The organism is Brevibacterium sediminis (genome assembly GCF_024895295.1).
Lineage (GTDB): Bacteria > Actinomycetota > Actinomycetes > Actinomycetales > Brevibacteriaceae > Brevibacterium > Brevibacterium sediminis.
Genome location: NZ_JAHQRN010000012.1, coordinates 57672 through 115342, shown reverse-complemented (window position 1 = coordinate 115342; position 57671 = coordinate 57672). Strand labels below are relative to the sequence as shown.

Genomic DNA, 57671 nt, shown 5'->3' with positions numbered 1-57671 from the left:
AGGACGCGAACGGTCGGGCCAACGATCCCGTCGACGTCTACCGCACCGTCGGACCGGGCAGCATTCCGGAAGAGGGACTGCCCGCTCTGCGATTCCCGTGGATCGAGAACCGCCTCGACACTGAGACGTATGACGCCCGCGGCCACCGCATCGCCGATGACGGTCGTGCCGCCGTCCGCCGAGGTGCCCCGTCGCAGCAGTGGAAGGGACGCAAACCGGTTCCGCGAAGGGCCAAGTCCGGCCGCACGGTGACCCAGATGCACTACGCAAGGCAGGGCATCATCACACCGGAGATGCGGTTCGTGGCGCTTCGCGAGCAGTGCGATGTCGAACTCGTGCGCGCCGAGCTCGCCGCCGGTCGCGCGATCATTCCGAACAACATCAATCACCCCGAATCCGAGCCGATGATCATCGGCAGGGCGTTCCTCGTCAAGATCAATGCGAACATCGGCAATTCCGCGGTCACCAGCTCCATCGCCGAGGAGGTGCAGAAGCTGCGGTGGGCCGCGAAGTGGGGTGCCGACACCCTCATGGATCTGTCGACCGGCAATGACATCCACACCACCAGGGAGTGGATCATCCGCAATTCGCCGATCCCCATCGGCACCGTCCCGATCTATCAGGCGCTGGAGAAGGTCGACGGCGATGCGAACGCTCTGACCTGGGAGATCTATCGCGACACGGTCATCGAGCAGTGCGAGCAGGGTGTCGACTACATGACCGTGCACGCGGGTGTGCTGCTGCGCTACGTTCCTCTCACGGCTGACCGGGTCACCGGGATGGTCTCACGCGGCGGGTCCATCATGGCCGGCTGGTGCCTTGCCCACCACGAGGAGAACTTCCTCTACACCCACTTCGATGAACTCTGCGAGATCTTCGCTCGCTACGATGTTGCTTTCTCGCTCGGCGACGGACTGCGGCCGGGTTCTATCGCCGATGCCAATGATGCCGCCCAGTTCGCCGAGCTCGACACTCTCGCCGAACTCACCGAACGCGCGTGGGCCCACGACGTCCAGGTGATGGTCGAAGGGCCCGGGCACATTCCGCTCCACCTCGTGCGGGAGAACGTCGAACGTCAGCAGGAGTTCTGTCACGGTGCGCCGTTCTACACCTTGGGTCCGCTGGTTACGGATATCGCGCCCGGATACGACCACATCACCTCGGCGATCGGGGCGACGGAGATCGCCCGCTACGGCACGGCGATGCTCTGCTACGTCACCCCGAAGGAGCATCTCGGGCTGCCCGACCGTGACGACGTCAAGACCGGGGTGATCACGTACAAGATCGCCGCGCATGCCGCCGATATCGCAAAGGGCCACCCGGGGGCGACGGCCCGCGATGATGCGCTGTCGAAGGCTCGATTCGAATTCCGGTGGCGGGACCAGTTCGCCCTCGGCCTCGATCCGGAGACCGCCGAGGCGTTCCACGACGAGACGCTGCCGGCGGAACCGGCGAAGACCGCGCACTTCTGTTCGATGTGCGGTCCGAAGTTCTGCTCGATGCGCATCTCCCAGGACATCCGCGATACCTACGGCAGCGCCGAGGCGCAGGAGGCCCTGGCGGGAATGCAGCAGAAGAGCCGCGAGTTCCTCGCATCGGGCGGAGAGGTCTACCTGCCCGATCCGACCGTCGGCCTGCGGGAAGGTTGAGTCCGGCTCCGGGCCGGATCCCGCCGGTCGGCCCTCAGAACAACTGAGGAACGAGGGCCCCGGAGAATCCTGGCCGCGGGCCGCGCTGCCCGCCGTGCGAAGCGTGGAGCTCCGCTCCTCGTCAGCGTCGATCAAGGCGGAGCGCGCCCACCGGACTGTACACAGATCGACAGACGCGCCACGCCTTGAGCGAGCAGTTGGGCGCCCCGGCTTCTCACTTATTCAGCTCGTCCAGTGCCTTCTGCGAGCCCGGGTGCAGCTTGATCGGCTCCGGCGGTTCGGCGGTGTCGAGGTTGATCTCCTTCGCCGCGGCATGCACCTTGACCAGATCGTCCTTCTTGTCGAAGAGGAGCTTCGTCAGAGCACAGGCCGTGCCTTCGTCCATGTCGTTGCGGACCATGAGCACGTTCGGGGTGACGATCGTCTTCACCGTGTCGACGCCCTTGTACGTGTCACCGGGGATCTCAGCCACCTCGTAGACGGGGTTGATCTCCTTCATCTTCCCCTCGAGGTCGGAGATGTCGAGGATCTCGACGTCCTTGCCGTTCGAGGTGAAGAGGTCGGTGACGCCGGCTGTGGGCAGTCCGCCGGACCACACCATGCCGTCGATGGTTCCGTCCTTCATCCCGTCGACGGTCTTGGACAGGTCGAGGCGCTGTTTGGTCACGTCCCCGTCCTTGAGCCCGGCGGATTCGATGAGACGGTTGGCGATGACCTCGGTGCCGGACTTCGGCGAACCGGTCGAGATCGTCTTGCCCTTGAAGTCCTCGACCGAGTCGATTTCGGCATCCTTGCGCACGACGACGTGAGTGAAGTTGTCGTAGATACGTGAGAGCGCGGAGAGGTCCTCGGCCTCCTTGAAGTCCGCATCCCCCGTCACTGCGTCGGCGGCGGTATCGGCCAGGGAGAACGCGATGTCGAAGTCGCCGCTGGACAGCTGTTGGAGGTTCTGCACGGAAGCGCCGGTCTCCGACGCTGTGGCCTTGAGGTCGGAATTGTCAGAGATCACCTGCGCCAGTCCGCCGCCGAGCACGTAGTACACACCGGTCGAGTTGCCGGTGGCGATGGTGATCTGCCCCGAGGCGGCCGTGCAGCCGTCTCCGCCTTCGGCAGCGGGTTCGGCTTCGCGCTTGCCACCGCATGAACTCATCGTCAGCACTGCGGCCAGGGCCGCAGCGGCGATCGTGAACGTCCTTGTTCGCTTCATGGACTTCGTCCCTTTCTCAGTTGGTCCCGGCCGGTGTTCCGGACGAGGGTGGTGCATCGGTGGGTCCGTCACCGGATCCTTCCGCGCCAGTTGTACCCGTGCCGGCTGCGTTCGACGGTGCCTCATCATTCGCCGAGGCGGCCGGTCCAGCCGCAGTCCCCCTCGCCGAGGCGGTCGCCGGCTTCCGTCGGAGGACCATGTGGATGACGACGGCGAGAGCAAGGGCAGCGAAGCCGACCATCATCGACAGCGGCTGCAGGTAGAGGAGCGCGCCGGCGGCGAGGAAGCACAGGATCCGCTCGGGCCAGCCGGCGCGGCGGATGATCCATCCGCCTGCGCCCGCGGCCAAGGCAGCGACTGCGCAGGCCGAGACAAGGAAGGTCCAGACCGCGCCGAGGAACCCTCCCTGAGCGACCAATGCGGCACCTTCGGGTGTGAAGGTGAAGGCCAAAGGCACGAGGAATGCGGGGATCGCGTACTTGCAGGCCTGCCACATGGTGGCGATGACGCGGCCGCCGGTGATCGCCGAGGAAGCAACCGCCGCCAGCGCGGTCGGCGGGGAGACCTCGGAGAGGACTGCGTAGTAGAAGATGAACATCGCCGCGGCCGCCTCGGGGACTCCGAGGGTGATGAGGGCTGGGCCGACGATGACCCAGCTGATGATGAACGAGGCGGTCACCGGCACTGCCAGACCGAGCACCGTCACGGCAACTGCGGCGAAGATGCAGGTGAGGATCAGGATGACCGTCGGATCATCCGAGAATGCCTGCGCTCCCTTGATGAGGATGTCGGAGATGACCTGGCCGAGCCCGGTCTTCGTGATCGTCGAGACGATGATGCCGGCGGCGGCACACACGCTCGTCACCGGCAGAACCGAGCGGATGCCCGTCGACAGGGCCCCGTAGAACACGTCCCAGACGGCGCGGAGGATCGTGGCGGGTTCGCCTCGGCGGGCGAGGATGATCTCGATGATGCCGAATCCGATGCCGACGAGCGTCGCGTAGACGACGGCTTTGAACGGTGCCATGCCGAGGGCGAGGAAGACGACGATGATGCCCAGGGAGATGAAGTGGTAGAAGCCCTTCTTGAAGATCGGCCATGACCGCAGCCCCGGCGGCGGCGTGTAGTCGACTTCGATCTTCCGGGAGTCGATTTCGATGGCGAGGAAGATGCCGAGGTAGTACAGGAGAGTGGGCACGACTGCCCACAGAAGGACGAGTCCGTAGGAGACGTTGAGCAGCTCGGCGATGATGAAGGCCGCGGCACCGAGCGTCGGCGGGGACAGGATGGCGCCGATGCCGGAGGCGGCAAGCATACCGCCGGCGTTCTCCTTCGGATAGCCGGCTCTTTTGAGCACCGGCCAGGTGACCGCGCCGAGCGAGACGGCCGTTGCCGTGCCCGAGCCGGAGACCGTGCCGAGGAGGAATCCGGATAGTGCCACGGTGCGTCCGGGGGCTGCCTTGGATTTCTTGAACAGAGAGAAGCTGAGATCGATGAAGAAGCTGGCGGCGCCGGTCTTGTCGAGCACCGCTCCGTAGATGGTGAACAGCACGATGTAGGTCGCGGCCACGTCGAGTGGGATTCCGTAGAAACCGGAGGCGTCGTTGTACAGGGCGTTGACGATCTGGTCGAAGTTCTGCCCGGCATGCGAGCCCGGCCAGTTCACGGGGATATAGGAGCCGTAGTAGCTGTAGAGGAAGAAGACGATGCAGAAGATCGGCAGGATGAGTCCGGTGGTTCGGCGGGTCGCTTCGAGGATGAGCAGAAGCAGGACTCCGCCCATGATGACGTCCAGGCCGGTCAGCGAACCCTGCCGGTTGAGGAATTCGTTGAATCCGCCGGAGAAGAACGGCAGCACCGGATAAGCACAGGTGAGGAAGGTGATGACGACGAGTGCCCAATCGATGATCGACGGGTTGTCGTTCTTCGCCCGTCTCCGCTTCGGCGATGTCGAGGATTTCGCCGAGGCGACCCCCGCCTCGGTGCCGGCCCTACCCTTGCCCCCTGCGCCGTCCGTCGATACCGCCCCTGCCGCCTCCGCGGCCTTGTCCGCCGCTTCGGCTTTGCGACCGAATCCGGGCCGATAGCAGACGAAGACCAGCGGCAGCACGAAGGCGAGGAACCACATGAGGTAGAACTGGTTGCCCTGCCGCAGAGGGAAGAACACCTGGTTGAGCACGAAGAGCGAGACGACGAAGCAGACGATGCCGACACCGAGGTCGAGCCTGCGCGTCAGCGTCCGCTGCGGCAGCTCTTCGTCGTATTGAGCGATGAGCTCGTCGACGTCGGTCTGCTGCACCGAGTCTGTCGAAGCGGCCTCGGCAGTGCGTCCGGACATCCTCATCCTTCCAAATGTTCGAAAGAGAGCAGCCGCGATCACCGTCGACCAGCGCCGCTCGATCACCTCGATGTGAACTCCCTCACAATATACCGAGGCGCTGACATGACCAGGTCTGCCGACCGTGCGCTCGAGACCCTTGATGGGATCGTTATGCGCAGTACCGAAGAATGAGAATCCGCGAGCCGCTCCCCCGCTCTCCTCTTCAGCGTCGTTCAAGGTGGGACGCGCCCATCGAACGGTACACAGACCGACAGACGCGCCACGCCTTGAATGAGCAGTTCGGAGACGTTGTAGGTTGACGGTATGAGCGAACTCCAGCGTGCCTTCGACGCGCACCTGCACATCATCGATCCGAACTATCCGCTGATCGAGAACAACGGTTATCTGCCCGATCCGTTCACGGTCGCCGACTATCGCGCGCGACTGCAGAGCCTCCCCGATGTGGGAGTCGAAGTCGCAGGAGGAGCAGTCGTGTCCGGTTCGTTCCAAGGCTTCGACCAGGGGTACCTCATCGAGGCCCTGCGCCAACTCGGCGACAACTATGTCGGCGTTACCCAGCTGCCGGATGAGACCACCGATGATCAGATCCGACGCCTCGACGAGGCCGGCATCAAGGCTCTGCGATTCAATATCGCCCGCGGCGGTTCGGCCACCCTCGATGCCCTCGACAGCTTTGCCCGACGAGTCTATGACCTCGTCGGATGGCACGCCGAGCTCTATATCGACGCCCGCTCCATCGATGAGGATCTCGCCGCACGCATCGTCTCACTGCCGGCGGTGAGCATCGATCATCTGGGCATGCACGAGGACGGACTGTCTACCCTGCTGCGCCTCGTCGAGGCCGGAGTCAAGGTCAAGGCCACCGGCTTCGGCCGTGTGGAGCTCGATCCCGCAGAGGCGGTCCGTCGCATCGTCGACACCGACCCGACCGCGCTGATGGTGGGGACGGACCTGCCGTCGACGCGGGCACGTCGCCCCTTCGCCGACGCTGATTTCACGCTCCTTCGTCAGGTGCTCGCCCCCGCCGAGGCGGACGCGGTGTTCTGGTCGAACGCGGCCCGGTTCTACGGCGTCGAATCCAAGACCGCTGAGTAGACGTTCATCTCCCGCCAGTAGCATGTGTGAAATGAGTTCACGCCAGTCGAATCTCGCCTCCACTCTGCACAACCTCGACGGTCGCAGCTACGGCAATCTCAAGCAGATCCGCGGCCGCTACACTTTCGGACCGGTCACCATCTTCATCGACCGAGTTCAGGCCGACCCGTTCGCCTCACCGTCAAAGGTCCGGGTCCGCGTCGACCGTGCCGATGCGAAGTTCCCGCTCGACCTCACCACCGATCGGGCCGATCGCATCGCCGCCGCCGACTATCTGCTCCGGGCCGGCAACGAGGTGCTTGCGAAGCTCGATCAGCGCGCACTCATCCTCGGCCGTCCCGGGCAGGAGGTCCTCGAGCGGACGAACATCCTCATCGATGACGCCGGATTCGAGGCACGACTGCTCGTCAATCTGCCTGCGCGCGGACGTCGCATCCTCGGTCATCAGGCAGCGGACATCCTCACCCGTGATCTGCCGGATTTCGCCGAACGGCTCTTCCTCTTCGACCGTTGGTCGGACGCCCCATCAGGCAGAGGAGGGAACACTCACGGCCCATCGGCCGAGGGGCTCGCCGACCACGTCCGACTGCACCGGGATCAGCTGGAACTGCGCAGCCACCTCGGCGAAGCAGGACTCATCGGTTTCGTCGGAAATGGTGCGATTCTCCCGCGGACGTCCGGGGATTCGGACCTGCCGATGAAGTCGTCCGATGCGGTTGCCTTCACCTCCCCTCCCGAACTCGAGCACACTGTCGAACTCTCCAGCGGCCGCACCGTCACCGGCATGGGCATCCCTCGCGGGGTCACCGTCATCGTCGGCGGCGGCTATCACGGGAAGTCGACGATTCTGCGCGCGCTCGAACGCGGCGTCTACCCGCATATCGCCGGCGACGGGCGCGAATGGGTCATCAGCGACCCGACTGCCACCTCCATTCGAGCCGAGGACGGTCGCGCCGTCACCGGCGACGACATCTCGGCGTTCATCAACAACCTACCCTCGGGCTCTGACACGAGATTCTTCTCCACGACGAACGCCAGCGGGTCGACCTCGCAGGCGGCCAATCTCGTCGAAGCGATCGAGGCGGGCGCGAACACCCTGCTCATCGACGAGGACACGTCGGCGACGAACTTCATGATCCGCGACGAGCGCATGCGTGCGCTCATCCCCGCCGAGCGGGAACCGATCACCCCATTCGTCGACCGCGTGCGTCCGCTGCTGACCGAGCAGGGCGTGTCCACGGTGCTCGTCGCCGGCGGATCGAGTGCGTTCTTCGAAGTCGCCGATCACGTCATCGCGCTCGACGCCTATGTGCCCAAGGAAGTCACGGACCAGGCGCATGACCTCGTCGGCGTCACCGCCGCCGACCTCGAAACGGCTCCAGCCGACCTCGACCCGGACACCGGTTCAGACTCCCCCGCTTTCACCGCCGCACCGCGTGTGCCGACGGCGAAGGCGCTGCGTCCGGCGTCGAAGACGAAGACAGCTCGGGCGAAGGGCGCCGACCGGATCCAATTCGGCCGCGACTTCATCGACCTCCTCGCCATCGCTCAGCTCGTCGACACGCAGCAGGCGGCGGGAGTGGCCGAAGCCCTCGAATACCTGGCCGAGATCTTCGACGGACGCACCTCCCTGACCCAGGCGCTGGGCGAGGTCGAGGACATGCTCGACGCTGAGGGCCTCGACGGAATCACGGGGCACCGCGACCATCCGGGCCACCTGACCCGGCCGCGACGGCAGGAGATCGCCGCCGCGCTCAACCGCTACCGGGGCTTGAGCCTCGAACGCTGAATTTCCGTGAAGTGACTTGCCACCATCACTATCCGGGACAACTCAATATTCCGTCGCCGATGGAATGTGGTGATTTCCCGAACAGTTCCCGATCTGCCGCCGAGGCGGCCCAACACCACCGCTGACGTGCGCGCCCGAACGGTCCAACAGTCCTACCCGTCCAGCACCCCAACAAGCTCCGTGGCCGTGCCCACCGGCAGGGAGCATTGCGTGCCCCGGCACACGATCGCCGTCCCCGCGGGGACGTCGACCTCCCGACCGTCCGGTCCCGGAACCCCGGTCGAGGCCGTGAGCAGAGTGAGCGACGGATGCCTGGCAGCAATGTTCCGCAGCGCAACGTCGACGGTGGCCACCCGCACGGGCGACAGGGCCCGCTCGGCCTGCCACAGCGCGTGTCCGCACCCGCGCGGAGCCTGCCCGGCCAGCCCCCGATAGACCCCGAGCAGCCGATCCCGAACCTCCAACAGCCGTCCCGCATCCAGCTCGGCGACCCCACCCGGGGACGCCGCTTCACCGGATGGCTCCCAGCCACCGAATTCCGACCCGCCAGACGTCGCAGCCTCGACGCCGAGCTCGGCGAGCAGCAGCGCTGCCTCAGCGGCTGCGGATCGTCCCGACGGCACGGTGTTGTCGACGGGATCCGCCGACTTCACGTCGATGATCCCGTCACCGAGCGAATCGACTGCTTCGAGGACCCCGTCTCCCCGTTCGGAGGTGAAGAGGTCAAGCATCGTCGCACCGAGATCGACCAGATCGTCCACCCTCACCGAGGCGGCACCACCCGGCAGCTGTCGGACCGTGATCCCAGCGGTGATGAGTTGCGCCCAATCGGCGAGCCCGCCCCGCCCTGGGCCGGCGACATCGCCGGTGAAGCTGCGCCGCACGTCGAATCCAGTCGGTCCCGCCGCGTCCACCGGCTCGGATGCCCCTACCTGCTCGAACCGGTCGTGCATCGCCGTCCAGAATCGCACGGCGGTTTCTGCCCACCGCGCCGAATCTGCAGATTCGGCGTTCCCTGTGATCGCACCACCAGTCGGGTCCGCACTTCCCGTCGAATCGGCACCACCGACTGGCTCAGCTCCCGCACCGGAGTACAGGGCCGCCTCGGCGAGGGCGGTGACGGCCAAGGAATTCCATTCGGTGATGATCTTCGTATCGCGGGCCGGCTGGGACCGGCGAGCGCGCAGCTGTTCGAGCACCTCGCGCTGATGCCTCGTCGCGTCGATGTCCCACGGCGCGGGGTGGTCCGCATCGAAAGGCACATCCTCCATGCCGAGCCAGTCGATGATCCGCACGGCCGCGACCACCTGGCCGGACAGCTCTCCCCCTGCCGGCGAATCGACGAGTCCGAGAAGACCAGCCTGCCCCGCCTCCGCGAATTCTTCGGGAGTGAACACGTAGGCCGCGCCCTCTACGGAGACGCCCGCCGAATTGAGCGAATCCGCATCGAGGGCGGCGATGAATCCGTCATCGGTCGACAGGTCCCTGATCAGGAAGGTCGCGGTATCGGCGAGTTCACGTTCGGCCAGGGCGAGCCACTTCGACCCCGAATCCAGGGCGCGTTCGACCTTCGCCCAGGCGACGACAGCGCGCAGATAGAGGGAGTTGTCGTAGAGCATCTTCTCGAAGTGCGGTACGAACCACTGGCGGTCGACGCTGTAGCGGGCGATCCCGCCGCGAACCTGGTCGCGCATGCCACCGGAGGCGATCCGGGCCAAGGTCGAACGCACGGCGATGAGGCAGTCGAGGACGAGTTCGCCGGTCAGGTGCCCGTCGGCACCGAGCCAGCCGAGCCGCCCCTCGGCCCGGACCCGATCCATCGGGTGCTCCCCGGCCCCTCCCCCGTTCGCCGAGGCGGTTCCACCGGTTCCCGGGCGCGCCGAATCACCGTCGTTCGCTCCCTCACCCGCCGAGGCGGTCCCGCCCAAGCGCACGAACGCCGCGAGGAGCTGGAGGACGTTCATCATCGGCGGGAACTTCGGGGCACCGCCGAACCCACCCCAGGCCGGATCGTACGAATCGAGCAGCGCTGCGGCGGCGGAATCGAGCTCGTCGGGGGTCAGGGACTCCGCGGCCGCCTCGGCGGGGAGCGCACTGGTCACGGCATCGGCCATCTCGGCCAGCCCGCGGTCCATCCGGGCCGTCATCTGGTTGACCTCGTCGCGGCGTTCAGTCCACGTCGCCGATACGGCCGAGAGCACCTGCGTGAACGCAGGCAGATTGCCCCGCGGCGCGGGCGGGAAGTAAGTGCCGGCATAGAAGGGACTGCCGGCAGGTGTGGCAAAGATCGTCATCGGCCAACCGCCTTGGCCGGTCATCGCCTGCAGGGCATTCATGTAATAGGCATCGATGTCCGGCAGTTCTTCCCGGTCGATCTTCACGGGCACGAACCGGTCGTTCATCATCGCCGCGACCGCTTCGTCCTCGAAGGATTCGTGGGCCATGACGTGGCACCAATGACAGGTGGAGTAGCCGATCGAGATGAGGAGGGGGACGTCACGGCGGGCCGCCTCGGCGAGGGTTTCCTTCGTCCACATCCGCCAGTCCACGGGATTGTCGGCATGCGCGCGCAGGTAAGGGCTGGTCGAGTCGGCGAGTTCGTTCGGCATGCCCCCAGCGTCTCACTTCGGGCGATCACGTGCGAGGTCATCTCCCGCCGGCCGACCGAGATCTTCTCACACGAACCGACAAGGAGGCTGGTTTTTATGGGAGCATAGGGCCATGACCACCGCACCGAACACCGACGCCCATGACCCGAGAATCGGCCTCGACAGCCGCAGAATGGCCATCACCATCGTTGCTGCCGTCGTCTTCCTCGTCGCCTGGATCGGTGCAGGGCTCCTCGAGGTCAAGGCTCAAGACTCCTACGTGACGTCACCGGGCCCGAGCCTCCTGCGCATCGCGCTCATTGCGGTCTCCGGCGCCGCCGCGATCACGATCGCCCGCGGTCTTCGCCCGATCGCCCGCAACGTGTTCATCGTCGTCACCGTGTTCCTCTGCGCCATCGAAGCGCTCAAGTGGATCTTCACCATCGACATGCTCGGCACCGATACCGGGGGTCTGGCCGGCAACCCCACCCTCACCACGTCCCTGGGCGTCGTGAGCCTCATCGTCGCGGTGGCCTATCCGATCGTCGTGGCCCTCGCCCTGGCCGCGGTCACGGCCCCGCTCGTCCCCGTCGCCGAGGCGGCCGCTCCCGCAGTCCTCTGCCGCCGTTCACGTGCCGCCGCCTTCGGATTGTTCGCTGCGACCGGGATCGTGCTCCTCGTCTGGCTGCTGCGAACCATGTTCGTCGACGCCATGTTCCTGTTCGAGTACGGTGATGCGTTCAATGCTCTGGGCGCAGCGGTCGGGTTCGTCTCCGCCATCGCCGCCCTGCGGGTCGTCGCCGAGTCTCGGTCGCTGCCGGCCGATGAGCCGGCCCTCGGCTCATCTTCTTCCGGCACCACACCGCGATCTGCTCGCACTCTGGCCTTCGTAATCGTCGCCTGCGGACTGCTTCTGTGCCTGGAATCGACCTTGCTCGCCGTCGGTTATCCACCGGTCTCCAGCCTGGGATACACGGGCTGGGTCATCAGCATGTTCGGCCTCGTCCTCGGCAGTCTCGTGCTCGCGGTCCGCACACTCAACTGCGCTCCGACCCACGACGCCACCCAACCCGGTGACCGTGCCCAGCCCGACGACACCACCCAGTCGGACGACAGCAATGTGGCCAACGACGGTACTGAGGTCGGCAGCAGCGGCAGGGAACGCAGCGTGGAGTCATGACCACCGCCGAACAGCGCGTCGCCGCGACAGGTGCCGGCCGAGACTCTGTCGAGCGGCCTGCCTCGCTGAGCCCTGGAGACTTCTCACTGACGGTCGTGGCGTTTCTCGTTCATTGCCTGTCGTGGGCGAGCGCCGCGCTTCTCATCAGCGCCGATGATGTGTACTTCGCTACGAGTCCGGTCCGCGCGTGGACCCAACTCGGCACCCTGCTCGTCGCCGGCGCATCGGGGATCGTCCTTCTCCGGACCCTGCCCCTTCATCCGCGCATTGTGCTCAGCGTGATCACCGTGCTGCTGTTCGTCCCATCTGGCCTGGCTTCGCTCGTCTCCACTGCCGCTGGAGACTCGGATGTCGGGCAAATGATCACCGCGTACCTGTGGCTCCTGCGCCCGCTGACGATCGTGGCCTATCCGCTCATCGTTGCCGGTGTGCTGGCGACGATCCTCGGTCGAGTCCCAGAATCCGCCGGCCTTGCAAATCCCCACACGGAGGCGGCCGAACCGACTCCACATCTCCCACGCCATCGCCACGCCTCCTTGGTCACAGCCATCGTCCTCATCGTCTCTGCTCTCATCATTGCGGTGACCTTCGCCTTCGAACCGTCCGGGGGCAGTTTCGCCGACGTCCCTGCCTCGAGCGCCTTCCTCACCGCCTGCGCGAGTCTCACAGCATCGACCGCCGGCCTTTACAGCTTGTACTCCCTGACGCGAAACTGCATCGCCGACTCAGCACCGGGATCCCCTCCCCCGCCGAGGATCGCCCAGGTTCTGACTGCAGTCACCGTGGTCTGCGGTATGGCCGCGTTCATGGTCTCTGCGGCGAGGATGTTCGGCGACGTAGCCTCCCTCTATTTCGGCCCGATCGCCGGACCGGTCGGGATGGGCGGAACGATCATGTCCAGCGTGCTGCTCTCTGTCCTCATCATCCGCTCTGTGAAACGATGACAGCATGACTGCGTCAGTGCTCAAGTGCGGAAAACTCTTCGACGGCGAATCCGGCGAGCTCCTCGATAACCAGGAGATCCTCGTCGAAGACGGACTCATCACGGACATCGGCCCCGCTGTCGATCACCCCACCGACGCCGAGGTCGTCGACCTGAGCGACCGGACCGTCTCGCCAGGCTTCATCGACACTCACGTCCACCTGACCATGGACGCATCTCACCTGCCGATGCAGACGCTCGGATCGACCGCGACGAAAGCCCTGACCGGGCTGTCCATCGCCCAGGGCTACCTCGAATCGGGGTTCACCACGGTGCGCGACCTGGGCGCGATGGACCCCGAGACCCCGACGCTCGACCTGCGCAACGCCATCGACTCCGACCTCGTCACCGGACCCCGGATCCTCGCGGCCGCCCACATCATCTCCCCGACCGGCGGACACGGCGACATCTGCGGCTTCTACCCCACCCGCTGGGACATCCCCGTCTCCGCCAAGGCCGATGATCGTGCCGAGATCCGTGCCGCCGTCCGCCGCGAACACGCCATCGGCTCGGACTGGATCAAGACGGTCAACGCCGGCGGCTACTTCAGCCCCGGCGACGACCCCGCCGTGTGCACCTGGTTCGACGACGAAATGGAAGCCCTGTGCGCCACCGCCGCCCAACTGGGCATGCCCGTGGCCGTGCACACCGGAGCCGCCGATGCCTGCAAGCAGGCCATCCGCGCCGGAGTCCGAAGCCTCGAGCACGCGTACCTCATCGACGAAGAGGGCGTGGCCATGGCCGCCGAGGCGGGGGTGTTCATCGTGCCCACGATGCAGATGACCCAAGAAGACCTCCAGCAGCTGAATGACGGCACCCTGCCCGATCAGGCGGTCTGGAAGTTCTCCCGCGATTCCGAACAGATCCTGGCCTCCCAGCGGCTCGTCGCCTCAGGCGACGCCGAGGTGGTGTTCGGCACCGACTGCGGAATGTTCCCCTTCGACCACGGGGTCAAGGAATTCGTCGCCCTCGTCGACGCCGGACTATCCCCGCTGCGTGCGCTCAAGGCCGCAACCTCGACCGCCGCGCGGATGCTCCAGCGTGAGGACCTCGGACGGCTGCGCACCGGCGCCTGTGCCGATATCGTCGCTATGCCCGGCGATCCGCTCACCGATATCTCGGCCACCGGTGACGTCGACTTCGTCATGTCCCGCGGCCGCATCATCCGTCGGCCCGTCCACGCCTGAGCCGACGCGGGGCCTATTGAGCCTCCGCTAGAGAGCTTCGACGACCTCGACGAGGCGGTCGGGAGCGTTGGTGATGATGCCGTCGGCGCCGACGTCGATGGCTCGTTCCATCTCGCCGAGATCGTCGACGGTCCACACCAAGCTGGTCATTCCGAGCTCGTGGATGGCGGTGAGGAAGTCTTCGTCGGCCGCGCAGAATTCGGGGTTGACCTGGTCGACCCAGTCGGCGAAGTCCTGGAGCTCGTCCGGGCAGGGTCGGCCGAGCACGCCGACCGGGATCTCCGGGGCGAGCGCGTGGAACTCTTCGACGAATGCCCAGTTCGCGGACTGGACGACGAGCATACCGGCGGCCAAAGCCCGGTCGAGATAGTTCGGCAAGGTGCGCAGGGCGGACAGGACCGCCTCGGCGATTCCGGGATAGAGCTCGGGGTGCTTGACCTCGAGCAGCAGGCCGGTGCGGGTGTCGTGTGCGAGGGTGAGCACCTCGGCGAGGCGGGGCACGCGGACACCGGCGAATTCCTCGCCCTTCCAGCTTCCGGCGTCGAGTGTGGCGATCTGGGCGGCGTTCATGCCGGCGATGCTGCGGTCTTGACGATTCGGGTACAGGGTGCGGGCGTCGGTGGTGCGATCGACGGTGGTGTCGTGCATGATCACGAGCTCACCGTCGGCGCTCATGTGGACGTCGGTTTCGATCATGTCTGCGCCCTGGTCGATGCCGGCGATGAACGCGGGGATCGTGTTCTCCGGCCAATCGGCGGACGCACCTCGGTGTGCGATGACCAGGGGCGGGACCCGAACGCGGGCGGGGTCGATCACGGTGCCGGCCGCGCCGGCGCTGAGGTCGCGGGGCGAGTGATCGGAGGTGGGGGTGGCGAGGGTGATGGGCATTTCAGAACTCCTCCACGGAGACTGCGGGTGGCGTTCGGGCGCCGGATCCAACTGCTGCGCGGTAGCCGAACGATGAGTACTAGGCCGCCCAGACTAGGGGGCCCGAGCAAGTTCCGGGTGATGCGCGAGTGGACGGGACATGAATCCTGACGGTGTCGACACTGGCCGTCGCCTGGGCCGATGCTGACTCGGCCGCAGGCCGACCGTGACCTTCAAGCAGGGGCCACTGCCACAGCTGCAGAGACGGAGGTGGCAGACTGGGAGTAACCACGGACGGAGTCCTCGCGTTCAGCACCTCCGATCCTCTCCAGCACAATTGCCGAAGGAGGCGCAGTTCGATGGAGATGCTCCAGAGTGCTTTCGACAGTGTCAGCACCGTATCGTCGTACATCCTCGTGGCTGTTCTCATCCCCACTGGTCTGTATTTCACCATCCGCACGGGAGCGGTGCAGGTCCGCCTGCTGCCCGAGATGTTCCGCACCCTGGTGGAGCCGGGCGGACGGGATTCCGAGGGCAACCGGAACATCTCGCCGTTCCGCGCCTTCTCGATCTCCGCGGCCTCGCGGGTGGGAACGGCGAACATCGCCGGTGTCGCTTTGGCGATCTCGCTCGGTGGACCGGGTGCGATGTTCTGGATGTGGCTGACGGCCATCGTCGGCGGCGCCACGGCCTTCGCCGAATCGGCTCTCGGACAGCTGTACAAGCTCAAGGACGGCCCGAACTTCCGCGGCGGTCCCGCTTATTACATCAAGCACGGGCTGAACATGAAGTGGCTCGGACTGGTCTTCGCCGTCATCGTCGCCATCACCTACGGCATCGTGTTCAACTCGGTGCAGTCGAACTCCATCGTCGACGCCGTCGGGGCATCCTTCGGAGTCGAGAGTTCGGACGGCGTCTTCGCTGCCGTGGCCGGCGCGATCATCGCCGTCGCCGCCTTCGCGATCTTCGCCGGCGGCGCCAAGCGCATCTCGAACATCTCGGCCTATCTGGTGCCGATCATGGCCGGCCTCTACCTCATCGTCGGCATCATCGTCGTGGTGATGAACATCGGTGCCGTGCCGTCGATGATCGCCACGATCGTCACCGATGCGTTCAGCATGGATTCGATCGCCGGCGGAACGCTGGGATCGATCATGCTCATCGGTGTTCAGCGCGGCCTGTTCTCCAATGAGGCCGGTATCGGTTCGGTGCCGAACGCGGCAGCGACCGCCTCGGCGTCGCACCCGGCCAAGCAGGGCTTCGTGCAGGCGCTGGGCGTGTACTTCGATACGATCTTCGTCTGCTCGATCACCGCGTTCATCATCCTGCTGTCGAATCCGGAGTACGGCAGCTCTGCCGAGGGCATCCAGCTCACGCAGACGGCGCTGAGCGGTCAGCTCGGACAGTGGGCGATCCACTTCCTCACGCTGGCGATCTTCCTCTTCGCGTTCTCGTCGATCCTCGGCAACTACTACTACGGCGAAGCGAATATCGAGCACCTGACGACGAACCGCGTCGCGCTGCGCGTGTATCAGGTCATCGTCATGGTCTCGGTGTTCGTCGGAGCGATCGCGGCCCTCGACCTGGTGTGGACCGCGGCCGATATCTTCATGGCGATCATGGCTCTCATCAACCTCTTCGCCCTGCTGATGCTCTCGCCGCTGGTGTTCTCGCTGCTGAAGAATTACCAGCAACAGCGCAAGGCTGGATTCGAACCGGTGTTCCGACGCGGCGATCTGCCGACTTATCGGCGCATCAACACCGAAGTCGATGCCTGGGACGGCACCGACGAGGTGACCACAACGAAGTTCTGGCACGACCGCGGCAAGAAGGTTCGCTCCGACAACGAGTGAGGCTGCCGAACAGCAGTCGACAACGCACATCGGGCGCTCCCTTTCGGGACGCCCGATGTGTTTTCATTTCCCAAGGTCCGCAGGCAGTCCCCTGACCATAAGGAGGTCCCGATGAGTATCGACCGCGCTGAGTTGGCGAACGCCCTCGCCGAGGCGACCGGATGGTCGGTCTCGGCCGATCCCCACCGAGTGACGTTCGTCAATGATGATCCACCGCAGGTGGTCATCTGGACCGTTACCGACGCTGAGATCGGGGAACTCCGCTATAACGAGAATCGACGCGCCAAGGGTTACGGTGACAAGCAGAGCGCCGAGCTCGGAGTCTTGTGGCTTCCGCTCACGGAAGCATTGGGCCCGTTCGAAGGACCCCGCGGGTATATGGATGGGACAGACCTGACGATTCGCGAGTGACGAAGCAATGAAAGACAGAACGGCTCGAGCAGAGTGCACTGCTCGAGCCGTTCCGAATGGCGGGGTCGTGACTTCTGGTCAGCGCTTGACCGACTTCGATGTCGCCCCGGTGGCCCAGCTGACCTGGCCGAAGGTGACGCGGTAGGTCTTCTTGCTCTTCGACTTCACCTTGTAGACGGCCTTGCCCTTCTTCGCGGTGACCGTCTTCAGGGTCTTCCATTTGCTGCCGGACTTGACCTGGAACTTCACCTTCGGGTTGTAGTTCCGCTTCTCGTCCCACTCAGGGTTGTAATACTTCGTCGACGACGTCAGCGTGACCGTGCTGCCTTTGCGCTTCGAAGACACCGAAGCGTAGGTCTTCCCGCGAATGTAGAAGGAACCCTTGGTGTAGTCGGTGCGATAAACGGACTCGTCATAGTCCCAGCTGTCCGCCGAAACACTGGAAGGCCCCAACACGTACTTGCCCAGGCCCTCGTACCACGGGCAGATATAGGTATGTATCCGGCTTGTGTTTCCGCTATCGCTGAACCAAAGGCTATCGACCCAGCTGCCATTGCGAGTGATATCTACATCAACATCCCAATACTTTGCATTGGTCTTCTTGTGCTTCATGTACACGTCAACGTATTTGCAGCCATCGTTCGAAACGACAATGCTGCTGGCTGAAAGCTTGGTGACGTCGAACGAGGTGCTCGCCGCCTCGGCGGAGACGGCAGGACCGATGGCGAGAGCAAGAGCGGCAACGGACGCGACGAGGGCGCGCTTGAGGAACTTCATGGAGACTCCAACTGAAGATGGGATGAAAGAGGATGCCTGAGTCGGAGTCAACGAATGTGCAGTCGGCAACGAGAAGTCACGAAGCTTGAAAGTTGTATGACCGAAGATTATCACACCTGCAGTGCGACCGGCTTCGGCTCAACTTTGCCGTCCAAGCGCACAACTCAACCACACGAAAAAGGCGGCCCGAGCGCAATGCTCGGGCCGCCTCGGCGAGGGGAACTGATTCAGTTCGCGGGTGCCGCTTCATCCTCGAGGATGAGCGGGTACACGCCGTTCTCGTCGTGGACCTCACGGCCGGTGACCGGCGGATTGAACACGCAGGCCATGCGCAGCTCTTCCTCGGCCACGACGGTGTGCTTCTCATTTCCGTCGAGCAGGTACATGACGCCATCGTGGAGCGGGTAGACCTTGCCGGTCTCCTCGTCGGTCAGCGTTCCCTTGCCCTGCACGCAGTACACGGCTTCGACGTGATTCTGGTAGTGGAACGTCGAGGTGGTACCGGCGTAGATCACGGTGTCGTGGAACGAGAATCCGACGCGCTCCTTGCCGAGCACCATGCGGCGTGAGCGCCAGGTCTCGGACTTCACATCGCGGTCGGTGTCGTTGAGGTCATCGCGGTTGACTACGTACATCTGTGGTCCTTTCGCAAAAGGTCGGTGAAAGTGTTCAGGGTGGGCCGCGGGCTTCCGTCTCACTTCGACGGCTCCCGTCGGCCCGGCTGGGCGATCGAGCAGGTGAGCTCGAATCCGCCCAAAGCTCGGGCCGGCGCCACAGTTGCGACGCCGGCCCGGCAGAGGTGGGTCAGGCCAGTGCGGCCTTCGCAGCGGCGGGAGCGAACTTGAGCACTCCGGCCTCGATGATGTCCAGGCCCGCCTGCAGATCGCGCGAATCGATCGTCAGCGGCGGCATGATCTTGATGACTTCGTCATCGGCGCCCGATGTCTCGAGCAGGAGACCGTTCTCGAAGGCATAGGCGGCAACCTTCTCGGCCACCTCGAGGTCTTCGAAGCAGACACCGGCCAGCAGGCCGCGGCCACGGATCGAAGCACCTTCAGCCTTCTCGACGATCGTGTCGAGGCGCTGGTGCAGCTCGGCAATGGTGTCGGCGAGCTGGTTCTGGAACTCGTTGTCGGCCCAGAAGGTCTTGATGGCGGCGGTCGCGGTCACGAACGCGGGGTTGTTTCCGCGAAAGGTGCCGTTGTGCTCGCCGGGCTCCCAGACGTCGAGCTCGGGACGGAACAGGGTCAGCGCCAGCGGCAGACCCGAACCGGAGATCGACTTCGACAGGCAGACGATGTCGGGCTCGATACCGGCCTCTTCGAAGCTGAAGAACGAACCGGTACGGCCGCAGCCTGCCTGCACGTCATCGACGATGAGGAGGATGTCGTGCTTCTTGCACAGGTCGGACAGTGCGCGCAGCCATTCGGCGCGAGCGGCACGCAGTCCGCCCTCGCCCTGCACGGTCTCGACGATGACAGCGGCGGGCTTATCAACGCCCGAGCCGGAGTCCTCGAGGACCTTCTCCAGCCACAGGAAATCCGGGACCTCTCCGTCGAAGTAGTCGTCGTACGGGATCTTCGAGCTGTTGGTCAGCGGGATGCCTGCGCCTTCGCGCTTCATCGAGTTGCCGGTCACCGACAGCGATCCCAGCGTCATGCCGTGGAACGCGTTGGTGAACGAGAGCATGTGCTGACGGCCGGTCACCTTGCGAGCAAGCTTGAGAGCCGCCTCGACGGTGTTGGTTCCCGTCGGTCCGGGGAACATGACGGAGTAGTCGAGTCCGCGCGGCTTGAGGATGAGGTCCTGGAAGGTCTGCAGGAACTCACGCTTGGCCGGGGTCTTCATATCCATCGAGTGCAGAACGGCGCCCGACTGCAGGTACTCGATGAGCGGGCCCATCACGACCGGGTTGTTGTGGCCGTAGTTGAGGGCACCGGCTCCGGAGAAGAAGTCGAGGTACTCGTTGCCGTCCTCGTCCCACTGCTTTGCGCCCTGCGAACGGGCGAAGGTCGCGGGCCAGGAACGGCAGTAGCTGCGCACGGCAGACTCGCGAGTTTCGAAGATGTCGGGCTTGTCAGTGGGTGTGGGCTTAGCGCTTTCAGTCATGACTTGAGTCCTTTCGACTTCTTTAAGTTCTGCGTCTGCATCGGATGCAGTCGCCGAGGCGGTGGCCGCTGCCGCTCACTGCGGGCGATCTCTTCCGCCTCCTGGCACCTGGCGCGTCCACGCCCTTGGAACAGGGGGCCGCGCGGCGCCGGGGTGAGGCTCGTTATAGGGGTGCGATCTCGTAGAGGTACTCGGTGTCGTGGCCGTCCGGGTAGAGGTCCGGGGTGAACAGCGGCCGACGGTCGAATCCGGCGCCGCGCTTTTCGGCGAATGCCTGAAACAGGCGGTTGGACGCCGCATTGTCGTCGGTGATCGTCGTCTCCATGCGGAGAGCGCCGGTCCGGTCGGCCAGTTCATGGAGCATGGTCGATGCGAGTCCGTGTCCACGGAAGTTCTCATTGACGGCGACCTGCCAGATCATCAGGGTGTCCGGATTCTCCGGACGGGTGTACCCGGTGATGAAGCCGGCGGGCTCTCCGTCGATTCGTGCGATCACCGAGGTGTCCGCGAAGTCGCGGCACCACAGCAGGTACGAGTACGAGGAGTTCAGGTCGAGCACGGCTGTGTCTTTCGCGAGCCGCCATAGATGTTGTCCGTCCTCCAGTTCTGGAGTCCGGACGTCGATTTGCGTCTTCGGTTCAGCGAGTGCGTTAATCACGCCAACAAACCTAACGGGCTGAGATCGAGCGTCAACCTCGAAAGTGCCGATTCCGGGGTACTTCCGCAACGATCCTCCCGAGCTACCGACATGTAACGGACCCGGCTTTCCCCATGGCATCTCTGGGATGTGACGGGGCGCTCCTTCGCGCTCATACCGCGCCAGAGGTTCGTTATCGTTTCGTTACATTTGGGAGCAGTTGGAACAAGGGTTCCACGTGTTCCATGTCACTTCACTTGAATTTGGATAGCAAGGTGTCCTGTTGCCCGAGGTTGCCGTCTGAGGCTCTGCGGGCGGGTTCGAGGCGGCTGCGAGGTAGTTCGCGCAGGCGCGAAGGTGTTCGCGCCTGCGCCGCCATCAGCCGGATGCTGCGCGCCTGCCGCCGCCGACACGAGTTAAGTGTGCGAAGAATGTCGCTTTGAGGCCGATTTTCGGCATTCTTCGCACACTTAACTCTTTCTCCCCGCTGCTTCAGGCCGCTGCAGAGGTACGGAAGTAGATGAGTGCGCAAAGCCGGCTCGAGAGGCCGCGACTCAGGTGAGCGCCGCTTGACTGGCTCCGAACCTCAGACGCACTGACCTCAGCACTCGACGACCCGTCCTGCCTCAGCACTCGACGACGTTGACGGCGAGGCCGCCCATCGCTGTCTCCTTGTACTTCGAGGACATGTCCGCGCCGGTCTGGCGCATCGTCTCGATCACCTCGTCGAGGCTGACCCGGTGCTGGCCATCGCCCCACAGAGCCATGCGGGAGGCGTTGATGGCCTTGCCGGCGGCGATCGCATTGCGTTCGATGCAGGGGACCTGCACGAGCCCGGAGATCGGGTCGCAGGTCAGTCCGAGGTTGTGCTCCATCGCGATCTCGGCGGCGTTCTCCACCTGCTCGGGTGTTCCGCCCATAACGGCAGCCAGTCCCCCGGCGGCCATCGACGAGGCGGATCCGACCTCTCCCTGACAGCCCACCTCGGCGCCGGAGATCGACGCCCGCTCCTTGTAGAGGACTCCGATGGCTGCCGCGGTGAGCAGGAAGTCGACGATTGCTCGATGCTTCGCGGACTCGCCGCCTTCCTTGACTGCGGGGACGTAGTTGAGCGCATAGTGCAGCACGGCGGGGATGATGCCGGCCGCCCCATTCGTCGGCGCGGTGACGACGCGGCCTCCCGAGGCGTTCTCCTCGTTCACGGCCATCGCGATGAGGTTGACCCATTCGAGGTAGTAGCCGGGATCCCGGTCGGGGTCCTCGGCCTTGAGTTTGAGGTACCAGTCGTGTGCGCGGCGGCGGACCTTGAGCCCTCCGGGCAGATAACCGGAGCGGTCCAGGGACGCCGAAGCGCATTCCTCCATTACCGAATAGATGTGGAGCAGTCCGTGCCGGATCTCATCCTCGTCGCGCATCGACAGTTCGTTGGCCTGCATGATCTCGGCGATGGACAGATCGTTCTCGCGGCAGCGCTGAAGCAGCTCGACGCCGGAGTGGAAGGGGTAGGGCAGCTCTTCGTCGTAGGACTCGAGTTCGGCGTCGACGACAGAATCCGCGACCGCGAACTCGACACCCGCGCCTGCACCGCCGCCGTCGGCGTCGCCGGACGCAACGTCGCGACCGTCGCCAGCCGCAACGTCGCCGCCGTCATCGGCAGCTGCACCATCCTCGGCGGTCTTCTCTTTCTCGAGGAATTCGGTCTCCGAAGTCACGAATCCGCCGCCGACGGAGTAATAGGTCTCCTCGGCGAGAGTCTCCCCGGCAGCGTCGTAGGCGGTCACGGTCATGGCGTTCGTATGGCGCGGGAGGACGGTCAGCGGTCGTTTGACCATGTCATCCTCGGTGAACTTGAGTTCGACGCCGTTGCCGGTCGAGTCGCCGAGGATGATCGTCCCGGTCTCGGACATCCGTGTCCGCCGGGCGGTCAGTTCGTTGGCTTCGATGAGATCGGGGCGGCAGCCTTCGAGGCCGATGAGGATGGCGTCGAAGGTCCCATGGCCGGCACCGGTGGCGGCCAGGGAACCGAACACGTCGACGCGCAGATCCGCCACGGAGCTCAGCGAATCGCTAAGGAGGTCGATGAAGCTCGCGCCGGCACGCATCGGTCCGACGGTGTGGGAGCTCGACGGTCCGATGCCGACCGTGAAGAGGTCGAAGACACTCAATGGCATGGCAATCACTTCGTTTCTGATGAGATGACGACGGGGCCGACCGAACAGCCGTGCACTCACGTGCATGGCAAGCCGATGCCGACGATGTGTCGGCACCGACCTCGACCGACCCCGCTTCAGGGTTTATATCCTCCGCCCGGAGGATGAGGCTCAGAGGGAGTTCGCCTCGGCGTAGCCGGCGGCGTCCATGACTTCGCCGACCTCGGTCACGGCGACCTCGAACAGCCAGCCCTCACCGTAGGGGTCGGAGTTGAGCAGTCCGGGTGAGTCCACGGCCGCCTCGTTGATCGTGACGACCTCGCCGGTGACCGGGGTGTATAGGTCGGACACGGACTTCGTGGATTCGACCTCGCCGCAGGTCTCACCTGCGGTGACGGTGTCGCCGACCGCTGGCAGGTCGACGTAGACGACCTCGCCGAGGGCATCGGCGGCGACGGCGGTGATGCCGACCTTGACGGTCTTGCCGACGAGCTCATCGGCAACGCCGTCGACCCATTCGTGTTCGGCGGAGTAGGTGAAGTTCTGCGGGAGCGGGGGCAGCTGTGCCATATGTCTTCCTTACTGTGACTGCCGCCGGAAGGGGCGGTCACGACGTTGTTGTGCCAGGTGGGACCAGTCTACGAGTCGCCGGTCCCACCAGGATGAATTGTGGGTGAGAGCTTCAGTCGGCCTGGCGCTTGTAGAACGGCAGCTGAGTGACGGTGAAGTCGTGCGCCTTGCCGCGGATGTCCACGGTCACGGCGGTGCCCACCTCGGCGCGGTCCCGGTCGATATAGGCCAGGGCGATCGGGTGGCCGAGCGTCGGCGAGGGCTGACCGGAGGTGACGGTGCCGACCTCGGCGCCGTCGATCGACACGGCGGCTCCGGAACGACCGGCGCGGCGTCCCTCCGAACTCAGGCCGACGAGCACGCGCGGCGGTTCGGTCTCTCCGAGCTTCGCCAGCGCCTCGCGGGCGAAGAAGTCGTCCTTCGTGTTGAACCCGATCATCCGGCCCAGTCCCGCATCGTACGGGGTGGTGTTCTGATCGAGTTCGTTGCCGTAGAGCGGCATTCCGGCTTCGAGGCGCAGCGAATCGCGTGCAGCCAGACCACAGGGAACGAGTCCGTAGTCCGCACCCGAAGTCACGAGCGTGTTCCACAGGCGGGTGGCGCCGATGTTGGGGACGTAGAGCTCGAACCCGTCCTCACCGGTGTATCCGGTGCGGGCGAGCATGAGGTCGATCCCGGCGATCGTCAGCGGCATCCACGCGTAGTACTTGAGTTCGCGCACCGCCTGACCGATGGTGATCTTCGCATCCCCCGCCGAGGTGGCTCCCCCGTTGGCATCGTCGGTGACCTGGGCCTTCGCCTGGTCACCGGCGCCGGTGCGAGGTCCGAATTCGCCGTGGCCGGATTCGTCGAGGGCGCGCAGGATGATCGCCTCCGAGTTCGGTCCCTGCACTGCGATGAGCGCGGTGGCGTCGGATTCGTCGGTCAGGTGCACATCGGAGCCGGGTGCGACGGTCTGCACGAACTGGTGCACGCGTTCCTTGAGCGCGGCGACCACGGGGGGCGTGTTCGAGGCGTTGGGGACGATGAGGAACTCTTCGTCGCCGATGCGGTAGGTGATGAGGTCGTCGAGCAGGCCGCCTGACTCGTTGACGATGACTCCGTACTTGGCCTTGCCGATCTTCATCTTCGAGTACTTCGCGACGAGGGCATAGTCGAGGAATGCGGCGGCGTCGGTTCCGGCGATGCGCACCTCACCCATGTGGGAGAGGTCGAAGAGGCCTGCGGCCTCACGCACGGCACGGTGTTCGGCGAGTTCCGAACCGTACTTCAGCGGCATGTCCCAGCCGCCGAAGTCGGTGAACGAGGCACCGAGCTCGGCGTGGATGCTGTGCAGCGGCGTCTCTTTGGGTGTGTTCGCGGTCGTATCGGTCATCACTTGTCCTCTTCCTCGAACTCTTCGAAGGCCTCTGGCGGCGGGCAGGAGCACACCAGGTTGCGGTCGCCGTAGGCTCCGTCGATGCGGCTGACCGGCGGGAAGTACTTCGTGAGGCGCAGCCCGGGAACGGGGAACACCGCGGTCTCGCGGCTGTACTTGCCGTCCCAGTCGTCCATCACTGCGGTCGCCGGGTGCGGCGCGAGGGCCAGCGGCGACTCTTCGTAGGTATACGACTTGCCGATCTCATCGATCTCAGCGCGGATGGTGCGCATGGCCTCGATGAAGCGGTCAAGCTCGTCCTTGTCCTCGGACTCGGTGGGTTCGACCATGAGGGTGCCGGGCACCGGGAAGGCCAGGGTCGGGGCGTGGAAACCGAAGTCGACGAGGCGCTTGCAGACATCTTCGGCGGTGACTCCCGTCGCCGAGGTGATCGCGCGGAGATCGAGGATCGTTTCGTGGCCGACGAGTCCGTTCTCTCCCGAGTAGAGGATCGGGTAGACGTCGCCGAGCTTCTTCGCCAGGTAGTTCGCACCGAGCAGAGCCGAGCGCGAGGCCTCGCGCAGCCCTTCGGCACCCATGAGTTCGAGGTAGGCGAAGCTGATGGGCAGGACTCCTGCGGAGCCGAACATCGATGCGGAGATCGGCAGCTCCTTGGCATCCGGGTCACCGGCGACGAGCTCCGGCAGCGTGGCATCGCCGGGCAGGTACGGAGCAAGGTGTTCGCGAACCGCCACAGGGCCGACTCCGGGGCCGCCTCCTCCGTGGGGGATGCAGAAGGTCTTGTGCAGGTTGAGGTGGGAGACGTCGCCGCCGAATTCGCCGGGCTTGGCGAGTCCGACCATGGCGTTGAGATTCGCACCGTCGACGTAGACCTGGCCGCCGGCGGCGTGGACCTTGTCGCAGACCTCGCGGATCTGCGGTTCGAAGACTCCATGGGTCGACGGGTAGGTGATCATGATGCCGGCGATCTTGCCTTCGTGCTTGGCGATCTTCGCATCGAGGTCGTCCATGTCCACGGAGCCGTCATCGGCCGTCGCGACGACCTGCACCTGGAGTCCGGCGAGCACCGCGGAGGCGGCGTTCGTGCCGTGCGCGGACTGCGGGATGAGTACGACGGTGCGGGCGTCGTCCCCATTGGCCACATGGTAGGCGCGGATGGCGAGCAGTCCGGCCAGCTCACCCTGCGAGCCGGCGTTGGGCTGCAGGGACACGCGGTCGTAGCCGGTGACCTCGACGAGCGAGTCCTCGAGGCGGCCGATGAGTGCGCGCCAACCCTTGGTCTGCTCGGCCGGGGCGAAGGGGTGGATGGAGGCGAATTCCGGCCAGGTGATGGGTTCCATCTCGGCGGCGGCGTTGAGCTTCATCGTGCACGAGCCCAGCGGAATCATCGTCCGGTCCAGTGCGAGGTCACGGTCGGCCAGAGTGCGCAGGTAGCGCATCATCGAGGTCTCGGAGCCGTGGGCGCTGAAGACGGGGTGGGTGAGGAATTCGGTGTCCCGGTGGAACGACGCCGCGAATGCGGGCTCGGGCACGGCGTTGGCTCCGAAGGTTCCCGCCGAGGCGGCTTCGAAGTCGTCCGCGTCGACCCGGGCAAGGATGCCGAGGGCCTCGAGCAGGCCGTTGGCATCGGCGACGGTGTGGGGTTCGCCGAAGGAGACGCCGACGGTGGTGTTGTCGATGACGCGGATGTTGTATCCGGCCTGGTCGGCGACGTAGCGGGCGGCTTCGGCATCGGCCACGCGCAGGGCCACGGTGTCGAAGAATTCCCAGGTGAGCACCTCGGCGCCGGGGGCGGTGTCCGCGGCACCTGCGAACGCGTGGGCGAGGCGGTGGACGCGGGAGGCGATGCGGGTCAGACCGACCGGGCCGTGGTAGACGGCGTACATCGAGGCGACGTTGGCGAGCAGGGCCTGCGCGGTGCAGATGTTCGACGTCGCCTTCTGGCGGCGGATGTGCTGTTCGCGGGTCTGCAGGGCCAGACGGTAGCCGGGCTTGCCCTGGGCGTCCTTGGACACTCCGACGAGGCGGCCGGGCAGCTGGCGCTGGAGTCCGGACTTCACGGCCATGAAGCCGGCGTGGGGGCCGCCGAAGAACAGGGGCACACCGAAGCGCTGGGCCGAGCCGACGGCGATGTCCGCACCCTGGGAGGCGCAGTCCTTGAGCAGAGTCAGGGCCAGCAGGTCGGCATCGAAGGTCACGAGCGCACCGCGGTCGTGTGCTCCGTCGACGGCTTCGGTGAAGTCGCGGATGGCTCCGGTGGTGCCGGGCTGGGCGCAGACGATGCCGAAGATGTCTTCGCCGACGAGGCCCTCGGCGAGGTCGGCGACGGTGACGCGGAAGTCCATAGCCTTCGCCCGGGCGCGGACGACGGCAATGGTCTGCGGGTGGAGTTCGGAGTCGAGGACGACGGTTGTCCCCTTCTTCACGGCTCGACGCATGAGCAGGACCGCCTCGGCGACGGCGGTGGCCTCATCGAGGAGGGAGGCATTGGCGATGTCGAGGCCGGTGAGGTCCTGGACGACCTGCTGGAAGTTCAGCAGCGCTTCGAGCCGGCCCTGGGAGATCTCGGGCTGGTACGGGGTGTAGGCGGTGTACCAGGCGGGGTTCTCGACGAGGTTGCGGCGGATGACGGCCGGGGTGATCGTGTCGTAGTAGCCCTGGCCGATGAGCTGGGTGCGCATGACGTTCTGTTCGGCGAGGTCGCGCAGGTCGCCCAGCACATCGAATTCGGAGCGGCCGGCGGGCAGGTTGAGCTCGGTGTTCTGGATGGATTCCGGGACGGCAGCGGAAGAGAGCGCTTCCAGGGAGTCATAGCCGAGTTCGGCGAGCATGGCCTGCACGTCGTCGGCGCGGGGGCCGATGTGGCGGTCGGAGAAGGGGCGCGCGGTGTCCCCTGTTGCCTGCGTCGTATGGGCGAGTGAACTGGTCAATTGCCGTCCTTGGGTCGGTGTCGCGCCCACCGAATTGGAGGACGCAGCGATCGCTGAGTGTCCTCCCCGATCTGTCGGATGCGTGGTCGCACCGCACGTGTGCGGCGAACTCGCGTCCTTCAGATATGCCTGCAATCGGTGGTACTGGGCCTGAGAGTTTCCCGGGGAGGGAATTGCACCTACGGCGCTGCTCGGAAGTCCGGCTCGATTCGGCCCGACTGCGGCAGCTCTCCCACGTCTTGTCTTAGCGGCGTATGAAGTTATGTGCAGAACCAGTTGGGCCTCTGAAGCCCCCGGCTGAGACTGCGCCTCCGATTCTAGTGAATGAAATCACCCCCGACAAACCCCCTGCTGGCCCCCTCGCTGTGGCCACTCTTCCAACCGCCGCGAGGACCAGCTCCCCGCGGCAGATCCCCTGTATCTCCCATGCAGAAATAGGTCGCTATCGGATACTTTCCTTGCTCAGAAGTATCCGATAGCGACCTAGATTCGGGCGCCGAAGCCCGTTAGCGACCTAGATTCGACGAGGCGGCGCTGCGGTCCCGCCGCGATGTTCAGATCGCGTTGAGGTCCTTGCCCTTGGTCTCGGGCAGCTTGACCACGGCGACGATCGTTGCCAAGCAGAGCAGGACCACCCAGCCGCTGGAGAGCCAGCTGAGGTCGAGCGAGTTGAACAGTCCATTGAGATATGGTGCCGTTCCGCCGAACACAGCCACAGAGACCGAGTAGGCGAAGCCGATTCCCTGGGTGCGGACCTTCGTCGGGAAGGCCTCGGACAGGACTGCCGACAACAAGGCTCCTGCCATCGAGACCACGAGCAGTGCCAGCGTCGACGCAACGAACAACGTCCAGCCGGTGTCCGTGATCATGCCCATGAGCGGATACTGCAGGATCGCCATGAGCACTCCGAAGCCGACGAGCACCGGCCGACGACCGATCCGGTCGGAGAGGAATCCCCAGAAGGGCAGCGACGCGAGTGCGATGATCTGCGCACCGACGGTCGCCCAGTAAGCGGTCTGCGCATCCATACCGCGCTCGGTGATCGCCAAGGTCGACGCGTACGACGTCCAGGTGTAGTGAGCCGCGGTGATACCGGAGGTCATGAGCACGACGAGGACGATCGCACGGGCCACGCGGCCGCGATCCAGCGGGGTCGGGTCGACAACTTCTTCCGCTTCATCGGCTTCGAAGACATCGCTTTCGACCATTCCGCGCCGCATCCACAGCGCGACGAGCGCGAGCAGACCGCCGAGCGCGAACGGAATCCTCCATGCCCAGTCGGAAACTGCCGCCTCGGAGAAGACGTTCGTGATCACGCCCCCAATCGTGTAAGCGACGACCGAACCGCCGAAGATGGCGACGAAGACGATTGAGCCCCAGAAACCGCGCTTGTGGGCCGGAGCGATCTCAGCGATATAGGAGTTCGCCGTTGCCGACTCCCCTCCGTGGGCGAAGCCCTGTGCCACTCGGATGAGAAGGAGGATGAGTGAGGCGAAGACGCCGATCTGACCATAGGTCGGCAGGACGGCGATGAGGAACGAACCGCCTGCCATGATGAGCATCGTGACGATGAGAACGAACTTGCGCCCCTTCACATCGGCGATCTTCCCGAACACGATGCCGCCCAGGGGTCTCATGAGGAACCCGACGGCGAAGACGCCGAGGGTCGCGAGGACGGAGGAGACTGTGTCCTCGCTGTTGAACATCGCGGCGGCGATGAAGGGCGTGAACACCGCGTAGGCGCTCCACTCGTACCATTCGAGGATATTGCCGATGGTGCTCGCGACGACGGATCGCCGTTTCAGCTGCAGAGGCACCTTTGTCTCTGCGATCGTATCGGTCATGGCTTCCTTTCCACTGCTTCATTGGAGGTGGTGATGCTGTATATCTCTGTGGTGGTGTTCGGTGGTGCGGATACTCCTATCTCGCTCGCCGTCACACGACGGTGGAGGCGACGGCTTCGGCGGCTGCGATGAGTTCGGGGACCCCGGTCTCGAGGCTGCCGGTGAAGTTACCGGCCGACGGCGCCTCTCCGTTGAGCCATCTGGTGTAGATGGCTTCGCTGAAGATCGCGGCCTTCCACAGCGCGAAGGCCTCGTACCAAGGCAATACGGACAGGTCGAGGCCCGTCTTCTGCTGGTAGCGCTCGGCGAGGTCGGAACGGGTGAGGAACCCCTCCCCCGCAGTGACCGGGGTGAGGTCCATGACCGTGCGCGGATTCTCGCGGTCGGTGTAGGTGACGAGGAAGTAGCCGAGGTCGGCGAGCGGATCGCCGAGGGTCGACATCTCCCAGTCGAGGATCGCTGCGACCTCGACCGGCGTCGAGGACGCGATCATCGCGTTGCCGGCACGGTAGTCGCCATGGACGACCGCGTGCCGCTGAGTGGCCGGAATGCTCGCAGCCAACCACTCACCGAGGCGGCTGACCTGGGGCAGCGACCGCTGAGTGTTCTTCCCCCAGAGGGAGGCGAACAACTTCACCTGGCGCTCCAGGTACCCGTCCGGACGACCGAGCGCGGCCACCTCGGGAACTGCGACGTCGACCGAGTGGAGGTCGACGAGGCGGTCGACGAGGGCTTCGCTGAGAGCTCGACGGTCGGCCGCCTCGGCGAGGAAATCGGGCAGTGTGTCGGTGACGACGGTGCCCGGCACGAAATCCATGATGTAGAACGGCACGCCGAGGACCGATTCGTCCTCGCAGACGTGGAGGATCGTGGGCACGGCCACTCCCTGAGCGCCGAGGACCTTCTGGATCTTCGCCTCCCGGACCATGTCGTGAGTCGATTTCGGGATCGGCGGGCGCGGTCCGCGGCGCAGCACCACATCGAGGTCATCACGCCGGATCCGGAAGGTGACGTTCGACTGGCCCTCGCCGATGCGATCCCAGCGGACGGGACCGGACCCGAGGCCATGCGTGTCGAGGTAGTCGGTGAGGACGTCGACGATGAGCAACGGCGGTACGGACAGTGCCTGCGCCTCGGCCGCGGTGTCGACGACGTCGATGAGCTTCTCGGTCAACGCGCCTCCCTCACGATGTCGAGGCGGGGAGCTCCCGCGGCGACTTCCTTGCGCCGCTTCGATGAGGCACGACGGGAGATCGCAAACTTGTGCGTCTCGGTGGCGCCGTCGTAGATGCGGAACGGACGGACGTCGTTGAGGTACTGGACGAGTGGCAGCTGGTCGGAGACGCCGTCTCCGCCGGTGAGCTGGATGGCCCGATCGATGACACGGTAGACGGCTTCGGAGCAGTAGACCTTCGCGATCGAAGATCTGGAGTTCGCTTCCTTCGCATCGGTGGCGAGCACTTCGGAGGTCTTCGTGATCATCGCGTCAGAGGTTTCGATGTCGATGACCGACTGCGCGATGAGCTCCTGCGCGAGGCCCTGACGTGCGAGGACGTCGCCGAATGCCTCGCGATGTTCGGCACGGTCGAGAGCCGTGTCCAGCGCCCGGCGGGCCAGTCCCAGCCACCGCATGCAGTGCGTAAGGCGGGCGGGTGCCAGGCGAACCTGGGCGTAGGCGAATCCCTTGCCGGGTTCGCCGAGGATCGCCGAGGTGGGGAAACGAACATCGTCGAAGTGGACGTAGGGATGGCCGCCGGCGATCGTACGATCGACGGTGTGGATCGGCCGCCCGACGCTGACACCCGGGGTGTCCTTTGGCACGAGGAACATCGTGGCCGCCTGGCCCATCTTCGCCTGCGCGGAACCCGAGCCCTCGGTCGCAGCGGCCGACTCCTCGGCGTCGGTGGCGGCCATGACGACGAAGAAGCTGCACAGCTCAGCTCCGGAGATGAAGCGCTTGTCACCGGTGATGACCCACTCGTCACCGTCCTTGACCGCGCGGGTCGCCAGCGCCGACGGGTCGGAGCCGGTGCCTGGATGTGGTTCGGTCATGGCGAAGGAGGAGCGGACGTCGCCGGCGGCCAGCGGGGCGAGGAACCGCTCCTTCTGCTCCTGCGTGGCGATCTGGGCGAGCATGTGCATATTGCCCTCATCGGGTGCCATGCAATTGAGCACGGCGGGCCCGATCGGCGAGTAGCCTGCCTCCTGGAACACCGGGGACCAGAACTCGATCGGCACGCCCTGGCCGCCCCACTCAGCAGGCACGTGTGGAGCGAAGACTCCGGCCTCCTTGGCTTTGGCCTTGAGGTCGGTCAGAACCCCTTCGTCGAGGTAGTCCCCGGGATGAGGTTCGGCGGGTATGACGACGTCGCGGATGAAGGTGCGGGTGCGCTGGCGCAGCTCTTCGACGTCTGCTGGAATGTGGCTCATGCTGTGCCTCCTGCTGTGATGAGTCCGCCGTCGGCGGTGAGGATCTGGGCGGTGATCCAGTCGGAGTCGGACGACGTGAGGTAGGCCGCAGCTGCGCCGATGTCCTCGGGAGTGCCGAGCCGGCCGGCCGGATAGGCGGCGGTGACTTCGGCTTCTCTGCCTTCGTATAGCGCGGTGGCGAAGCGGGTCTTGACGACGGCAGGGGCAATTCCGTTGACGCGGATATCGGGTCCGAGTTCGACGGCAAGGGTCTTCACGAGGTGGGCCACGGCGGCCTTCGAGACGCCGTAGAGGCCGATGCCCTTGCTCGGATTCTGGCCGGCGACCGAGGAGATGGACAGGATCCGACCCTTGTTCTCCCGGAACTTCAGTCCCTCGTGATGGACGGCCCCCTGGGTCCAGGCCAGAGTGCCGAGAACGTTGACCTCGAGGATCTTGCGGGCGGCATCGAGCTCGATGTCGATAGTGTCACCGTAGACCGGGTTGATGCCGACGTTCGTGACGAGGACGTCGAGGCGGCCGAACTTCTCGGCGATCGTGTCGAACACCTCGGCCCGGTGAGCCGAGTCATCGGCCTTTCCCGCGATGCCGATCACGGTGCCGTCGGGGAATTCTGCGACAGTCTCGGCAAGCGGTTCGGGCTTGCGGGCGGTGAGGACGACGGTCGCCCCTTCGACTTGCAGCCGCTTGGCGATGCCGAGTCCGATGCCGCGACTCGATCCCGTCACGAGGGCGACCTGCCCTTCGAAACGGCGTCCCATCGGTGATTCGCTCAATGTCTCTCCTGTCTTGAATGGTTGCCGGTCAGTGGTGCCTATCTATCTGACGCTGCTTCTCTTCCGGAGTCTCGCAGCAGCCTGCGTTGGATCTTTCCGGTATGCGTCTTCGGCAGGTCTGACATGACGTGGACGGTGCGCGGGTACTTGTACGCTGCGAGGCGTTCTTTCGCGAAGGCGATGAGCTCCTCGGCGCTGACGTCTTGGCCGGTGCGCAGGGAGACGTAGGCGACGACGGTCTCGCCGCGGTAGTCGTCGGGCTGGCCGACGACGGCGGCTTCGAGCACGGCCGGGTGTTCATAGAGGACGTCTTCGACCTCGCGCGGCCACACCTTGTAGCCGGAGGCGTTGATCTGGTCCTTGATCCGATCGACGAGATAGATCCAGCCGGCTGCGTCCATGACTCCGACATCGCCGGTGCGCAACCAGCCCTCGTCGAAGGCCGCCTCGTTGGCTTCGGGCTTGCCGAGGTAGCCGGGCGTGATCTGAGGCCCGCGCAACTCGAGTTCGCCGGCGCTAGAATCGGTGATGACGGTCCCGTCGGCGATGTCGACGATGCGGGCTTCGAGTCCGGGGAACGGCACGCCGATGGCCAGGGTGTCCGTGGCCGGGTCGACGGGCGCCTCCGTGTTCGGCGGGACTCCGATGACCGCGGAGGCGGTTTCGGTCATCCCGTAGATGTTGTGGATGTAGTGGCCGAACCGGTTCCGGAAACGCTCGACCGTGGCCGGCGGCACGGGGGCTCCACCGGAATAGAGGTAGCGAATGCTCTGCAGGTCCTCGGCTGTGGCGGACTCGTGTTCGAGCAGTGCGTTGTAGACGGTGATCGAGCCGATGGTCACGGTGACCTTGTCATCACGGATGGCGGCGACGATCTTGTCCGCGTTCACGCGGCCGATGAAGTCGAGCGTGATCGGGAAGATCAGCGAGGTCGCCGCGCAGGCGACGGCTCCGGTGATGTGGAAGAGCGGGGCGATGGCGAGCATGACGTCGCCTTCGTCGAGGTTCAGCCAATCTCCGTACGACCGGGCCACGGCGAGAACATTGCGGTGGGTGCCGACGGCGCCTTTGGCCGGCCCGGTCGTGCCCGATGTGTAGGTGAGCAGGGCGGCGTCGTCGAGGCCCGGCAGCAGTTCGGTGCGGTGATCGGGCGCGTCGGTGCGCTTGGAGGCGAGGAAGGGACCCCACGAATAAACGGCGATCCCGGACTCGGCGGGGGTCGCCTCGGCGGGAGTGGTTTCTGACTCACGGACAGCTGCGGTCTGGGCGTCGCCGGTGAGGTCAGAGGGGTCCCGATCGTATTCGTCGTCATCGGTGATGAGCACCCAGGTCAGGGAGCCGCCGGTGAGGGTCTCACGAACCTGGCCGAGGTCTGCTTCGTCGCAGATGAGCGCCGAGGCGGCCGAGTCGTCGATGAGCGCGCGCAGTTCGCGGCCGCGGTACATGGGGTTGAGGACGAGGGGGACGACGCCGATCTTCCAGGCCGCAAGCAGTGCCACGGCGAACTGCAGGACGTTCTGGAGGTAGATGCCGACGATATTCGACTTCTGCGGGCCGCGGGAGAGGAACCCGGCGGCGAGCGCCTCGGCTTCACGGTCGATGTCGGCGGCGGTGAACCTGCGGCCACGGTAGGTCACGGCAATCTGACTTGGGGCCGCCTCGACACGGGCGTTCCACGCATGGGCCGTGGATGCGTCATGGATCTCCGGCGTCTCACCGACTCCGGCAGGGTAGAGCCGCGTCCACACATGCTGCGTGGTGGTGGAAGTTCTGTCGGCTGCCATCTGACTGTCGCCCCTCATCGTGTCGGGACCGGAGCATCTCCGCTTCGGCCGACCGAGCGCTCGCTCGGTTAGTTCTGTATCATAGGTCACACGATGACCGGGCGCAAGGGCGGCCGGGCCTGACTGTCAACCGTTCGGGCAGAAAAGCGATCGAACTCAGAGATGGAGGAACGCTTCGGGGGTCGAATGAAACCGCGGGGCACGAATGGCCGTAGATTAGGGATGAGAAGACAGTGAGACGGAGCAGGCAGGGACAACTCGTGAGCAATGCACCCATGATCGATTGGCGGGACTACGATGCCCCGCTGCTCTCGCCGATCCTCCAGGCCGCTCTCGACAGCTTCGTCACGGGCGGATTCCACGGCACGAGCATCCGCCAGCTGGCCGGCGCAGCCGGGCTGTCAGTGCCAGGCCTCTATCACCACTTCGCATCGAAGCATGCGATCCTCGCCGAGATCGACCGCCTGGCGATGGAGGATCTGTGGCAGCGCAGCGTCGCGGCACTCGCCGACGGCGGGCAGGAGCCGACCGCCCGCTTCGACCGACTCATCGAATGCCTGCTGCTCTTCCACGCGCACCAGTCCGATCTCGCCTTCATCGCCTTCAGCGAGATCCGAGCGCTGAAGGATCAGCACCGGGATGCTCATATCGCCGCTCGTGACCGGCAGCAGAAACTCCTCGACGAGGTGGTCGAGGAATGCGTTGCCGACGGCAGCTTCACCACGGAATACCCGCGGGACGCCTCACGAGCGATCACGACGATCTGCACGGGCGTCTCGCAGTGGTACCGGGCCGGCGGCGAACTCGACCCGGCTGGCGTGGCCGAACGCTACGGCGAGATCTGCGCGCACGCCGCCGGCCTTCCGGTGAAGTAAGGGTGGTGCCTGGCGACCCGGTGAAGTAACGGTCGCCCGGCCACAAGTTGCCCGCGAAATAGCGGCAGGCTGCTCGCTAGACGTTCCGCGAACCCTGCCCACATTGGATTGTTGGGTCGATCCACGGTGGTTTCCGCGCCTGAAACACCGTGGATCGACCCAACAATGCGCCTCAGTTTCAGGCGCTGCCGCCGGCGGTGACGACTCCCCCATCGGCGGTGAGCACCTGCGCGGTGATCCAGTCGGCGTCCTCTGAGGCCAGATAGGCGACGGCACCGGCAATGTCCTCGGGAGTGCCGAGGCGCTTGACCGGGTACGCGGAGGCGACCTCCTCTTCCCTGCCTTCGTAGAGCGCGGTGGCGAACTTCGTCTTGACCACTGCCGGGGCAACGGCGTTGACGCGGATGTCGGGCCCGAGCTCCACGGCGAGAGTCTTCGTCAGATGCGAGACCGCCGCCTTCGAAATGCCGTAGAAGCCGATGCCTTCGCTCGGGATCTGCCCGGCGACCGACGACAGGGTGACGACGCACCCCTTGTTCTCGCGGAAGTTCAGGCGCTCGTGGTGGACGGCGTCCTGTACCCAGGCCAGCGTACCGAGGACGTTGACGTCGAAGATCTTCCGCGCGGCGTCGAGTTCCATGTCGACGAGCGGGCCGTAGACCGGGTTGATTCCGGCGTTGGCCACGAGCACATCGAGGCGACCGAATTTCTCAGCGACCGTGTCGAACACCTCTGCCCTGTGAGCCGGGTCGTCGGCCTTGCCGGCGATGGCGAGCGCCGTGCCTTCGGGGAACTCGGCGACTGCCTCATTCAGCGCTTCGGGCTTGCGCGCGGTGAGGACGACGGTGGCGCCCTCCGCGTTCAGCCGCCGAGCGATTCCGAGACCGATGCCGCGACTGGCACCGGTGATGACAGCGACTTGTCCTTCGAAGCGGCGACCGGATTTCGGAGCCGCCGAGGCAGCTGCGGGCTGAGCGGATGAGGTGCTGTCTGACATAGATGAACTCCAGTGTTCGTGCTGTGACATGGTCATTCGGCGCTGACCTGGCGAATTGCCCTGAAGCGAGCGTTCGTTCAGCGTTCGCTTCTCATCGTAGGCATAGCCGTTCGAAGATGACAAGGACTACGGCCATCGAACGAGTGAACTGGACGAGAATGGAGTCATGAATCATCTTGAGTTCCATCTCGACCTCGGCTCGGGCGACCAGTTCCCGCTCGCCCGAGAAGCGATCTTCTCCTGGATGCTGCAGGAACTCGCCGGCGTGGTGGTCCGTCCGAGCCGTCGCGTATCCGAAGGTCAGATCGTCGACCTGGGACTCAATCCCGCATGGCCCGCCCCACCGAGGCGGCTGCGCGGTCGCGGTCTGCTCGTGCCTGTGGGTTCGTGCGTCGTCACACGGGTGTTCGATGAGAAGGATCGCGCCGGTTTCACCTATCGCACCCTGCCGGGCCACCTCGAGAACGGTGAGGAGACTTTCCTCGTATCCATCAGCACTGACGGCCGCCTCGGCGTGACCATCAGCGCCGATTCCGTCCCAGCACATCCTCTCCTCCGTCTGGGCGCTCCGGTGACCGTGGCGGCCCAGGAGTTGATGGCCAAACGCTATGCCGAAGGGCTGAAGAGACAGCTCAGGACGGCCGAGCGAAGCCGCCGCGCACGCGCCCTCGCGACAGCTTCGGCGCTGATCGGCCGGGAGGTGAGATTCGTCGAGACCCTTGCCGGCGGTCAGCACGCGCTGACCATGGCCTCCCGCGACGGAGACGCGGAGCTCGTCGTCCGCGCATTCCCCGCCGGCCATGATGCGGCGGTCAAAGAGGCCGCAGTGCTCGATCGACTGAGACCGCTCGGTGACCTCGTCCCCCGCCTCATCGCCCACAGCGCCGACACCAACGACCCGGTCATCGTCACGACCCGCGTCCCGGGCTCACCACCGGATCCGGCGATACCTCTGACCACCATCGCCCGCGAGATGGCCGCGGCGTTGGTGCGCATCCACGAACTCGACAGCACCGGTCTGCCTCTGGCTCCGCAGTCCCCGCCGCCTGGAGACTCTGCCATCGCGATTCGTGCCCAAAACGAGTGGGCGAACCTCGACCGCGACGAAGAGGTCCTCACGCACACGGATTTCTGGGCAGGCAATGCCTTGTGGACGGGCGGGCGCCTCACCGGAGTCGTCGACTGGTCGGGCGCGAGCCGCGGACCTCGCGGGGTCGACCTCGCTTGGTGCCGTCAGGATCTCGTGCTGCTCGGTTCCCCCGAGGCGGCCGCCGACTTTCTCGACGAGTACGAACGACTCCTCGGCCGCCGCATCCATGACATCCGCGCATGGGACGTCCAAGCTGCGGCACGTGCCCATGATCGCGTCGAGACCTGGCTGCCGAACTACCACGGGATCGGCCTCACGGACATGACCGCCGAGGATCTCCGCCACCGCCTCGACACCTGGAACGCGCAGCTGTGAACCGGCCCGCCACCGCCATCATCCAACGGTCGGCAGGACCTCCTCGGCGAGGGTGAGCACCGCTTCCACGGAGGCCTTTCCGTGGTCGGTGCGGTGGGCGAGGTAGAGCATCGTGGGCTCCTCGGGGATATCGAGGGGCACGGCCACGGTGCCGACCTCTCGGGTGGCGGCGGACACCGAGTCGAAGGTGATCGAGATGCCGAGTCCGGCCGCGACCAGGGCTCCGATCGTCTGCGAATCCGGCGCGCTCTGGACTACGCGCGGTGCGAACCCCGCTTCGTGGCACAGACGCAGCGTCGCCTCCCGCAACGTCGAGGAAGGATGCTCGGGAAGAGCGATGAAATCCTCGTCGGCAAGTTCGTCCACCCGCACCGAGGCGCGTCCCGCCAGACGATGACCCACCGGCAGGGCTGCCGAGAGACGCTCGACCATCACCGGCCGACCTGTGACCCCGGGTGGCTGCTTCGCCCACCTCACAAGCGCGAGGTCGAGCGAGCCGTCGACGAGGCGGGTGATCCCCTCCTCGGCGTAGACATCGGAGTGGAGCCCGAAGCTGACCCCCGGCCTGTGCGCGGTGGATGCAGTCACGAGCGCCGCGGCCAGTCTGCGCGATGACGAGTGGGCGAATCCGAATTCGATGTGTCCGGTCTGCCCATCGGCGGCCCGGCGCACCGCCTCGGCGGCCAAGGTTCGGTACTCGATCATCTTCCGCGCCGGCTCCACCAGCGCCTCTCCCGCCGCGGTCAGCGCCACATTGCGGGTCGTGCGTCGGAACAGATCGACGCCGAGGTGGTCCTCGAGCGCGCGGATCGTGCGGCTGAGCGGCGGCTGCAGCATTCCGAGCCGTTCGGCCGCACGACCGAAGTGCAGCTCTTCGGCGACTGCGAGGAACGCTTTGACCTGCTGAATCTCCATCGACTGCTCCTTTTCCGAATCCGTGCTGGAGCCTCTGCCGTTGCCCCGACCGACATCCCAGCCAATACCTGTTCCGATAATAATCCATGTACATTATTGCTGATCCTGTTATATGGTGGGACGGACCACGCGCCCGCTGCTCAAGCACGGGCCCAGAATGCCGAGCTCGACAGCACACAGCAGCGCCGCCGGCCCGACGAGAGGAAGACATTCGACGATGAAGCAGTCGACCACTTCTGAGCACCACGACAGCGGCTCCGGACGCGATCACCATCGGCCGCCTGCCCACGACCGCCTCGAGGAGTTCCTCCCCCGCGCCGGCTCGGGTCCCCTGTCGGGACAGATCGTCGTCGACTTCTCCCGCGTGCTGGCCGGACCGTACTCGACGATGATGCTCGCCGACCTCGGCGCCACCGTCATCAAGGTCGAAGGCCCCAAAGGCGATGACACCCGACACTGGGCACCACCGGTGCGCAACGAGGATGCCACCTACTATCTGTCGATCAACCGCAACAAATACGACATCGTCCTCGACTTCACCGACCCCGATGACCTCGCCACCGCACAGAAGCTCGCGGCCGAAGCCGATATCGTCGTCGAGAACTTCAAACCGGGCGGGTTGGCGAAGTACGGACTCGACTACGACAGCGTCTCCGCTGCCAACCCGACGGTCATCTATGCTTCGGTGACCGGCTTCGGGCCGCAGAACCCGCTGCCCGGATACGACCTCCTCATGCAGGCGCTGTCCGGCTTCATGTCGGTCACCGGCAGCCCCGACGGCTCGCCGTACCGCGCCGGCGTCGCCGTCTTCGACGTCATGACCGGTCTGCACACCACGATCGGCGTCCTCGCCGCGATCCGACACCGCACGCTCACCGGCGAGGGCCAGCTCGTCGAAACCAACCTCATGTCCTCGGCGATGTCCGGCCTGGCCAATCAGTCCGGTGCCTACGCGGCCGCAGGGGTGAATCCGACGCGGATGGGCAACGCCCACCCGAGTCTCTACCCCTACCAGCCGATGGCCGCGAAGTCCGGTGAGATCATCATCGCCGCGGCCAATGACGGCCAATTCCGGATCCTCGCCGAGGTGGTCGGACGCCCCGATTGGTGCGACGACGAACGATTCGCCCAGGCGAAGAATCGCAACGCCAACCGCGACTCCCTTGAGCCCGAACTTCTCGAGGCCCTCCAGGCTCACACCGCACAGGAATGGTTCGACAAACTCTCGGCCGCGGGCCTGCCCTGCGCCCCGATCAACACGATCGCCGAAGGCGTCGAACACGCCAAGAGCCTCGGTTTGGAACCGGTCGTGGACACCGGCAGCGGCGACCGCATCATCCCGACCGTCCGCAACCCGATCACCCTGTCGAAGTCGCAGGTCTCCTACGACCTCGCTCCCCCAGAACTCGGAGCCGACTCCGATCAGGTCCGCGCCTGGCTCGACAGCCTCTAGGCTCAACCAGTTCGCGGCCATCCGCTCAGCCCCTTAATCCCAACACCTGCCCGCAGAAGACCTCTGCACTGCAACCATCTGAAGGAGATCTGACAATGGACAACACGGAACTCGACGACATCCTGTCTGCCGTCCGAGAATTCGTCCGCGAGAAGGTCGTCCCCCTCGAGACCCAGGTCGAGGACGAGGACGCCTTCCCAGAAGGCATCATCAAGGAATCCGCCGAAATGGGACTCTTCGGCTGGGCCCTGCCCGAGGAGTACGGCGGCCTCGGCCTCAATGCCGAACAGGACGCACTGCTGGCCATGGAACTCGGCTACACGACCCCGTCGTTCCGGTCCCTGTTCGGCACGAACAACGGCATCGCCGGACAGGTGCTCGTCAACTACGGCACCGACGAGCAGAAGTCGGAGTGGCTGCCCCGCCTGGCCTCCGGAGAGGTCGTCGCCTCCTTCGCCCTCACCGAATCCGAGGCCGGCTCCGACCCCTCGGGCCTGCGGACGAAGGCCACACGCGACGGAGATGACTACATCATCAACGGCTCCAAGCGGTTCATCACCAACGCCGAGGCATCCGATGTCCTCATGGTCTTCGCCCGCACCGACCCGAATGCCACGGGCTCCAAGGGCATCTCCGTCTTCCTCGTGCCCACGAAGTCCGAAGGCGTGACCGTCGGCCCGCACGATCACAAGATGGGTCAGGCCGGCGCCTGGACCTCGGAGATCTTCTTCGACGACGTGCGCGTGCCTGCCGCCAACCTCATCGGCGGTGAGGAGGAGAAGGGCTTCTACGCCGCCATGGCCTCACTCAACAAGGGACGCCTGCACATCGCCGCGATCTGCGTCGGCCAGTCGATCCGCATCCTTGACGAATCGGTGCGCTTCGCCGCCGAGGCGAAGCAGGGCGGGGAACCGATCGCCCGATTCCAGCTCGTACAGGCGATGCTCGCGGACATCTACACCGACGTCGCCGCCGCCAAGGCCCTCGTCCTCTCAGCCGCACAGCGCTGGGACGCCGAGACCGATCGCAAGCTCGGCCCCTCCTCGGCGAAGCTCTTCGCCTCCGAAGCACTCACCCGCATCGCCGACAAGGGCGTGCAGATCCAAGGTGGAATGGGCTACATGCGCGAGTCCGCGGTCGAACGCTTCTACCGCCACGCACGCCTGTTCCGCATCTACGAAGGCACCTCCGAGGTCCAACGCGTCGTCGTCGCCAAGCAGCTGCTCAAAGGCGCGCACAAACCGCAGTTCAACCTCTGACCGGCATTTCTGACCTCACCAACGAAAGGAATCCCATGACTGAATCCACAATCGCGAACTCCGGCATCACCGTCACCGAAACCGGCGGAGTCACCGCCATCCCCGGCCTGCTGGACGGCAAGGTCGCCGTCGTCACCGGCGGCGGACAGGGCCTCGGCCTGGCGATGGCGCGCAGCCTCGTTCACTCCGGCGCAAAGGTCGTCCTCGCCGACATGAACGAGGAGAGCCTGCAGGCGGCCGTGGCCGAACTCGGCGGAGACGGCGTCGCCGCGGGCGCAGTGTGCAACGTCTCCGACCTCGAGGCCGTCGAGAAGCTCGCCGAGGCGGCCACGACCGCATTCGGCGGCATCGACATCTGGGTCAACAACGCCGGCATCACCCGCGATGCGACGATCCGGAAGATGACCGAGCAGCAGTTCGACGACGTCATCTCCGTCCACCTGCGCGGCACGTGGAACGGGCTGAAGGTCGCGACCGCCCTCATGCGCGAACAGGACCGCGGCGGCTCGATCATCAATGTGTCCTCGATCAGCGGCAAGGTCGGCAACCCCGGACAGTCGAACTACTCTGCTGCGAAGGCGGGCATCGTCGGCATGACGAAGGCCGTGGCCAAGGAAGTCGCGTTCAAGAACATCCGCATCAACGCGATCCAGCCCGGCTTCATCAACACCGCGATGACCGCGGCCATGCCGCAGCACGCGATCGATTCGAAGCTCGCCGACATCCCGCTGGGCCGCGCCGGCGAACCCGAAGAGGTCGCCTCCGTGGTGCTGTTCCTCGCCTCCGGACTCTCGAGCTACCTCACCGGCACCGTCACCGAGATCTCTGGCGGTCGCCACATCTGATCGAATTCGCCCTCGCCGAGGCGGGTCATCCGATCCCCTCACTCCTTCGCCGAGGCGGGTCAACCGACCACCGCGGGCAACGGCCCGACGTCCCCGCGGGGACGTCGGGCCGTTGTCGTTCCGTATCTCCGCGTCCGACGCGGCAACGTTTCAGCGTGACGGTCCGGCCGCCTCGGCGAGGGTCAGCTCTTGGCAGTTCGCCGACCGGGCAGGCGGACGACGCCGAAGGCGACCATGCCGATGAGCGGCAGCAGCGGCCAGATCCAGGTCACGCCGTGGCCGTCGACCATTCCGGTGTCGGCCATGATCGCGAGGCCCGCGCAGATGGCCGCCGAGGCGACGATCGGCATCCACATGGGAGGGGCGGCACGATCGTCGGGGGCCGGTGTTTCGAACCGGCCGAAGATGGCCACGAGCACACCGGTGATCGCCAGCAGAACCAGTGCCCACAGGGGGCGGGTCAGCCACCAGATCCCGGTCAGCGGTTCGGGCAGTACGGCATCAGCATGGAGGCCGATGAGGACGTTGGCCAGGGCAGTCAGTGCGGTGAGATGCCAGAGGAACCAGGTCATGATGCGCTGGTTGACGAGCACCGTGAGGAACCACAGTCCGGGGCTGCGCAGAAGTGCGGCCAGCGGCCTTTGGAGCATGAGCACGATTCCGGCCTGGGCCATGCCGAGGAAGGCCATCGTCACGCGCGTCGGCGCGGAGTTCGAGATCGTGTCGGTGCCTGCGGTGATCATCGACACCGGATACGGGCCGAAGCCGACGAGGAGCCCGAGCCCGAGAGCGCCGATGACGAAGAGCAGCAGGCAGCGTCTGATGCTGGAGAGTCGGCCGTCGAGCCAGGCGTAGCCGAACTGATGGAAGCTCGCCCAGACGAGCAGGTAGTTCGGATAGCCGGCGAGCGTGCTCTCGGTGGCGATGCTGATGAGGTCGATGATTCCGGCCAGGCCGATGCCGGCGATGATCGACCACCAGCCCCATTTCTCCCACAGGATCAGACACGGCGGGGCGACGATGACGACGAGCAGATACGCGGCGAGGAACCAGGTCGGCACGAGTGCCATCTGGGACGCCAGTTGGACGGAGGCGGGTTCGGCGCCGGCGGTCAGAGCGATGACGCAGGTGGCCAGCCAGACGAGCAGCAGCGGGATGAGCGGGAGTCCGAGGCGGCGCAGGCGTGCCCGCAGCCATTCCGCGTAGCCGGTCTGCCGCCGCCTGGCCGAACGCCAGGACAGTGCGTTGGAGTAGCCGCCGACGAGGAAGAAGATCGGCATCACCTGGAACACCCAGGTCAGAGGGTGCGTCCACCTGGCCTCATCAAGCAGACCATGCGGTTCGATGCCGCCGGTGGCGCTGACGGCGATGATCGTCCAGTGGCCGAGGACGACGACGGTGATCGCCGCGGCGCGCAGGAAGTCGACCTCGCGGCTGCGGGAGTCCGGGGTCGCCTCATCGACCTTGCGGGCCTGGGCCAGAAACGAGCGGGGCATGCGGGGACGTCCTTGTCGGTTGATCGACGGAGCAGTTGGTCGAGGGAGCGGTTGGTCGAGGGAGCGGGCAGTCCGGGTCCTGTCCATCGCCGAGGTGGTCGTCCACCTCGGCGATTCAGGCCCGGTATTTCACCTCGCCGCCGACGACGGTGAGCGCGACTCGGGTGTCGCGGATCGCCTCGGCGTGGGCGAACAGGGCTTCTTCGGAATCGTAGCCGAGGAGGCCGTCGCGCTCTGCCGCGGCGACACTTGAGTGATCAACGTTGAGCCCTTCGGCCGCGCACGGATCGGTGTCGACGACGATGAAGTCGGCGTCCATGCCCGGCGCCAGATACCCGCGCCGGTCCTCGAGCCCGGCGGCGAAGGCCGGTCCCTGAGTGTGCAGGCGGATGGCCTCGACGGCACTCAGGCGACGGTGCGGCTGGAAGGTCGTCGACGCGTCACCGGAGATGTCCGCCCTGGTCATCGCCGCATAGATCGCGGCGAAGGGGCTCGCATGCTCGACCGGACCGTCGGAGCCGAAGACCACGTGCGCCCCGGCGTCGAGCAGGTCGGGCCAGGCATAGGCGGCTAGCCGCGCGGACTCGTCGATGAGGTGGAGCAGGTGCAGGTCGGAGATGCAGTGGCGCGGCTGCATCGACGCGAGCACCCCGAGCTCGGCGAACCGGGCGACGTCGGCCGGCTGGATGAACTGGGCGTGTTCGACGCGGTGACGCAGGGGTCGGCCGAACTTCTCCTCCGCGGCCTTCGTCGTTTCCCGCAGGCGGTCGTAGACAGCGAGCACATGGTGGTTCGCCTGATCGCCGATGGCGTGGATGGCCACGGAGATTCCCGCCTCGGTGGCGATGTGTGCCTGGTCGAAGAGTTCGTCCTCGGTCATCTGCACGACACCGAAGTTCTCGTCCTCACCGTCGATCGCGGGAAATGCCGAGGACATGTGCGAGGTATGCGAGCCGAGCGCCCCGTCCGAGAACAGCTTCAGCCCGCCGCACTGCAGCCAATCATCGCCGTCACCGGTGTGCCAAGCGGTTTCGATCGCCCACGGCACTTCGGGTGAACGCAGGAACAAGGTCACGCGCATGTCCTGGCGACCGGCCGCATGCAGGTCGTTCCAGCCCAAGGTCGAGGCGATGCCGTCGAAGTCATGGATCCCGGTCAGCCCCTGTGACAGGAAGAGCTCCTGGGTGGTGGCGAGGCGTTCGACCTGGTCCTCGCGGCTGGGTTCAGGGATGAAGCGGGCGACGAGATCGGTGGCGTCTTCGCGCACCAGACCGGTGAACTGCCCGTCATCGTCGCGGACGAAACTTCCGCCCGAGGGGTCGGGGGTCGCCTCGTCGATGCCGGCGATCTCGAGGGCGTGGGCGTTGACCCACAAGGTGTGCAGATCAAGTGACCACATCGCCACGGGGTGGTCGGGGACCTCGGCGTCGAGGAGTTCCCGGTCAGGGTAGCTCGGGTCCTCCCACTTGTTGAGGTCCCATCCGGAGCCGACCACCCAGGTGCCCACCGGGAGGGAATCGGCGCGTGCACGGATGGCGGCGACCGCCTCGGCGAGGGATTTCGTCTGGGACAGATCGAGGTCGGTCAGGGAGTCGGCGTACAGGATCGAGTGGATGTGTCCGTCGACGAATCCGGGCAGAATGACCTGCCCGCTGCAGTCGATCTCATCGATCTCGAGGCCGGGGATGACCGTGGTGGCACCGACCCCACCCGCCGAGGCGAGCGCCGCCGTCGTCGACGATTCCGCGGCGGCGATGTCGAGAAGTTCGGCCCGGGTGCCGATGGCCACGATGGTCTCCCCATCGACGAGGATCGCATCCGGGGCCGCCTGTGTGAGGTCGGAGGTTGGCGTGGAGGTCGGGTCGGGGACCTTGTCTGTGTTCGATTCGCTCGGGTCGGACGCGATCGACGCAGGGGTGTTCGAGTCGGGGGCACTCGAGGCGGCTTGGGGTGCGAAAGTGCGCACCACGGCGTTGGAGAACAGACGCATGGACACCAGTCTAGAGCGGGTGCGGCGAAGTCGCTGAGTGGGCCGATCACCACCCCTTCTTACTACCCGACGGCGGCCCAGATACCTCGCGCGAGGTTGCTGCGCCGCCGTCAGGTAGTAATTGGGGTCGGAGGTGAGTGCGCGGCAGACGGTTTTCTACGAGGAGTAGAATCGAAGGCATGACTCACTTCTTCAGCACCGATGACTCGCGGCTGGCGGCGAGCGCTCGGATCATCTTGCCCGCCGTCTGGCTCGGGCTCATCATCGGCATCTCGCTCATCGAGGCGCCGTTGAAGTTCACAGCCCCCGGCATCACGATCCCGCTGGGGCTGGGCATCGGTCGGCTGGTGTTCGGAGTGATGAACTGGGTCGAGCTCGTCATCGCCGTGATCCTGCTGTGGGCGCTGCTGAAGTCGGGTGTCGATCGCGTCTACCGCAGTGTGGCGTGCGGGCTCATCGGAGTGCTCATCATCAAGGTCGTCGTCATTCGGCCGTTGCTCAATCAGCGCACGGATGCGGTTCTCGCGGGAGTCGATGACGGCGGGTCGTCCCTGCATCTGCTCTACATCGCTGCCGACGGACTGCTCATCGTGGGGCTGGTTGCCGCACTCGTGCTGGCAGTGCGCCGTTGGGTGCTGATCCGTCCGGCCGTCAGCGCAGATTCCACGACTGAGTGACTGTTCGCCCGGCTGGTTGACGGTTCGCCCGGCTGTGGGCGCGGATTCGCCAGCTGATCAGGCGGCGGCGACACTGTCATCGGGTTTCGTCCCACGACTCATCGCCTTTTGCGCCAGTCATCGGGATTTAACTCGATGTCCCGATCAGAACTCGATGACGAACCTGCGGCTGGAGGCTGACGAACCACAATCGGAGCGCACCACCATCACATTTGGTGCGGGTGCGGCTCACCTGTCGCCCGGTACCTCTGTTCGCATCCTGATGCGCTGGACGAAACGTGGTCGCTCCCGGCGTGAACTGCGGACTCAGAGCGTGATGAAGGAGTAGCCGGTGTCGGTGGCGGCGACGAGGTCGCGGTCGTGGGTCGCCCAGACGAGCGTCTTCCCCGCCTCGGCGAGGTCGTTGATGAGCCAGGCGATGCGTGCGGCATTCGACGAGTCGAGGGCGGCCGTCGGCTCGTCGCAGACGATGGTGTCGATGCCGCTGGCCAGCGCACGGGCGATGCAGACGCGTGCCGCCTGCCCGCCGGAGAGCTCACCGCAGCGGTGGTGAGCCAGCTCGGGGCCGAGCAGCGCGCGGTCGAGCAGGGCTCCCAGGCGACGATCGTCCCCGGCAGTTGCGGCAGCCTCACGCCCCCGCTCGGCATCAGTCGCATCGTTGCCGGCATCGCCCGCACGTCCACCCGCAGCAACACCCCCGGCACCGCGCACGGTCCAGGTGTGTTCGATGACCTCGGCGACCGTGTGCCGCGGGTTGAGCCATTCGCGCGGGTTCTGCGGCACGAGCACTCCGAGGTCGCCTTCAACCTGCCCGCTGCTCGGGGTCAGGAAACCCGTCATGGCCAGACACAGACTGGTCTTCCCGCTGCCCGACGCGCCTTGCAGCACCGTCACCGTCCCCGCAGGCACGTCCGCGTCAACCGGGCCGATACGGGACGAGCCGTAGTCGATCACCACATCAGTCAGCTTCATTCCAGCGCTCCCCCGTCGACGATTCGGTTCCGTCCCGCCCCGGCCCCCAGTAGGGTCCGGCCCCCGGCAAGGTCCCGGCGCCCGGCGAGGTCCGGCCATCCGGCTGGATCCGTCCGCCTGCCCCGACCACACCTTCGCCGAGGCGGCGCAGCTCGTCCCCGTCCCGGTACGTCCACGACTTCGGTCGCGGCTGATCGGCCACAGGCAGCGGGTGCGCTCCGGCGGCCGGTGCGGCCGCGGCCAACGCCTGCACATAGGCATTCGTGGCGCGTCCGGCGAAGAAGTCCTCAGCCGAACAGTCTTCGACGATATGCCCGTTGAAGATCACCGCCACCCGGTCGTCGGGCCGGGCATTGCGCTGCAGACCTGACAGGTCATGCGTCACTGCGAGCACCGCGCGGCTGCCGGTCGATACCTGCTCATTGAGCACGCCCACCACGGCGTCGGCCTGTTCGGGGTCGAGCCCCGCGGTCGGCTCATCGCAGACGAGCAAGCGTGGGGATTTCGCCACGGCTGCGGCCAAGGAGATGCGGGAGATCTGACCTCCCGAGACCTGGTGAGGCCGTCGGCGCAGGATCGAGTTCTCCAAGCCGTACGCCGTCAGGTCGGGACCATCGATGCCTGCCTGTGCGAACCAGTCAGTCAGACGTATGGTCGGCGGGAATGTGTCCATCGCATTCTGCGGAGCCCAAGCGATCAGACCGGCACGACGCATCGTCGCCATCGCCCGACTCCCTCGCCCGGTACCGAGGTCGATACGACCGTCTCAGGGCAGAGCCGCCTCGGCGATATCGCGCTTCTCACTGGCACCACCAAACCCATCACGGACCGCGACGATCTCACTGAGATCCAGCACCCCGCGGACCTTCGCATCGACGGGGCTGAGGCCGGCGAGCAGATTGCACAGCGTGGACTTCCCGGCCCCCGATTCGCCGACGAGCCAGGTGATGCCGCCGACTCGCATCTCGAGGTCGAGAGCGGACAGCACCTCCCCGGTGCCTGGCAGACTCAGCGTGATGTCACGGAGATGAAGCGCGGTCACAGCGATCTCGGCCCTTCTCCGAGGCGGCGGGCGAGGATCGTCGGCGGCAGGAGCAGCACCATGAGCGCGCACGTCGGCACGACCAGAGTCCACCACGCGCCGACCGTCATATCCGACTGCCCCCAGGCGATGAGCGGACCCAGCGACACCGCGGCCGGATCGACACCGATCCCCAAAAACGCCGTCGTCGCCTCATGCACGACCGCCGACGGGAAGATCACGGCCATCGCCGCCGCCACCCGTCCCACGGCCGCCGGCAGCACATGCCACTTGAGGATCTGCCACCGACCCGCACCGAGGCGGCGATCGAACCGCACCCACCCGGAGTCCCATTCCTCCCGCACCTTCGGCCCGATGAGCTGAGCCGCCAACGGCCAATGTGTAAGCGCGACGGTGACCATGATCGCCGTGCGACCCCCACCGAGGATGCCGACCACGATGAAGGTGAACAGCATCGAGGGCACGACCAAGGTCGCGATGAGCAGTCCCGTCGACATCTTCGACAGCGCGTTCGACAAAGTCGAAACCACACCGATTCCGGCTCCGATCGCGGTGGTCACGACTGCGGTGATGAGCGCGGCCAGGGCCGAACCGCCCGCGGCATCCCAGACGGTCACGGCCACGCTGCGGCCGAAATGGTCTGTCCCGAGCAGGCCGCCGGCACCGGGTGGGAGAAGTGCGCGTGAGAAGTCGGTGCCCTCGCCGGGCAGGAATCGTCCGCAGATGAGCAGGACGAGCACGATTCCGAGGATGACGGCACCCCACACCCGTCGGTTGAGACGCAGCGAACGTCGCCTCGGGAGCAGATCCTGACGGTTCATGCGTGCCCCTTCCCGAGCACACCGGCACCGGATCCGGCGCCCGCATCGGCGCCCCCACCCATACCGGCACCGGCACTGGCACCGGCGCCCAGGCCACCACCGACACTGAAACCGGCGGCCAGGTGCCGGTCATCACCCCCGGCGCCGAACGACCGCACACCGAGCACCAGCCCGGTCGTCACCGCCGCGGCGATCGCCGTGACCGTGGCCAGCAGCGGCAGATCGGCGCCGGCAGCAGCCTCGACGAGGGCATTGCCGAGTCCCGGATAGGACAGGACCGCCTCGACAGCGGCTTCACCGAGGATGACCACCGGCACGTAGATGACCGCCGGTGCCCGCACGGCCGCCAGGATCGACGGCAGCACGGTGCGCACCCGGGCCATCGGGGAGAATCCGCGGCCGATGAGGGCTCGCGCCCACGGAGTCGACCACACCTCGGCGGCCGCGGACCGGGCGGCGGCGATGAGCATCGCCGACCATGCCAGAGCGATCGTCCCCGCCACAGAGGGAATGAGAGCGATCGGGGCGCTCGTGGCCGGGTTCGGCAGCTGCCGGCCGAAGAGAACGACGATGATGAGCGCGATGAGGAACGAAGGAACGGCCAGCCAGGCACCGATGAGCCCGGACGTCGCCGAATGATGGGCGAGGCCGGGGAACCTCGCCAGAAGCACGGAGGCGATGCCCACGATGGCCGCGGTGATCACCACGGCACACAGGGTGGCGGCCACAGTGTTGAGACCTCTGCCGAGCACCACCTCGGCGACGGAGGTGTGCAGCAGCCGCGAATACCCCAGATCTCCCGTGGTCACGGACGTGAGCAGCCACTGCCACCAGGCACCCAGCCAACCGCCGGTGTCATAGGCGGCGGCAAGATTCTCACGAGCCTCGGCGGATGCGAACTCCCACCCGGCGACGGTGTGGGCCAAGGGGTTGGACGGGGACGCCGCGGAGAGGGCGAACACCCCAGCCCCGCCGGCCAATCCGGCAAGGATCATCCCGCCGAGGACGATGCCGCCTCGGCGAAGGATGTGCCGGAACCGGGACGGCCCGGAACCGGTCGGGTGCGACGTCAGTTCTTCTTCCAGTCGGCCAGGTTCCACCACGGTCCCCAATCGGAGCCGTGGACGTGCGGTTCGAACGTCGTGTCGGGAATGTTCCAGCCTTCGGTGTCGGCGACGTAGGTGTGTTCGAGGAAGGCGACGATGAGGTAGCTCGGCGCGTCCATGTACTTCGACTGCACTTCACGGTAATCGGCATCGGCCTTCGCCTCGTCGGTTTCGACGGCGGCGTGGTCGAGCAGCTCGTCCCCGCCTGGGACGGCCATATTCGCGGGGTTGTCGAAGACTCCGGAGGTCTTCGTCTGCGTGTGCAGTGAGGCTCTGATCTGATGGTCGATATTGAAGGGCTGCTCGCCACCGGCGTAGACGATGGCCTGTCCGGCGAGGTCCTTTTCGATCTCGTCCCATTCCTGGCCCTTGATCTCGAGCTTCACGCCGAGTTTCTCCAGCTGGGCGGAGATCTCGGCGGCGATGTCACCGCGCACCGTGTCTCCGGCCGGGTAGGTGACGTCGATGACGGCTTTCTTCCCGTCCTTGGCTCGCACTCCATCGGAGCCGGCTTTCCACCCGGCCTCGTCGAGCAGCGTCTTCGCCCCATCGAGGTCGAAGTCGAACTCGGCACTTGGGTCGTAGGCGTCGCCGTAGAATTCGCCGACCGGTGTCGAGGCGGGCGTGCCGTGGCCGCCGAGCACTTCGTCGACGAGCTTCTCCCGATCGATGGCGAGATTGAGGGCCTTGCGGACCGTCTGGTCCTTGGTGAACGGGTTGTCACTGGGCAGAGTGAGTCCGCGCCAGTCCGCGGTGCGGGCGGTGTAGATCTCCTGCCCCTCTCCCCTGATCTGGTCGACCGAGCGCGGCGGCACGGCGGCGCCGGAGACCTTGCCGTCCTTGACCGCGGCGGCCAGCGCGGAGGTGTCGGCATAGGCCTGCAGGGTCACGGATTTCAGCTCCGGAGTCGTCCGCCAGTAGTCGTCGCGGGCTTTGAGCACGGCCGTGTCCTCGGTGAGCGAGTCGAGGGTGTAGGCACCGGTGCCGACGGGTTCGGAGTTGACCTTCCAGTCCGCGGCCGGGGTGCCCTCTTCAATGGCTTCGGACGGCAGGATGCCGACGGCCAGGCGCGAGGTGAAGGTCGGGGTCGGTTCGTCGAGTTCGAAGACGACTGTGTGGTCATCGGGGGTCTTCACCGTCTTGATCATGCGGAAGGCGTCGACCGATTCGGATGCCACCTCGGGATCGACGATGGCCTCATAGGTGGCGGCGACGTCCTTCGCGTCGAAGTCCGATCCGTCGGAGAAGGTGACATCGTCTCGCAGCTTCACCGTCCACTTCGTCGAATCGGCGTTCGGCTGCGGATCCTCGGCGGCCAGTGCCGGTGCGAGTTCGGGCATCTTCCCGGAACCGGGGTCCTCCTGCAGTCGCAGCAGGCCGTCGTAGAAGGGCGAGTTGCCGTCGACGGAGTAGCCGTTGACGGGGTTGTACCCGCCGAGGTTCTCCGTGCCGATGACCAGATCGGAGTCTCCCCCGCTGGGAGCTTCACACCCGCTGAGCAGGAGCGCAAGTGCTCCCGCACCGGCCGTCCAGGCCGTCGCCTTCCGCATCTTCATCCGTTCACCGGCCGCCAACAGCGGCCGTCCTTCCTGTTCGTGTCGACGCACCGAGGTGGGGGCCGGGACCCGACCCCCACCTCGGCGCTGGTGTCATCAGTGGCTGTGCGCCGCCTCGCCCTCTTCGTGGGTATGCATGTATCCGCCGCCCTCGGCATCCTCGTCGGCATGGAAGTGCGGGGCCATCGGGCCCGGATCGACGGGAGTGTGGTCGCCCTTGACGAAGCGGGCGTGGACCTCGCGGACCCAGTCGGCCAGGGCCTCGACGGTCTCGGGCATCTTCCGGGAGACACCGAGGACGGGGTGGCCTTCACGCGCCTCACGGGCATCGGCGAGCATCTGCTCGACGTCGACGTCGACGTGCTCGCCGAGGTCGATCTTGTTGATCACGAGCAGGTCGGCGCGGCCGATTCCCGGTCCGCCCTTGCGAGCCACATCGCCGCCGCCGGCGACGTCGAGGACGAAGAGCTGGGCGTCGACGAGTGCCGGGGAGAAGGTCGCGGTGAGGTTGTCGCCGCCGGATTCGACGAGGACGATGTCGAGCGGGTCGAAGTCCTCTTCGAGTCCCTCGACGGCGAGCAGGTTCATGCTCACGTCATCGCGGATCGCGGTGTGCGGGCAGGCGCCGGTTTCGACGGCGCGGATGCGCTCTTCGGGCAGGACGCCGGCGGCCTTGAGGAAGCGGGCGTCCTCGTCGGTGTAGATGTCGTTGGTGATGACGCCGATGCGGAACTCATCGGCCAGGGCCGTGCAGATGTTCGCGATCGACGAGGATTTGCCGGTCCCGACGGGTCCGGCGATTCCCAGGCGCAGTGCGCGCTTTCCGTTGCTCATGTTCTCCTCCTGATTGTCGTGTCTGTTCAGAAATTCTCATCGATTCGCCGAGGCGGCCCCGGCGATTCCGTGTTCGCTCAGGTGGGCGGCCGGTGGGCCGTCACCTCGGTGTCCGTCATCGGGGCACCGCGGACCAGCCGGTCTCCCTGCCCCAGGGTTCGCCGAGGGCGGCGAGTGCCGCATCGAGGCGTTTGCGCAGGGCCAGCCCGTCATCGCCGAGCGAGTTGACCTGCACGCAGGTGTCGTCGATGGGCAGCAGAGCCGATTTCGGGTCGGCGATCGCGGTCGCTTCCGGCAGTCCCCCGTCGGGTTCGACGATGACGACCGAACCGACGCCCAACGCTCCACCGACCACGGACGGGGTGTCGAAGCCCTTCCCGGCGGGGCCGAGGTCGAAGCGTTGGATGCTCAAGGCGCGGCCGCCTCGGCGTACATTGAGTCGGGAACTCAGGCTTCCCGGTTCCTCTCCGTGGCGGCCGAGCAGCAGCTCTTCGCGGTAGAACAGGCGGGCATCCTCGGCGAGGTCGATGTCGACGCGGTGCGTGTGGTGGCAGCCCTGGGCGGCGATGACGGGTTCGGGCACCCAGATGAGGGTGCCGCCGGATTCGACGGTGACTCGGCAGTGCATGAGCGAGGGGTCTCCGTGGGCTCCGGGCAGGACCAGGGTCGCCGAGACCTCGCGCAGCAGCAGGGTCGAGCCTGCGCCGACATGGACGTCGAAGATGTAATGGTCGCCGCCCAGCGGGCCCGCGGCCGCGGTCGTCAGTGCCACTCGAGCGATGTCCGGATCGCCGTCGACAAAGGGTTCGAACCCGCTGGCTCCGGTGGGGCGCGGGACGAGTGGGGCCTGGCGACGCAGTCCGTCGATGCGGGAGCGGGTGCGGCCACTCGAGCCGGTGCCGTCCGTGGATGTTGCGACCGAGGCCCGGCAGGTCATACCGCTGGCCGAGCCCGTCGGGTTGAGCGCCCAGGTCTCAGGAAGCGAAGAGTCGAACATTGTCCCCCTCGTGCAGTTCGGCGGCGAAGTCCGACAGCGGTGCGCTCAGCGCCGGAATCTCGGCCGGGTCGCCGCGGCCGAAGTCGGTGGCACGCTCAGCTGCTTCGTCGAGGTCGGCGGCGAGGTCGATGATCGCACCATGAGCCTGGAACGGGTCGATGTGCATGAGCTTGACCGCTGCCGTCGCCGGTCCCGTGACCGCCTCGTGGAGGATGGTCGCGGCCGTGTCGGCATCGGACAAGCCCAGCACCCGGCCGACCGCACCGTAGACGAGCGGCTGCTGCAGATCCTTGGGCAGGGTCTCCAACAGCGGGTGCGGGTGGATGCTGCGCATCGAGCGGAGCATGAGCGTACCCAGCCAGGCCCCGATCCGGCGCAGGGCCGGGGACGGGGTGCGCGCGATGAGTTCGGCGTTGAGCTCGAGCAGGGCCTCTGCAGTGGAAGTCGTCGATGCCGTGCCCGAGGTCGACTCTGAGGTCGACTCCGCGTTCGATGATCGGGCGGGGGCCGCCCCCGCGGTCGACTCTGCGGTCGACTTTGCCGCCGATCCCGAGGTCGACTCAGCGTCCGACGACCGGGCGGGGGCCGCCTCGGCGAGGATGGACTCATCCACGGCATTCCACGCGGCGACGGCGAAGGCCGCGTTCATCAGCCCCGTCGTGTGCAGGCGACCGCGCAGGAAGTCGCGCAGCCCGGCGATGTCGGTGACCCAGCCTTGGCGGATGGCCTGTTCGAGCCCCGCCGAGTGGGCGTACCCGCCGGTCGGCAGGCGCCCGTCGGCGAGGACGAGCAGTGCGGAACGAGATCTCAAGCGCTGCCTCAGAACAGGAAGTAGCGCTGGGCCATGGGCACGAAGTCGGCGGGCCGGTGTTCGACGAGTTCCCCGTCGATCTTGACTGCGTAGGTGTCCGTGTTGACCTCGATGTCGGGGCGGGCGGCGTTGCCGATCATGTCGTCCTTCGTGACCTTGCGCGTCGAGGTGATCGGCACGAAGTCGCGCTGGACGCGATCGAGCTTGCCCGCGATGTCGTCCTCGATGGCCTGCTCGGACACGAACGCAAGGCTCGTGGCCGCCGCCGAGGCGGTCCGGTAGTTGAATCCGAGTCGTTCGGACACCGGCTGCGGGGTCGGGATCGAAGCGTTCGGGTCGCCGAGAGCGGCGACCGCGGCCATTCCGCCCTTGAACACGGTGTGCGGGCGGACGGCGAACGTCGAGGGCTGCCAGAGCACGAAGTCGGCGAGTTTGCCCGGTTCGATCGAACCGACATAGGAGTCGATTCCGTGGGCGATGGCCGGGTTGACCGTGTACTTCGCGATATAGCGGCGGGCCCGATTGTTGTCGGCCCGGTCGTCGCCGGGCAGGGGGCCACGCAGCTTCTTCATCTGGTGCGCTGTCTGCCAGGTGCGCATGGCGGTCTCACCGATGCGGCCCATCGCCTGCGCGTCCGAGGACATGATCGACAAGGCGCCGAGGTCCTGGAGCACGTCCTCGGCCTCGATGGTGCCGGCGCGGACGCGGGACTCGGCGAAGGCGAGGTCGTTGGGCACCTGCGGGTTGAGGTGGTGGGCGACCATGACCATGTCGAGGTGCTCGTCGACGGTATTGACCGTGAACGGACGGGTCGGGTTCGTCGAGGCCGGGAGCACGTTGAGCTCCGAGGCGATCTTGATGATGTCGGGCGCGTGACCGCCGCCGGCGCCCTCGGTGTGAAAGGAGTGGAACGTCCGGCCGGCGACCGCTTTGAGCATGTCTTCGACGAATCCGGCTTCGTTGAGCGTGTCCGAGTGGATGGCGACCTGGACTCCGGTGTCATCGGCCACGGACAGGGCCTTGTCGATGACGGCCGGGGTCGCGCCCCAGTCCTCGTGGATCTTGAAGCCGGCGGCTCCGCCGCGCAGCTGCTCGTACAGCGCCTCTTCGTTCATCGTGTTGCCGCGGCCGAGGAAGAGGACATTGACCGGCCACGGGTCCATCGACTCGAACATCCGGGCCAGCCACCAGGGGCCGGGCGTGGCCAGGGTGGCCTTCGAACCCTCGGTGGGTCCGGTGCCGCCGCCGACCATCGTCGTGGTGCCGGCCATGAGGCCGACCTCGAACTGGTCGGGGCCGACGAAGTGGATGTGGGTGTCGATGGTGCCAGGAGTCATGATCAGACCATTGCCGCTGGCCACCTCGGTGTTGGGGCCGACGACGAGGTCCGGGTGGACACCGTTCATCGTGTCCGGATTGCCGGACTTGCCGATGGCGACGAATTTGCCGTCGCGGATGCCGACGTCGGCCTTGACGACGCCCCAGTGGTCGAGGATGATCGCACCGGTGATGATGAGGTCGGGGGTGCCTTCGGCGCGGGTGCGCGAGGACTGCGCCATCGACTCACGGGCGGACTTGCCGCCGCCGAAGACGACCTCGTCGCCGCCTGCGCAGTAGTCCTTCTCGATCTCGATGACGATGTCGGTATCGGCCAGGCGCACCCGGTCACCGACCGTCGGTCCGAACGACGCGACGTATTCCGAACGCGAAATCTCAGCCATCCAACTCTCCTCTGCATTCTCCGCGGAATCCCAGTGCGATGCGCGCACCCTGGATCGGGATCAGTTCGACTTCCTCATCGGCTCCGGGTTCGAAGCGCATGGCGCCGCCGGACAGCACGTTGAGGCGTTTGCCCCAGGCGCGGGCACGGTCGAACTCGAGGCCGGGGTTGACCTCGGCGAAATGGAAGTGGGATCCGATCTGGATCGGACGGTCCGAGGTGTTGGCCACGCGCAGCGCGGTCACAGCCAATCCGGCGTTGATCTCGACCGGTTCGTCCTTGAGGAATATCTCGCCGGGGATGACGCGATCGGCCGAGGTGACCGGAGCGTCGTGTTCCTGCCGGGGCGCCTGACGTGTGCCGGAACCGGGACGGCGGGGGCTCGACGGGCTGCTCTCACCGGAGGATGGGTGGCGTTCGCGGTCGTCGTCGATGCCGGGTTCATCGATGACGGTGGTCTCGGCCTCGTCGTATTCGCGGCCGGGGTCGTCTGTGGTGTGTTCTGCCTCGAGGCTGCGTTCCTCGGGCTGGAGCTCGACGTTCTCGAAGGGATTGTCGTCGAGGGGCTGTATGTCCTCGTTCTGCTCGCCGGGGGCGTTCTCGTTGCTCATCATTGCAGCGGTCCTGTCACCGTCACGAGCTTCGTTCCGTCGGGGAACGTCGCCTCCACCTGGACCTGTGTGAGCATTTCGGGAACCCCTTCCATGACATCTTCCTTGGCCAGCACATGGCGGCCAGATTCCATGAGGTCGGCGACGGACTTGCCGTCGCGCGCTCCTTCGAGCAGGTACGAGGTGATGATCGCGGTCGCCTCGGGCAGGTTGAGTTTGAGACCCCGCTCTTTGCGCTCGAGCGCGAGCTTTCCGGCGGTGTAGATCATCAACCGCTCTTGTTCATACAGACTGAGAAACACTGCTACTCCCGGTGATGTCGGCTGGACAGCGTCGATTCAATCGGATGAGGTGGAATGCCTGCGTCGTGCCGGGTGGTTCGGACCCGATTCGCAACCGACATCTCCTATGCCGGATTTCGGCCTCTCACCCGCGAGAATGCGCTCATGCTCGCTACTCTACCCATCGGTCCGGGGCAGTCAAGCCCGCTGTACGCGCCGGTTCCGGTCGGTGACGAACACCACCGGAACGACGACTCGGGACGGGTTCATCGGGTCCGGGAGACGCCGTCCCGGGACGGACCCATCAGGTCCGGGAGACGCCGAGCTCAGACCCTAAGTGCCGCCGCCTTCCGCTCCCTCACCTGATTGAGGAAAGCAGTGAAGAGGACCTGGCGGTCACGGACATCGGCGCCG

Annotated in this window: 48 protein-coding genes and 1 riboswitch (2 of these 49 cut by a window edge); of the genes, 14 read left to right on the top strand and 34 right to left on the bottom strand. The window is 66.0% G+C overall.

The genetic code is table 11. The features are described from left to right. Positions 1 to 1649, top strand: partial view of a phosphomethylpyrimidine synthase ThiC gene (gene thiC, locus KTJ89_RS19165; RefSeq protein ID WP_259358962.1) — the 3' portion only. The gene continues 160 nt to the left of window position 1, outside the view; only the last 1649 of its 1809 coding nucleotides appear in the window; its start codon lies off the left edge, out of view; the stop codon is at positions 1647 to 1649. A gap of 214 nt (positions 1650 to 1863) precedes the next feature. On the opposite strand, the gene KTJ89_RS19160 is transcribed toward thiC, so the two are convergent. Continuing rightward, positions 1864 to 2856: a TAXI family TRAP transporter solute-binding subunit gene (locus KTJ89_RS19160; protein WP_259358961.1), complete on the bottom strand. Its 993-nt coding sequence runs from the start codon at positions 2854 to 2856 to the stop codon at positions 1864 to 1866. A gap of 16 nt (positions 2857 to 2872) precedes the next feature. Beyond that, entirely contained in the window at positions 2873 to 5194 is a 2322-nt protein-coding gene (locus KTJ89_RS19155) for a TRAP transporter permease (protein WP_259358960.1), read from the bottom strand. Between the two features lie 306 nt (positions 5195 to 5500). Between KTJ89_RS19155 and KTJ89_RS19150 the strand changes: the two genes are divergently transcribed. Then, positions 5501 to 6292 carry an amidohydrolase family protein gene (locus KTJ89_RS19150; protein ID WP_259358959.1) on the top strand — a complete coding sequence of 264 codons (792 nt, stop codon included), beginning with the start codon at positions 5501 to 5503 and terminating at the stop codon, positions 6290 to 6292. Positions 6293 to 6323: 31 nt separating this feature from the next. Continuing rightward, positions 6324 to 8081 (top strand): ABC-ATPase domain-containing protein, encoded by a 1758-nt coding sequence (locus KTJ89_RS19145; protein WP_259358958.1) that lies wholly within the window; start codon positions 6324 to 6326, stop codon positions 8079 to 8081. Positions 8082 to 8233: 152 nt separating this feature from the next. Here the strand turns inward: KTJ89_RS19145 and KTJ89_RS19140 are convergent, their stop codons facing one another. After that, entirely contained in the window at positions 8234 to 10690 is a 2457-nt protein-coding gene (locus KTJ89_RS19140) for a thioredoxin domain-containing protein (protein WP_259358957.1), read from the bottom strand. Between the two features lie 112 nt (positions 10691 to 10802). On the opposite strand from KTJ89_RS19140, the gene KTJ89_RS19135 reads away from it, so the two are divergent. From KTJ89_RS19135 to KTJ89_RS19125, 3 genes are read left to right on the top strand one after another with little or no spacing between them, the layout of a single operon-like run. Further along, on the top strand, positions 10803 to 11849 hold the full coding sequence (locus KTJ89_RS19135) for a hypothetical protein (RefSeq protein WP_259358956.1): 1047 nt from the start codon (positions 10803 to 10805) through the stop codon (positions 11847 to 11849). Beyond that, positions 11846 to 12793 carry a hypothetical protein gene (locus tag KTJ89_RS19130; protein WP_259358955.1) on the top strand — a complete coding sequence of 316 codons (948 nt, stop codon included), beginning with the start codon at positions 11846 to 11848 and terminating at the stop codon, positions 12791 to 12793. The genes KTJ89_RS19135 and KTJ89_RS19130 overlap by 4 nt, the downstream gene beginning before the upstream one ends. A gap of 4 nt (positions 12794 to 12797) precedes the next feature. Further along, positions 12798 to 14018, top strand: a complete 1221-nt coding sequence (locus KTJ89_RS19125; RefSeq protein ID WP_259358954.1) for a metal-dependent hydrolase family protein — start codon at positions 12798 to 12800, stop codon at positions 14016 to 14018. A 27-nt stretch (positions 14019 to 14045) separates the two neighbouring features. Here KTJ89_RS19125 and KTJ89_RS19120 read toward each other — a convergent pair whose 3' ends face one another. After that, positions 14046 to 14906 carry a glycerophosphodiester phosphodiesterase gene (locus KTJ89_RS19120; protein WP_259358953.1) on the bottom strand — a complete coding sequence of 287 codons (861 nt, stop codon included), beginning with the start codon at positions 14904 to 14906 and terminating at the stop codon, positions 14046 to 14048. A 338-nt stretch (positions 14907 to 15244) separates the two neighbouring features. On the opposite strand from KTJ89_RS19120, the gene KTJ89_RS19115 reads away from it, so the two are divergent. Both KTJ89_RS19115 and KTJ89_RS19110 read left to right on the top strand, forming a co-directional pair. Further along, a complete protein-coding gene (locus KTJ89_RS19115; RefSeq protein WP_259358952.1) occupies positions 15245 to 16738 on the top strand; it encodes an alanine/glycine:cation symporter family protein in 1494 nt (497 codons plus the stop codon). Positions 16739 to 16849: 111 nt separating this feature from the next. After that, entirely contained in the window at positions 16850 to 17149 is a 300-nt protein-coding gene (locus tag KTJ89_RS19110; protein WP_259358951.1) for a hypothetical protein, read from the top strand. A 78-nt stretch (positions 17150 to 17227) separates the two neighbouring features. Here the strand turns inward: KTJ89_RS19110 and KTJ89_RS19105 are convergent, their stop codons facing one another. The 13 genes from KTJ89_RS19105 to KTJ89_RS19045 form a co-directional block, all read right to left on the bottom strand. Further along, positions 17228 to 17926, bottom strand: a complete 699-nt coding sequence (locus KTJ89_RS19105; protein ID WP_259358950.1) for a hypothetical protein — start codon at positions 17924 to 17926, stop codon at positions 17228 to 17230. A 227-nt stretch (positions 17927 to 18153) separates the two neighbouring features. Continuing rightward, positions 18154 to 18561: an ectoine synthase gene (locus KTJ89_RS19100; protein ID WP_135810511.1), complete on the bottom strand. Its 408-nt coding sequence runs from the start codon at positions 18559 to 18561 to the stop codon at positions 18154 to 18156. Positions 18562 to 18730: 169 nt separating this feature from the next. Further along, positions 18731 to 20035, bottom strand: coding sequence for a diaminobutyrate--2-oxoglutarate transaminase (gene ectB, locus KTJ89_RS19095; protein ID WP_259358949.1), 1305 nt, complete (start codon positions 20033 to 20035; stop codon positions 18731 to 18733). 163 nt (positions 20036 to 20198) lie between these two features. Beyond that, positions 20199 to 20594, bottom strand: a complete 396-nt coding sequence (gene ectA, locus KTJ89_RS19090; RefSeq protein ID WP_229664249.1) for a diaminobutyrate acetyltransferase — start codon at positions 20592 to 20594, stop codon at positions 20199 to 20201. A 704-nt stretch (positions 20595 to 21298) separates the two neighbouring features. Then, a complete protein-coding gene (locus KTJ89_RS19085) occupies positions 21299 to 22843 on the bottom strand; it encodes an L-serine ammonia-lyase (protein ID WP_259358948.1) in 1545 nt (514 codons plus the stop codon). Positions 22844 to 22993: 150 nt separating this feature from the next. Next, positions 22994 to 23392 (bottom strand): glycine cleavage system protein GcvH, encoded by a 399-nt coding sequence (gene gcvH / locus KTJ89_RS19080; protein WP_180987788.1) that lies wholly within the window; start codon positions 23390 to 23392, stop codon positions 22994 to 22996. A 112-nt stretch (positions 23393 to 23504) separates the two neighbouring features. Beyond that, on the bottom strand, positions 23505 to 24767 hold the full coding sequence (locus KTJ89_RS19075; protein ID WP_259358947.1) for a glycine cleavage system aminomethyltransferase GcvT: 1263 nt from the start codon (positions 24765 to 24767) through the stop codon (positions 23505 to 23507). Then, the gene (gene gcvP / locus KTJ89_RS19070) at positions 24767 to 27700 is read right to left on the bottom strand and encodes an aminomethyl-transferring glycine dehydrogenase (RefSeq protein WP_259358946.1); all 2934 of its coding nucleotides are present in this window, start codon (positions 27698 to 27700) and stop codon (positions 24767 to 24769) included. The genes KTJ89_RS19075 and gcvP overlap by 1 nt, the downstream gene beginning before the upstream one ends. A 129-nt stretch (positions 27701 to 27829) precedes the next feature. Then, positions 27830 to 27945, bottom strand: a riboswitch (glycine riboswitch). Positions 27946 to 28254: 309 nt separating this feature from the next. Then, on the bottom strand, positions 28255 to 29544 hold the full coding sequence (locus KTJ89_RS19065; RefSeq protein ID WP_259358945.1) for an MFS transporter: 1290 nt from the start codon (positions 29542 to 29544) through the stop codon (positions 28255 to 28257). Between the two features lie 91 nt (positions 29545 to 29635). Beyond that, complete coding sequence (locus KTJ89_RS19060) at positions 29636 to 30718, bottom strand: phosphotransferase family protein (protein WP_172172384.1); 1083 nt, start codon at positions 30716 to 30718, stop codon at positions 29636 to 29638. Beyond that, a complete protein-coding gene (locus KTJ89_RS19055; protein WP_259358944.1) occupies positions 30715 to 31974 on the bottom strand; it encodes an acyl-CoA dehydrogenase family protein in 1260 nt (419 codons plus the stop codon). Before KTJ89_RS19055 ends, KTJ89_RS19060 begins: the two co-directional genes overlap by 4 nt. Continuing rightward, positions 31971 to 32735: an SDR family oxidoreductase gene (locus KTJ89_RS19050; protein WP_259358966.1), complete on the bottom strand. Its 765-nt coding sequence runs from the start codon at positions 32733 to 32735 to the stop codon at positions 31971 to 31973. The genes KTJ89_RS19055 and KTJ89_RS19050 overlap by 4 nt, the downstream gene beginning before the upstream one ends. 53 nt (positions 32736 to 32788) lie before the next feature. After that, complete coding sequence (locus tag KTJ89_RS19045; protein ID WP_259358943.1) at positions 32789 to 34534, bottom strand: class I adenylate-forming enzyme family protein; 1746 nt, start codon at positions 34532 to 34534, stop codon at positions 32789 to 32791. 260 nt (positions 34535 to 34794) lie between these two features. Here KTJ89_RS19045 and KTJ89_RS19040 point away from each other — a divergent pair, with 260 nt between their 5' ends. Next, positions 34795 to 35409, top strand: a complete 615-nt coding sequence (locus KTJ89_RS19040) for a TetR/AcrR family transcriptional regulator (protein ID WP_259358942.1) — start codon at positions 34795 to 34797, stop codon at positions 35407 to 35409. 178 nt (positions 35410 to 35587) lie between these two features. Here KTJ89_RS19040 and KTJ89_RS19035 read toward each other — a convergent pair whose 3' ends face one another. After that, positions 35588 to 36406 (bottom strand): SDR family oxidoreductase, encoded by an 819-nt coding sequence (locus tag KTJ89_RS19035; protein WP_259358941.1) that lies wholly within the window; start codon positions 36404 to 36406, stop codon positions 35588 to 35590. Positions 36407 to 36572: 166 nt separating this feature from the next. Here KTJ89_RS19035 and KTJ89_RS19030 point away from each other — a divergent pair, with 166 nt between their 5' ends. Then, positions 36573 to 37871, top strand: coding sequence for a DUF1990 family protein (locus tag KTJ89_RS19030; protein WP_259358940.1), 1299 nt, complete (start codon positions 36573 to 36575; stop codon positions 37869 to 37871). An 18-nt stretch (positions 37872 to 37889) separates the two neighbouring features. Here KTJ89_RS19030 and KTJ89_RS19025 read toward each other — a convergent pair whose 3' ends face one another. Next, the gene (locus KTJ89_RS19025) at positions 37890 to 38786 is read right to left on the bottom strand and encodes a LysR substrate-binding domain-containing protein (protein ID WP_062239555.1); all 897 of its coding nucleotides are present in this window, start codon (positions 38784 to 38786) and stop codon (positions 37890 to 37892) included. A gap of 217 nt (positions 38787 to 39003) precedes the next feature. Between KTJ89_RS19025 and KTJ89_RS19020 the strand changes: the two genes are divergently transcribed. From KTJ89_RS19020 to fabG, 3 genes are all read left to right on the top strand, one after another. After that, a complete protein-coding gene (locus KTJ89_RS19020; protein WP_259358939.1) occupies positions 39004 to 40239 on the top strand; it encodes a CaiB/BaiF CoA transferase family protein in 1236 nt (411 codons plus the stop codon). Positions 40240 to 40334: 95 nt separating this feature from the next. Then, positions 40335 to 41498, top strand: a complete 1164-nt coding sequence (locus KTJ89_RS19015) for an acyl-CoA dehydrogenase family protein (RefSeq protein WP_259358938.1) — start codon at positions 40335 to 40337, stop codon at positions 41496 to 41498. A gap of 35 nt (positions 41499 to 41533) precedes the next feature. Further along, positions 41534 to 42343, top strand: a complete 810-nt coding sequence (gene fabG, locus KTJ89_RS19010; RefSeq protein ID WP_172172401.1) for a 3-oxoacyl-ACP reductase FabG — start codon at positions 41534 to 41536, stop codon at positions 42341 to 42343. Between the two features lie 182 nt (positions 42344 to 42525). On the opposite strand, the gene KTJ89_RS19005 is transcribed toward fabG, so the two are convergent. Next, positions 42526 to 43839, bottom strand: a complete 1314-nt coding sequence (locus tag KTJ89_RS19005; protein ID WP_259358937.1) for an acyltransferase family protein — start codon at positions 43837 to 43839, stop codon at positions 42526 to 42528. A gap of 115 nt (positions 43840 to 43954) precedes the next feature. Further along, complete coding sequence (locus KTJ89_RS19000; protein WP_259358936.1) at positions 43955 to 45829, bottom strand: amidohydrolase; 1875 nt, start codon at positions 45827 to 45829, stop codon at positions 43955 to 43957. 179 nt (positions 45830 to 46008) lie between these two features. Here KTJ89_RS19000 and KTJ89_RS18995 point away from each other — a divergent pair, with 179 nt between their 5' ends. Continuing rightward, positions 46009 to 46506 carry a hypothetical protein gene (locus KTJ89_RS18995; RefSeq protein ID WP_259358935.1) on the top strand — a complete coding sequence of 166 codons (498 nt, stop codon included), beginning with the start codon at positions 46009 to 46011 and terminating at the stop codon, positions 46504 to 46506. A gap of 306 nt (positions 46507 to 46812) precedes the next feature. On the opposite strand, the gene KTJ89_RS18990 is transcribed toward KTJ89_RS18995, so the two are convergent. The 13 genes from KTJ89_RS18990 to KTJ89_RS18930 form a co-directional block, all read right to left on the bottom strand. Continuing rightward, the gene (locus KTJ89_RS18990) at positions 46813 to 47478 is read right to left on the bottom strand and encodes an ATP-binding cassette domain-containing protein (protein WP_259358934.1); all 666 of its coding nucleotides are present in this window, start codon (positions 47476 to 47478) and stop codon (positions 46813 to 46815) included. Next, positions 47465 to 48202 carry an ATP-binding cassette domain-containing protein gene (locus KTJ89_RS18985; protein WP_259358933.1) on the bottom strand — a complete coding sequence of 246 codons (738 nt, stop codon included), beginning with the start codon at positions 48200 to 48202 and terminating at the stop codon, positions 47465 to 47467. Before KTJ89_RS18985 ends, KTJ89_RS18990 begins: the two co-directional genes overlap by 14 nt. Before the next feature lie 42 nt (positions 48203 to 48244). Continuing rightward, positions 48245 to 48520, bottom strand: coding sequence for an ATP-binding cassette domain-containing protein (locus tag KTJ89_RS18980; protein ID WP_259358932.1), 276 nt, complete (start codon positions 48518 to 48520; stop codon positions 48245 to 48247). Next, positions 48517 to 49341, bottom strand: a complete 825-nt coding sequence (locus KTJ89_RS18975) for an ABC transporter permease (protein ID WP_259358931.1) — start codon at positions 49339 to 49341, stop codon at positions 48517 to 48519. Before KTJ89_RS18975 ends, KTJ89_RS18980 begins: the two co-directional genes overlap by 4 nt. Next, entirely contained in the window at positions 49338 to 50444 is a 1107-nt protein-coding gene (locus tag KTJ89_RS18970; RefSeq protein WP_259358930.1) for an ABC transporter permease subunit, read from the bottom strand. The genes KTJ89_RS18975 and KTJ89_RS18970 overlap by 4 nt, the downstream gene beginning before the upstream one ends. Continuing rightward, complete coding sequence (locus KTJ89_RS18965; RefSeq protein WP_259358929.1) at positions 50411 to 52021, bottom strand: ABC transporter substrate-binding protein; 1611 nt, start codon at positions 52019 to 52021, stop codon at positions 50411 to 50413. Before KTJ89_RS18965 ends, KTJ89_RS18970 begins: the two co-directional genes overlap by 34 nt. Positions 52022 to 52099: 78 nt before the next feature. Further along, positions 52100 to 52837 carry an urease accessory protein UreG gene (gene ureG / locus KTJ89_RS18960; RefSeq protein WP_259358928.1) on the bottom strand — a complete coding sequence of 246 codons (738 nt, stop codon included), beginning with the start codon at positions 52835 to 52837 and terminating at the stop codon, positions 52100 to 52102. Positions 52838 to 52952: 115 nt separating this feature from the next. Next, positions 52953 to 53834 carry an urease accessory protein UreD gene (locus KTJ89_RS18955; RefSeq protein WP_259358927.1) on the bottom strand — a complete coding sequence of 294 codons (882 nt, stop codon included), beginning with the start codon at positions 53832 to 53834 and terminating at the stop codon, positions 52953 to 52955. Next, complete coding sequence (locus KTJ89_RS18950; protein WP_259358926.1) at positions 53812 to 54645, bottom strand: urease accessory protein UreF; 834 nt, start codon at positions 54643 to 54645, stop codon at positions 53812 to 53814. Before KTJ89_RS18950 ends, KTJ89_RS18955 begins: the two co-directional genes overlap by 23 nt. 8 nt (positions 54646 to 54653) lie before the next feature. After that, positions 54654 to 56366: an urease subunit alpha gene (locus tag KTJ89_RS18945; RefSeq protein WP_259358925.1), complete on the bottom strand. Its 1713-nt coding sequence runs from the start codon at positions 56364 to 56366 to the stop codon at positions 54654 to 54656. Further along, complete coding sequence (locus tag KTJ89_RS18940; RefSeq protein ID WP_259358924.1) at positions 56359 to 56979, bottom strand: urease subunit beta; 621 nt, start codon at positions 56977 to 56979, stop codon at positions 56359 to 56361. The genes KTJ89_RS18945 and KTJ89_RS18940 overlap by 8 nt, the downstream gene beginning before the upstream one ends. After that, complete coding sequence (locus tag KTJ89_RS18935) at positions 56976 to 57278, bottom strand: urease subunit gamma (RefSeq protein WP_092009102.1); 303 nt, start codon at positions 57276 to 57278, stop codon at positions 56976 to 56978. Before KTJ89_RS18935 ends, KTJ89_RS18940 begins: the two co-directional genes overlap by 4 nt. Positions 57279 to 57583: 305 nt before the next feature. Beyond that, positions 57584 to 57671, bottom strand: partial view of a gamma-glutamyl-gamma-aminobutyrate hydrolase family protein gene (locus KTJ89_RS18930; RefSeq protein ID WP_259358923.1) — the final stretch only. It continues 713 nt past the right edge of the window; the window shows 88 of its 801 coding nt (coding positions 714-801); its start codon lies off the right edge, out of view — the gene reads right to left on this strand; the stop codon is at positions 57584 to 57586.

What these genes read in the sequence shown, in the direction of transcription:
- KTJ89_RS19140 (WP_259358957.1), bottom strand. Translation starts at nt 10,690, where the DNA reads ATGCCGAACGAACTCGCCGACTCGACCAGCCCTTACCTGCGCGCGCAT.
- KTJ89_RS18990 (WP_259358934.1), bottom strand. Translation starts at nt 47,478, where the DNA reads ATGAAGCTGACTGATGTGGTGATCGACTACGGCTCGTCCCGTATCGGC.
- fabG (WP_172172401.1), top strand. Translation starts at nt 41,534, where the DNA reads ATGACTGAATCCACAATCGCGAACTCCGGCATCACCGTCACCGAAACC.
- KTJ89_RS19020 (WP_259358939.1), top strand. Translation starts at nt 39,004, where the DNA reads ATGAAGCAGTCGACCACTTCTGAGCACCACGACAGCGGCTCCGGACGC.
- KTJ89_RS19100 (WP_135810511.1), bottom strand. Translation starts at nt 18,561, where the DNA reads ATGTACGTAGTCAACCGCGATGACCTCAACGACACCGACCGCGATGTG.
- KTJ89_RS19150 (WP_259358959.1), top strand. Translation starts at nt 5,501, where the DNA reads ATGAGCGAACTCCAGCGTGCCTTCGACGCGCACCTGCACATCATCGAT.
- KTJ89_RS19000 (WP_259358936.1), bottom strand. Translation starts at nt 45,829, where the DNA reads ATGCGTCTGTTCTCCAACGCCGTGGTGCGCACTTTCGCACCCCAAGCC.
- KTJ89_RS18940 (WP_259358924.1), bottom strand. Translation starts at nt 56,979, where the DNA reads ATGATGAGCAACGAGAACGCCCCCGGCGAGCAGAACGAGGACATACAG.
- KTJ89_RS19065 (WP_259358945.1), bottom strand. Translation starts at nt 29,544, where the DNA reads ATGACCGATACGATCGCAGAGACAAAGGTGCCTCTGCAGCTGAAACGG.
- KTJ89_RS18975 (WP_259358931.1), bottom strand. Translation starts at nt 49,341, where the DNA reads ATGAACCGTCAGGATCTGCTCCCGAGGCGACGTTCGCTGCGTCTCAAC.
- gcvH (WP_180987788.1), bottom strand. Translation starts at nt 23,392, where the DNA reads ATGGCACAGCTGCCCCCGCTCCCGCAGAACTTCACCTACTCCGCCGAA.
- KTJ89_RS19035 (WP_259358941.1), bottom strand. Translation starts at nt 36,406, where the DNA reads ATGTCAGACAGCACCTCATCCGCTCAGCCCGCAGCTGCCTCGGCGGCT.
- KTJ89_RS19105 (WP_259358950.1), bottom strand. Translation starts at nt 17,926, where the DNA reads ATGAAGTTCCTCAAGCGCGCCCTCGTCGCGTCCGTTGCCGCTCTTGCT.
- KTJ89_RS19115 (WP_259358952.1), top strand. Translation starts at nt 15,245, where the DNA reads ATGGAGATGCTCCAGAGTGCTTTCGACAGTGTCAGCACCGTATCGTCG.
- KTJ89_RS19025 (WP_062239555.1), bottom strand. Translation starts at nt 38,786, where the DNA reads ATGGAGATTCAGCAGGTCAAAGCGTTCCTCGCAGTCGCCGAAGAGCTG.
- KTJ89_RS19045 (WP_259358943.1), bottom strand. Translation starts at nt 34,534, where the DNA reads ATGGCAGCCGACAGAACTTCCACCACCACGCAGCATGTGTGGACGCGG.
- KTJ89_RS19120 (WP_259358953.1), bottom strand. Translation starts at nt 14,906, where the DNA reads ATGCCCATCACCCTCGCCACCCCCACCTCCGATCACTCGCCCCGCGAC.
- KTJ89_RS19130 (WP_259358955.1), top strand. Translation starts at nt 11,846, where the DNA reads ATGACCACCGCCGAACAGCGCGTCGCCGCGACAGGTGCCGGCCGAGAC.
- ectB (WP_259358949.1), bottom strand. Translation starts at nt 20,035, where the DNA reads ATGACTGAAAGCGCTAAGCCCACACCCACTGACAAGCCCGACATCTTC.
- KTJ89_RS19055 (WP_259358944.1), bottom strand. Translation starts at nt 31,974, where the DNA reads ATGAGCCACATTCCAGCAGACGTCGAAGAGCTGCGCCAGCGCACCCGC.
- KTJ89_RS18985 (WP_259358933.1), bottom strand. Translation starts at nt 48,202, where the DNA reads ATGGCGACGATGCGTCGTGCCGGTCTGATCGCTTGGGCTCCGCAGAAT.
- KTJ89_RS19015 (WP_259358938.1), top strand. Translation starts at nt 40,335, where the DNA reads ATGGACAACACGGAACTCGACGACATCCTGTCTGCCGTCCGAGAATTC.
- KTJ89_RS19160 (WP_259358961.1), bottom strand. Translation starts at nt 2,856, where the DNA reads ATGAAGCGAACAAGGACGTTCACGATCGCCGCTGCGGCCCTGGCCGCA.
- KTJ89_RS19050 (WP_259358966.1), bottom strand. Translation starts at nt 32,735, where the DNA reads ATGGGACGCCGTTTCGAAGGGCAGGTCGCCCTCGTGACGGGATCGAGT.
- KTJ89_RS19125 (WP_259358954.1), top strand. Translation starts at nt 12,798, where the DNA reads ATGACTGCGTCAGTGCTCAAGTGCGGAAAACTCTTCGACGGCGAATCC.
- KTJ89_RS19030 (WP_259358940.1), top strand. Translation starts at nt 36,573, where the DNA reads ATGAATCATCTTGAGTTCCATCTCGACCTCGGCTCGGGCGACCAGTTC.
- KTJ89_RS18955 (WP_259358927.1), bottom strand. Translation starts at nt 53,834, where the DNA reads ATGTTCGACTCTTCGCTTCCTGAGACCTGGGCGCTCAACCCGACGGGC.
- KTJ89_RS18945 (WP_259358925.1), bottom strand. Translation starts at nt 56,366, where the DNA reads ATGGCTGAGATTTCGCGTTCGGAATACGTCGCGTCGTTCGGACCGACG.
- ureG (WP_259358928.1), bottom strand. Translation starts at nt 52,837, where the DNA reads ATGAGCAACGGAAAGCGCGCACTGCGCCTGGGAATCGCCGGACCCGTC.
- KTJ89_RS19135 (WP_259358956.1), top strand. Translation starts at nt 10,803, where the DNA reads ATGACCACCGCACCGAACACCGACGCCCATGACCCGAGAATCGGCCTC.
- KTJ89_RS19110 (WP_259358951.1), top strand. Translation starts at nt 16,850, where the DNA reads ATGAGTATCGACCGCGCTGAGTTGGCGAACGCCCTCGCCGAGGCGACC.
- KTJ89_RS19085 (WP_259358948.1), bottom strand. Translation starts at nt 22,843, where the DNA reads ATGCCATTGAGTGTCTTCGACCTCTTCACGGTCGGCATCGGACCGTCG.
- KTJ89_RS19145 (WP_259358958.1), top strand. Translation starts at nt 6,324, where the DNA reads ATGAGTTCACGCCAGTCGAATCTCGCCTCCACTCTGCACAACCTCGAC.
- KTJ89_RS19005 (WP_259358937.1), bottom strand. Translation starts at nt 43,839, where the DNA reads ATGCCCCGCTCGTTTCTGGCCCAGGCCCGCAAGGTCGATGAGGCGACC.
- KTJ89_RS19075 (WP_259358947.1), bottom strand. Translation starts at nt 24,767, where the DNA reads ATGACCGATACGACCGCGAACACACCCAAAGAGACGCCGCTGCACAGC.
- KTJ89_RS19155 (WP_259358960.1), bottom strand. Translation starts at nt 5,194, where the DNA reads ATGTCCGGACGCACTGCCGAGGCCGCTTCGACAGACTCGGTGCAGCAG.
- KTJ89_RS18995 (WP_259358935.1), top strand. Translation starts at nt 46,009, where the DNA reads ATGACTCACTTCTTCAGCACCGATGACTCGCGGCTGGCGGCGAGCGCT.